The 50,226-nt window shown below is 53.0% G+C and carries 50 protein-coding genes; 43 read left to right on the top strand and 7 right to left on the bottom strand.

Features of this window, described 5'->3' with window-relative positions:
* Window positions 1–391 precede the first annotated feature (391 nt).
* Window positions 392–919: a DUF4142 domain-containing protein gene (locus BLP78_RS12985; RefSeq protein ID WP_090459835.1), complete on the bottom strand. Its 528-nt coding sequence runs from the start codon at window positions 917–919 to the stop codon at window positions 392–394.
* Between the two features lie 300 nt (window positions 920–1,219).
* On the opposite strand from BLP78_RS12985, the gene BLP78_RS12980 reads away from it, so the two are divergent.
* The 8 genes from BLP78_RS12980 to BLP78_RS12945 all read left to right on the top strand — a co-directional run bounded on the left by BLP78_RS12980 (window position 1,220) and on the right by BLP78_RS12945 (window position 10,867).
* Window positions 1,220–1,477, top strand: coding sequence for a hypothetical protein (locus BLP78_RS12980; protein WP_143002962.1), 258 nt, complete (start codon window positions 1,220–1,222; stop codon window positions 1,475–1,477).
* A gap of 833 nt (window positions 1,478–2,310) precedes the next feature.
* Window positions 2,311–2,631 (top strand): DVUA0089 family protein, encoded by a 321-nt coding sequence (locus tag BLP78_RS12975; protein ID WP_090459831.1) that lies wholly within the window; start codon window positions 2,311–2,313, stop codon window positions 2,629–2,631.
* A 21-nt stretch (window positions 2,632–2,652) separates the two neighbouring features.
* Window positions 2,653–2,943, top strand: a complete 291-nt coding sequence (locus BLP78_RS12970; protein WP_090459829.1) for a PEP-CTERM sorting domain-containing protein — start codon at window positions 2,653–2,655, stop codon at window positions 2,941–2,943.
* A 295-nt stretch (window positions 2,944–3,238) separates the two neighbouring features.
* Entirely contained in the window at window positions 3,239–6,490 is a 3,252-nt protein-coding gene (locus BLP78_RS12965; RefSeq protein WP_176752866.1) for an autotransporter outer membrane beta-barrel domain-containing protein, read from the top strand.
* Window positions 6,491–6,700: 210 nt separating this feature from the next.
* The gene (locus BLP78_RS12960; protein ID WP_090459825.1) at window positions 6,701–7,033 is read left to right on the top strand and encodes a c-type cytochrome; all 333 of its coding nucleotides are present in this window, start codon (window positions 6,701–6,703) and stop codon (window positions 7,031–7,033) included.
* Between the two features lie 40 nt (window positions 7,034–7,073).
* A complete protein-coding gene (locus BLP78_RS12955) occupies window positions 7,074–8,048 on the top strand; it encodes a hypothetical protein (protein WP_143002961.1) in 975 nt (324 codons plus the stop codon).
* Between the two features lie 23 nt (window positions 8,049–8,071).
* Window positions 8,072–9,616 carry an FAD-binding oxidoreductase gene (locus tag BLP78_RS12950; protein ID WP_090459821.1) on the top strand — a complete coding sequence of 515 codons (1,545 nt, stop codon included), beginning with the start codon at window positions 8,072–8,074 and terminating at the stop codon, window positions 9,614–9,616.
* Window positions 9,617–9,736: 120 nt separating this feature from the next.
* Window positions 9,737–10,867 carry an NAD(P)-dependent alcohol dehydrogenase gene (locus BLP78_RS12945; protein ID WP_090459819.1) on the top strand — a complete coding sequence of 377 codons (1,131 nt, stop codon included), beginning with the start codon at window positions 9,737–9,739 and terminating at the stop codon, window positions 10,865–10,867.
* A 126-nt stretch (window positions 10,868–10,993) separates the two neighbouring features.
* Here BLP78_RS12945 and BLP78_RS12940 read toward each other — a convergent pair whose 3' ends face one another.
* Window positions 10,994–11,590: a PEP-CTERM sorting domain-containing protein gene (locus tag BLP78_RS12940; protein WP_090459817.1), complete on the bottom strand. Its 597-nt coding sequence runs from the start codon at window positions 11,588–11,590 to the stop codon at window positions 10,994–10,996.
* Window positions 11,591–11,947: 357 nt separating this feature from the next.
* Here BLP78_RS12940 and BLP78_RS12930 point away from each other — a divergent pair, with 357 nt between their 5' ends.
* From BLP78_RS12930 to BLP78_RS12920, 3 genes are read left to right on the top strand one after another with little or no spacing between them, the layout of a single operon-like run.
* Complete coding sequence (locus tag BLP78_RS12930) at window positions 11,948–12,514, top strand: NADPH-dependent FMN reductase (protein ID WP_090459813.1); 567 nt, start codon at window positions 11,948–11,950, stop codon at window positions 12,512–12,514.
* A 46-nt stretch (window positions 12,515–12,560) separates the two neighbouring features.
* On the top strand, window positions 12,561–12,962 hold the full coding sequence (locus tag BLP78_RS12925; protein WP_090459811.1) for a hemerythrin domain-containing protein: 402 nt from the start codon (window positions 12,561–12,563) through the stop codon (window positions 12,960–12,962).
* Between the two features lie 45 nt (window positions 12,963–13,007).
* Window positions 13,008–13,622 (top strand): hypothetical protein, encoded by a 615-nt coding sequence (locus tag BLP78_RS12920; protein WP_090459809.1) that lies wholly within the window; start codon window positions 13,008–13,010, stop codon window positions 13,620–13,622.
* A 59-nt stretch (window positions 13,623–13,681) separates the two neighbouring features.
* On the opposite strand, the gene BLP78_RS12915 is transcribed toward BLP78_RS12920, so the two are convergent.
* The 3 genes from BLP78_RS12915 to BLP78_RS12905 all read right to left on the bottom strand — a co-directional run bounded on the left by BLP78_RS12915 (window position 13,682) and on the right by BLP78_RS12905 (window position 16,459).
* Window positions 13,682–15,265: an FAD-binding protein gene (locus tag BLP78_RS12915; RefSeq protein ID WP_090459806.1), complete on the bottom strand. Its 1,584-nt coding sequence runs from the start codon at window positions 15,263–15,265 to the stop codon at window positions 13,682–13,684.
* A gap of 196 nt (window positions 15,266–15,461) precedes the next feature.
* Window positions 15,462–15,803, bottom strand: coding sequence for a Bor/Iss family lipoprotein (locus BLP78_RS16300; RefSeq protein WP_371128884.1), 342 nt, complete (start codon window positions 15,801–15,803; stop codon window positions 15,462–15,464).
* 80 nt (window positions 15,804–15,883) lie between these two features.
* Window positions 15,884–16,459 carry a hypothetical protein gene (locus tag BLP78_RS12905; RefSeq protein WP_143002960.1) on the bottom strand — a complete coding sequence of 192 codons (576 nt, stop codon included), beginning with the start codon at window positions 16,457–16,459 and terminating at the stop codon, window positions 15,884–15,886.
* 554 nt (window positions 16,460–17,013) lie between these two features.
* Between BLP78_RS12905 and BLP78_RS12900 the strand changes: the two genes are divergently transcribed.
* The 28 genes from BLP78_RS12900 (at window position 17,014) to BLP78_RS12765 (ending at window position 44,361) form a co-directional block, all read left to right on the top strand.
* Window positions 17,014–17,400: a hypothetical protein gene (locus BLP78_RS12900; protein ID WP_090459800.1), complete on the top strand. Its 387-nt coding sequence runs from the start codon at window positions 17,014–17,016 to the stop codon at window positions 17,398–17,400.
* 63 nt (window positions 17,401–17,463) lie between these two features.
* Window positions 17,464–17,910: a hypothetical protein gene (locus BLP78_RS12895; protein WP_143002959.1), complete on the top strand. Its 447-nt coding sequence runs from the start codon at window positions 17,464–17,466 to the stop codon at window positions 17,908–17,910.
* The gene (locus tag BLP78_RS12890; RefSeq protein ID WP_090459797.1) at window positions 17,907–18,443 is read left to right on the top strand and encodes a terminase small subunit-like protein; all 537 of its coding nucleotides are present in this window, start codon (window positions 17,907–17,909) and stop codon (window positions 18,441–18,443) included. Before BLP78_RS12895 ends, BLP78_RS12890 begins: the two co-directional genes overlap by 4 nt.
* 43 nt (window positions 18,444–18,486) lie before the next feature.
* A complete protein-coding gene (locus tag BLP78_RS12885) occupies window positions 18,487–19,740 on the top strand; it encodes a PBSX family phage terminase large subunit (protein WP_090459795.1) in 1,254 nt (417 codons plus the stop codon).
* Entirely contained in the window at window positions 19,737–21,734 is a 1,998-nt protein-coding gene (locus BLP78_RS12880; protein ID WP_090459842.1) for a portal protein, read from the top strand. Before BLP78_RS12885 ends, BLP78_RS12880 begins: the two co-directional genes overlap by 4 nt.
* Window positions 21,735–21,747: 13 nt before the next feature.
* The gene (locus BLP78_RS12875) at window positions 21,748–22,323 is read left to right on the top strand and encodes a hypothetical protein (protein WP_090459794.1); all 576 of its coding nucleotides are present in this window, start codon (window positions 21,748–21,750) and stop codon (window positions 22,321–22,323) included.
* Window positions 22,323–23,900, top strand: coding sequence for a NosD domain-containing protein (locus tag BLP78_RS12870; RefSeq protein ID WP_143002958.1), 1,578 nt, complete (start codon window positions 22,323–22,325; stop codon window positions 23,898–23,900). The genes BLP78_RS12875 and BLP78_RS12870 overlap by 1 nt, the downstream gene beginning before the upstream one ends.
* Before the next feature lie 154 nt (window positions 23,901–24,054).
* Window positions 24,055–25,023, top strand: coding sequence for a hypothetical protein (locus BLP78_RS12865; protein WP_090459790.1), 969 nt, complete (start codon window positions 24,055–24,057; stop codon window positions 25,021–25,023).
* An 11-nt stretch (window positions 25,024–25,034) separates the two neighbouring features.
* The gene (locus BLP78_RS12860; RefSeq protein WP_090459788.1) at window positions 25,035–26,306 is read left to right on the top strand and encodes a phage capsid family protein; all 1,272 of its coding nucleotides are present in this window, start codon (window positions 25,035–25,037) and stop codon (window positions 26,304–26,306) included.
* A 154-nt stretch (window positions 26,307–26,460) separates the two neighbouring features.
* Window positions 26,461–26,907, top strand: a complete 447-nt coding sequence (locus BLP78_RS12855) for a hypothetical protein (RefSeq protein WP_090459786.1) — start codon at window positions 26,461–26,463, stop codon at window positions 26,905–26,907.
* A gap of 79 nt (window positions 26,908–26,986) precedes the next feature.
* Complete coding sequence (locus BLP78_RS12850) at window positions 26,987–27,352, top strand: hypothetical protein (RefSeq protein ID WP_090459840.1); 366 nt, start codon at window positions 26,987–26,989, stop codon at window positions 27,350–27,352.
* 10 nt (window positions 27,353–27,362) lie between these two features.
* Complete coding sequence (locus BLP78_RS12845) at window positions 27,363–27,695, top strand: DUF6682 family protein (protein WP_090459784.1); 333 nt, start codon at window positions 27,363–27,365, stop codon at window positions 27,693–27,695.
* On the top strand, window positions 27,692–28,333 hold the full coding sequence (locus BLP78_RS12840) for a phage adaptor protein (RefSeq protein WP_090459783.1): 642 nt from the start codon (window positions 27,692–27,694) through the stop codon (window positions 28,331–28,333). Before BLP78_RS12845 ends, BLP78_RS12840 begins: the two co-directional genes overlap by 4 nt.
* A gap of 164 nt (window positions 28,334–28,497) precedes the next feature.
* Window positions 28,498–29,403, top strand: a complete 906-nt coding sequence (locus BLP78_RS12835; protein ID WP_090459781.1) for a hypothetical protein — start codon at window positions 28,498–28,500, stop codon at window positions 29,401–29,403.
* Entirely contained in the window at window positions 29,403–29,750 is a 348-nt protein-coding gene (locus BLP78_RS12830; protein ID WP_176752865.1) for a hypothetical protein, read from the top strand. Before BLP78_RS12835 ends, BLP78_RS12830 begins: the two co-directional genes overlap by 1 nt.
* 85 nt (window positions 29,751–29,835) lie before the next feature.
* Window positions 29,836–30,081 carry a hypothetical protein gene (locus tag BLP78_RS12825; RefSeq protein WP_090459779.1) on the top strand — a complete coding sequence of 82 codons (246 nt, stop codon included), beginning with the start codon at window positions 29,836–29,838 and terminating at the stop codon, window positions 30,079–30,081.
* Window positions 30,082–30,250: 169 nt separating this feature from the next.
* Window positions 30,251–30,430: a hypothetical protein gene (locus tag BLP78_RS12820; RefSeq protein ID WP_090459777.1), complete on the top strand. Its 180-nt coding sequence runs from the start codon at window positions 30,251–30,253 to the stop codon at window positions 30,428–30,430.
* On the top strand, window positions 30,415–30,732 hold the full coding sequence (locus BLP78_RS12815; protein WP_256330272.1) for a hypothetical protein: 318 nt from the start codon (window positions 30,415–30,417) through the stop codon (window positions 30,730–30,732). The genes BLP78_RS12820 and BLP78_RS12815 overlap by 16 nt, the downstream gene beginning before the upstream one ends.
* Complete coding sequence (locus BLP78_RS12810) at window positions 30,729–30,992, top strand: hypothetical protein (protein ID WP_090459775.1); 264 nt, start codon at window positions 30,729–30,731, stop codon at window positions 30,990–30,992. Before BLP78_RS12815 ends, BLP78_RS12810 begins: the two co-directional genes overlap by 4 nt.
* 49 nt (window positions 30,993–31,041) lie before the next feature.
* Entirely contained in the window at window positions 31,042–31,581 is a 540-nt protein-coding gene (locus BLP78_RS12805; protein WP_090459772.1) for a glycoside hydrolase family protein, read from the top strand.
* 12 nt (window positions 31,582–31,593) lie between these two features.
* On the top strand, window positions 31,594–33,630 hold the full coding sequence (locus BLP78_RS12800) for a hypothetical protein (protein WP_090459770.1): 2,037 nt from the start codon (window positions 31,594–31,596) through the stop codon (window positions 33,628–33,630).
* Window positions 33,631–33,811: 181 nt separating this feature from the next.
* Window positions 33,812–34,195 (top strand): hypothetical protein, encoded by a 384-nt coding sequence (locus BLP78_RS12795; RefSeq protein WP_090459768.1) that lies wholly within the window; start codon window positions 33,812–33,814, stop codon window positions 34,193–34,195.
* A gap of 55 nt (window positions 34,196–34,250) precedes the next feature.
* Window positions 34,251–34,688 (top strand): hypothetical protein, encoded by a 438-nt coding sequence (locus tag BLP78_RS12790; RefSeq protein ID WP_090459766.1) that lies wholly within the window; start codon window positions 34,251–34,253, stop codon window positions 34,686–34,688.
* An 11-nt stretch (window positions 34,689–34,699) separates the two neighbouring features.
* Window positions 34,700–36,223 (top strand): hypothetical protein, encoded by a 1,524-nt coding sequence (locus BLP78_RS12785; protein WP_090459764.1) that lies wholly within the window; start codon window positions 34,700–34,702, stop codon window positions 36,221–36,223.
* Window positions 36,223–36,834, top strand: a complete 612-nt coding sequence (locus BLP78_RS12780) for a GNAT family N-acetyltransferase (RefSeq protein WP_090459761.1) — start codon at window positions 36,223–36,225, stop codon at window positions 36,832–36,834. The genes BLP78_RS12785 and BLP78_RS12780 overlap by 1 nt, the downstream gene beginning before the upstream one ends.
* Window positions 36,827–37,951 carry a hypothetical protein gene (locus BLP78_RS12775; protein WP_090459759.1) on the top strand — a complete coding sequence of 375 codons (1,125 nt, stop codon included), beginning with the start codon at window positions 36,827–36,829 and terminating at the stop codon, window positions 37,949–37,951. The genes BLP78_RS12780 and BLP78_RS12775 overlap by 8 nt, the downstream gene beginning before the upstream one ends.
* On the top strand, window positions 37,944–38,693 hold the full coding sequence (locus BLP78_RS12770; protein WP_090459757.1) for a hypothetical protein: 750 nt from the start codon (window positions 37,944–37,946) through the stop codon (window positions 38,691–38,693). The genes BLP78_RS12775 and BLP78_RS12770 overlap by 8 nt, the downstream gene beginning before the upstream one ends.
* Before the next feature lie 682 nt (window positions 38,694–39,375).
* Window positions 39,376–44,361, top strand: a complete 4,986-nt coding sequence (locus tag BLP78_RS12765; protein ID WP_090459755.1) for a DEAD/DEAH box helicase — start codon at window positions 39,376–39,378, stop codon at window positions 44,359–44,361.
* A 294-nt stretch (window positions 44,362–44,655) separates the two neighbouring features.
* Here BLP78_RS12765 and BLP78_RS12760 read toward each other — a convergent pair whose 3' ends face one another.
* On the bottom strand, window positions 44,656–45,114 hold the full coding sequence (locus BLP78_RS12760) for a hypothetical protein (RefSeq protein ID WP_090459754.1): 459 nt from the start codon (window positions 45,112–45,114) through the stop codon (window positions 44,656–44,658).
* 693 nt (window positions 45,115–45,807) lie between these two features.
* Here BLP78_RS12760 and BLP78_RS12755 point away from each other — a divergent pair.
* From BLP78_RS12755 to BLP78_RS12740, 4 genes are all read left to right on the top strand, one after another.
* Window positions 45,808–46,587, top strand: a complete 780-nt coding sequence (locus BLP78_RS12755; RefSeq protein ID WP_090459752.1) for a class I SAM-dependent methyltransferase — start codon at window positions 45,808–45,810, stop codon at window positions 46,585–46,587.
* Between the two features lie 340 nt (window positions 46,588–46,927).
* Window positions 46,928–48,040, top strand: a complete 1,113-nt coding sequence (locus BLP78_RS12750; RefSeq protein ID WP_090459751.1) for a DegT/DnrJ/EryC1/StrS family aminotransferase — start codon at window positions 46,928–46,930, stop codon at window positions 48,038–48,040.
* Between the two features lie 200 nt (window positions 48,041–48,240).
* Complete coding sequence (locus BLP78_RS12745; RefSeq protein WP_090459749.1) at window positions 48,241–48,822, top strand: acyltransferase; 582 nt, start codon at window positions 48,241–48,243, stop codon at window positions 48,820–48,822.
* A 96-nt stretch (window positions 48,823–48,918) separates the two neighbouring features.
* Window positions 48,919–49,869, top strand: a complete 951-nt coding sequence (locus BLP78_RS12740; RefSeq protein WP_090459746.1) for a hypothetical protein — start codon at window positions 48,919–48,921, stop codon at window positions 49,867–49,869.
* A 149-nt stretch (window positions 49,870–50,018) separates the two neighbouring features.
* Here the strand turns inward: BLP78_RS12740 and BLP78_RS15815 are convergent.
* Window positions 50,019–50,226, bottom strand: a 208-nt coding sequence (locus BLP78_RS15815) for a hypothetical protein (protein WP_218118980.1), incomplete at its 5' end; no start/stop codon positions are given.

The following is a 50,226-nucleotide window of genomic DNA, read 5'->3' as shown; positions in this document are numbered from 1 at the left end:
GTCAGCTGCTTGAGTATCCCGTTCTCACCAAGCAGGTCTTCCGGTTTCTGGTAATCAGCCAGCAATCGATCGATCAGGTCGGGCTCTACTATTTTACGTTTGGTCATCGTTCTTCCTTATGGATGACAGTCTCCTGTCTAATGACCGATTACACAAAATTATTTACACCCCCGACCTGCCCTGGTAATAGGTGAATCAGGGTATAGCACCGACGGCTTCTGCATGAGCTTGCTAAATTTGGTCCGAGGATGCAGTCTTTGATTTTTGCCTGATTGAAAGGTCCGATCGGCCCATCAATCGATACCGACACAACTTCCAAGGTTGTTGCACGCGGGGGAGACCAGGCAAAACGATGCAACTTGGCCTCCTTCCATCTTCAGCTTCAATACTTTTATTTCAATTTCGCCTGGATTTTCTGGGCATGCTCAAGGTGGGAGACAAACGCGGGGCGTACCTTTACCAGCAAGGCCTTCAACTCCTCGTTCTTGACGTTGGGCACCAGCTTATTGTCAGCCACATCGATTACTTTTTTGTGGAGGTCGATTTCGCCGTCAATGTAGGCTTTGTCGAAATCCTTGCCGCTCAGGCGCTCTAACTTTTCAAGATTCTTCTTGCCATCTTCGTTCAAGCTCTTGCTGATCGGGTTATCCTGGGGCGTTACATTGAGCTTGGCAGCCAGTTCCTTGGCTTCCTTGTTGACGTCGGTGTGCTCGCCGACCATACGATGGGCGTATGCATGGACGTCTCCGTCAGATGCTTTTTTCTTGGCAAGATTGCCGGCATCGATATCAACCTGATTGGCGGTAACTACGATATGCGCAATTTCAGCATCATTCAGGTCGCCTTTCTTGTTTGTTTCCGCGTGGACTGCAAACGCGGGAAGTATCAAGGCAATTGTCAACATGAGTAAATTTTTCATCGGTTTCTTCTCCTTAATGTTCGATTTATACGGAATGACTGCCATGTCAATAAAAAGGGAACGATTGCCACGTCGATAAAGCTGGCTCGACAATAATGGGGATGCGCCGCGCAAAACTCTGTTCGATAGCAAACATAGGAATCCCACTGTATCTACATGGTTTTTTTACTTTTATTGCGGCGGTAATGCTGAATAGCCGGGGCTGTGCGCTATCGCACGGAACTTGCCCTCGCGCTTCATGAAAATCATGGATATCGCAGCGTTGGCGAAATTAATTTTATTTTAATGCAGGAGACATTCATGGAAAAATCCAAAAAAAATAAAGATGATGAATCAAAGGCAGATGAGCCCGTGGATCAACTGCCTGATGAATCGGATGAAGGTATTCCCGTCAGCGAAGAAACCCGTGGGAATAGAGCCGAAGAAAAAATAGAGAATCGCACCAACAAAAAACAAGAGACGCACGAGGAAGCGAAATCCATCACCGGATCTGAACCGCATCACGATACCAGAAACGAACACCCGGATTCCGGACCTGCTCCTCTCGACCGGTATTAGCCAAGGTCTTCCTGGAAGATAGCCATAGCCCTGAATTCTGGCGGTTCAAACGAAACGGGCACCAGCCAAACCTCCTGTTCCCGATGCCAGAGGCACGATCCCGCGACCTATTGCATGCACAAAACGGCGCGTTTCGTGCATGCTTTGTCCGAGGCAATACGGCTCATTTTATGAATGGTTGAGTGGCTCCAGAGGGCGTGCGCTCCTCCAGGGTTCGCCTGTCTGGATAGCGGGAGATTGTTATGCAGGTAATCTGGGTCCGGTCGGAAAATATCGAAGGCAAAATCGGGAGACCGCTATAGCCGATAAGTAAGATCCAAAGCCAAGTCTGTACGTTCCAATTATCAAGTAGGTGTGATGTGAAACCACCACATTACGCGCTTCGATACCCCCCTTGCTTTAACCCAAATTCTGCGTTTGATTGCTCATTTTTCGGTTCATTTGTCGAACTAAGCATCAATCTTGCCGGTGCCCCGTACTGCTGGGGGTATCAATGACACAGAAGCGCCTTCGGCGAGGCGTATCGCTTGGTCTCCTTGAGCCTTTTTACGCGCTCTCGACCACCGGTAGGTGTACTTTAGTCCAATTGGACTTTGCATCGAAATGGGTATGATGCATTTCTATCGTTCGAAGCCAAAGATGGGCTATCGAAAAATAATCCGCCGGTTAAGTTCTGGATGGCTTGGACGACGTGACGGATACCGATAACAATCTCAGGTGTCCTGATTGTGGAACAGGATTGGCTGACAACTGTAAAGGGCTGGAAGAGGCAGAAAGAAACAGGCCTTATTCAATAATACGCACTGCATATTACTGTTTGAAGAGGGGACACAATGAAATTTGTATCAGTACTCAGAAAAACTTGCATAGCACTTGGGTTGGCAGGCACGCTCATTGCGTTACCTCCTGCTTACGCGAGTTTTTACCACGAAGCGGGCAATGCGGGGATCACGGCTGAAACCGCCGAATACATTTCCTGGGATACGTCAACCATATTCGGCGCGCTGCACGTTAACGATGGCGCCGACGTCTACGGTTTTGAATGGGCGGGCGGGTTCTTCTTTGCCGATACCTTAGGGTCCAATTTCGATACGATGCTGTCACTTTTTGATGAATCAGGCAATGTGCTTGCATTCAACGACGACTTCGAGTAACCACTGTTCTCTCAAGTTTCCATGGAACTCGACCCTGGCAATTATTTTCTCGGGATAACGTATTACCCTAATAATTATGAGAGGGAGATGCAGTATTACCGATTGGAGAAAGGTATTGAAGGGTCTTATCAAATTCAAAAAAGTGTCGCAGCGCCCATTCCGCCGCAATTGCCGATTGTAGGAGAGGACATAACTAATGTTCCTGAGCCGGCAACGCTTGCACTGCTTGCCGTCGGCTTTCTCGGCCTCATGCTCGACCGTCGTCGAAAAACATATCTCATGAGTGACTCTATTTTTCGAGCGCAAACATGAGCGCTGATTTTTTCACGCTACACCGTCCCGAGCCTCAAACATCAGCTTCAGCTTTCAATATGGTGGAATAGGCGGCAGGTTTGAGTAGCCGGCCTCGGCCAATCCCACCTCTTGCTGCGGCGAAGCGTCACCCTTTTCGATGGGTTACGCTTCGCCGTCCCGTCCCCATCCTGCCGGAAACTGATTCTCCGGAATTGAGGAGCTATTTTATGGTGCTGAAAGTATGACAAAAAGAAGGAATCGAATTTCTTTTCATATGGGATTCGCCGTAACATTATTAGCAAATCCCGTTTTAATGCCCTCGGTTCATGCCCAGCAGAATCTCACCTGGGATGCCAATGGTGCGGCGGCGGGCGCCGGTGGTACCGGAAGCTGGGACACGAGTTCTCCAAGCTGGTTCAACGACACTACCTTTCAGGCATGGAATAACCTGGCGTCCGACAATGCGATCTTCGGTGGAACAGCAGGCAGGGTGACGCTCGATACGCCAATCGCGGCGTACAATCTTACCTTCAGTACGAATGGTTATATTATCGATGGCGGCACGCTTACGCTTGGCGGCGCCAGCCCCACGGTTATCGTCGACGCGCCAATGGCGATAATCAACTCGAATCTTGGCGGCAGCAGCGGCTTGAGGAAAGGCGGAGCGGGTACACTGGTCCTGACCGCTGAAAACCTGGGCTTCAGCGGCGTGACGACGGTCACCGACGGCACGCTGCGCGTGGATAATGCTAATGCGCTCGGTACCTCGACGGCAGCTTCCGACCTAGTACTGAACAAGAATTCGACTTTCTTTTTCAATACGGACTTCACGCACGATTACACCCTGATGGGCAACACGGTGAACGTGCAAGGAGGAGAAGGCGCTACCTGGAACGGTTCTCCAACGCTGACGCTGTCGACAATATTGAACTTGAATGGAGCAAACGGCACATTATCGGGGAACCTAGGCGATACCGGCACCCATGTGCTTTACCTGACAAGGGACGGCATGGGTCGCATGACGTTGTCAGGGGACAATACTTATACGGGCGCGACCACGGTAACTCAGGGCATTCTGCAACTGGGTAGTGCGAATGCACTCTCGTCCGGCAGCAACCTGGCGTTCAACGGCGCGATTGGCACAGGCGGCTCAATCGAGTTGACGAGTGTTTCGGGCGATTTTACACGGAATCTTGGCACGGGCGCCGGGCAGGTACGATGGGTCGGAGATGGTGGTTTCCAATCCTCCGGATCGAATCGGGTTGTTAATATTGGTGGCGCCGGTACCACGCTGACGTGGGGGAGCGGCGGTTTTGTGCCTACCGGCAACCGGCTCATCCTGGGTACTTCCAGCAATGCCATGCTTGATTTCCAGAATGGAATAGATCTCGGCAGCGCGCTTCGCACGATTCAGGTCGAGGGTGGTGCCAGCAGCAGCCATGCTCGGATCAATGGTGTCTTGTCTGGAGCCGGCGGGCTCAATATTGCCGGAAACGGTGCATCTCTATTGGAATTGACGGCCGCCAACACCTACACGGGCGGCACGGTTTTGACTTCCAGCACGCTATTGGTGAGCTCGGACGAAAACCTCGGTGCTGCCTCGGGTACGCTTACCTTCAATGGGGCCACGCTGGTAAACACAGCGGCTTTCTCGACGGGGCGCGGCATAACGCTCAACACAGCCAATGATACCTTCCAGACCGATGCGAATCTGGTTGTCAGCGGGGTAATCAGCGGCGGCGGCAGCCTGAACAAGACCGGATCGGGCGCGCTCATCCTGACCGGTGTCAATACCTATGCGGGGGGCACGACAATTGCTGCCGGTACCTTGCAGGTCGGCAACGGCGGCACAACCGGCAGTATCTCGGGCGATGTGATGAATAACGCGGTGCTGACCTTCAATCGTTCCGACGACATCAGCTATGGCGGCATTATCTCCGGTACGGGGTTGCTGAATAAAGAGGGGGCCGGTGTGCTGGCATTGACCGGTGACTCAAGCGGTTTTGGCGGACATATGTTCGTCAATGACGGCACGCTCGCGATAAGCGGGACGCTGGGCGGAATGCTGGATGTGCTGGCGGATGGCCGTCTGCAAAGCACCGGCACGACTGGAACAACCATTACAGCCGGTACAATTGCGCCAGGAAACTCGATCGGCACGCTGACTGTCAACGGCAACTACACCCAGCTCCCCGGATCCACTTATGAGGTGGAGGTTGAGCCGGGCGGCCGCAGCGATCAGATTATCGTCAAGGGGTTGGCGGATATTAAAGGGGGTACGGTTTCCGTTATCCACGCGAGCGGCTATTACGCACCTGGCAGCCGCTATACTATTCTGACAGCCGACGGTGGCTTGACGGGCCGGTTCGATACGCTCACTCAGAATTTACCGCTCATTAATCTCGGCCTGGTCTATGATCCAACCCATGTTTATCTTGATGTGCTCCGGTTTTGCGCTATGGCTGGCACGCGTAATCAGTGTGCTGCCGGGAATGGCGCGGAGAGCCTGGGACCTGGCAATCCGATCTATAGCGCCATCGTTGGCTTACCTGACCAGGAGAGCGTGCGGCAGGCATTCAACAACCTCTCCGGCGAGGGCCACGCGAGTGAAAAAGCTGCAATAATCGAGGACAGCCGCTTCGTGCGTGAAGCTGTCTCTGATCGGGTGAGGCAAGCCTTCAGCACGGATGCCGCGCTGGCCCAGGAAATGCCGGGTCAGACGCTGCAGCGGAATCCGACCACGGGGCGTGCCTTTTGGAGCCGTGCTTTCGGCTCTTTCGGTCATCGCAACGGGGACGGCAATGCCAGCCGTATCAGCCGCAATATCGGCGGGGTCTTCATTGGGGGCGATATGCTGATTGCGGATAAATTTCTCATTGGCATCGCCGGCGGCTACAGTAATGCTTCATATAACGTCAGCCAGCTATTGGCGAGCTCCAGTGATAATTATCATATCTCGGTGTATGGCGGCACACAGTGGGGCCCCCTTGGGCTACGCCTTGGCTCGGCATATGCATGGCATGACCTTGAAACCAACCGAAACATCGCCTTTGCCGGCTTCTCCGATCATGCCAAGGCAAGCTACACTGCACATACCGCCCAGGTATTTGGCGAAATAGGTTACAGTCTGCCGTTTACCACTATATCGCTTGAGCCATTCGGCAGAATTGCCTATGTCAACCTTGATGCGAATAGTTTTCAGGAACGCGGCGGGCCCGCAGCCCTGCGCAGCAAGAAGGATAACCAGGGCACTGCTTATACGACTGTTGGTCTCAACGCCGCTAAAGTATTCTCAAGTTCCGACAGGATGACCACCACATTGCGCGGCTCGCTCGGCTGGCGCTATGCCTTTGGCGAAATGACGCCGATCTCGAGTTTTGCCCTTCCCGGCGGATCTTCCTTTACCACTGCAGGCGTACCGATCGCGGGCGATGCTGTGGTCATGGTCGCGGGCATGGATGTAAATATTGTCAAAGCAGCCACCTTCGGCATTTATTACAACGGGCAGGTATTGCGCAATATCGTGGATAACGGTGTCCGTGCGAATCTCAGCTGGAAATTCTGAGCAATTTTTAAAGGGGACATTCGACTACACCCTTGCAACGTCGATATTATCCTAAATCCTGTAGTTGACCGCTCATTAGGGGCAACCTTACTTTTCTTTCTGTTGTAAGCTTCTATACAATAAGGTGAATATAAAAAACTTTCGCTATCCGCAGGTGAAGCGCATGAATTCTGTTCTCAACAAGCGATAGGATCTATGAGGAGGCGCGGTATGAAGAAAATAAGACCAGAAGGCTCAGCTATCGGTTTTATGCTCGCAATGATAGTTACTGCCGGATTCACCGCTGATGCCGCGCGGGCTGCGCCTGAGAAAGTTCCCGCGCCAGGGTTTGCGTGGAAAGATGGCGCCGAAGTCTACACCACGGTTTGCGCTTATTGTCATGAAGGGGGTCCTGTGGGGCCACAGATTCGTGGTCGTGAGCTTCCTGCAGTGTATATCCGCACGGTGGTGAGAAGCGGATTCCGAGCGATGCCTGCTTTTCGGGCTGCCGAGATCGACGACGAGTCGCTGGCAAAACTGGCTGAATATATCTCGAAGAATTGAATCGACCAGCAGTAACCGATAAGCGCAGGGAGGCTGAACAATGGACGTTAACAGACGTAATCTTATGAAAGGTGCGCTGACCGGCGGGACACTGCTGGCGTTGGGCATTCCTGCGGGCGCGTTTGCAACCCCAACGAGAAGGGTGGAAAGATTCGGCCTACTGCTGGGAAACACACCCGTAGATGCCGCGTTTGCCGCTGGTTTTCGCTCGGCCGCTCAATACTCCGCCAAGGGTGGTGGAGCGGTGGCGGCAGGTGCGAGAGACGGACACGGCTCACCGCAAGTGATAAAGCTGAAAGGTGGACTGCTCAGCGACTATGAGATAGCGGCACGGTTGCTGGAAAAGTCCCGCGGCACACGTTGGGTTGCCGTCATGGATGATGGCAGCGCAGCGGTTTTCACGGAACTGGTGCGGAATGCCGGCGCCAGGTTACTCTTGCTGGGTTCGCATATTTCTTCCGGCCATGCCTCCACGCAAGGCATTTTCCCTGATATTCCCAGGCTTCGCCATGTATGGGCGGGGGCATCGCCTGCGCATAGCGCGGCGGGCATTCTTGCTTCCCAGCTCATTGGGAATCAGGGCGGTTTTTCCATAACAGAGAATTTTTTTTCCGCAGAGCATTCTGCCACGCAGGCGCAGACCGATAGTGCAACGACAGACGGATTTATTCCCGGCTTCCTGACCTATCGGCTTGATGGACCGGATGCGATTCATCTTCATTGCTCCGGTCTTTCGCTCTCGAATGGCTGCGAATCGCTGGGCTGGAGTAGCGCGGGAAGATGGGCGCCTGTTTCGCAGCAGGCCCCCGTGCGTGGAACAGTCATAGGGACCGGGCACCCGCGATCCGCAGGCTGGGTGGAATCGGTAGGGTATGCGGTAATGGCTGCGGCGCTGGGAATGGGTGCGCTTCAGGAATTCTGCTCCAGTCGCGCGTTCGTGCATCGGTCAGTTGCGGGAAACAGAGGCGAACGGATCGATGCGGCGGAGTTTACGTCATTCGTAATCGATATTTAGCGTAGCACCGAGGAGAACAAGCTATGGCCAGCAAATATATTGCACTGCCCAACGGTGTATCCGAAAATACTTTCGATGCCGCCATCAATGAGTTTCGCGCTGTTCTGGGCGAGGCTTCTGTACTCACCAGTGCGGCGCAACTCACGCCCTACATCAAGACCATGATGCCGGTGCCGGACGCAGAGCATGCGCCTTCGGCGGCGCTGCTGGCCACGACGGTGGAGCAGATCCAGAAGATTGTAGGCATCTGCAACAGGTATAAGGTGCCCGTATGGACTATCTCAACCGGAAAGAATCTAGGCTATGGCTCTGCGGCACCGGCCGAGCGCGGCCAGGTCGTGCTCGATCTCAAGCGCATGAACCGTATTCTCGAAGTCGATAAGGATCTGGCTTATGCCCTGGTCGAGCCAGGCGTGACTTACAAGCAGCTCTACGACTACATTGCCGAACACAAGCTGGGTTTGTGGCTATCCTTTCCGGCTCCTTCCGCGATTGCGGGACCGGTCGGCAATACGCTGGACCGTGGAGTCGGGTATACGCCCTATGGCGAGCATTTCATGTATGCATGCGGGATGGAGGTGGTTCTCGCCAATGGCGAGGTACTGCGCACGGGGATGGGCTCCATGCCGAATTCCAATACCTGGCAGGTATTCAAGTGGGGTTACGGCCCCTACCTGGACGGTATCTTTACCCAGTCCAATTACGGCATTGTCACCAAGCTCGGCTTCTGGTTGATGCCTGCACCTCCGGATTTCAAGCCGTTTGTCATTCAGTACCAGAATGAGGACGACATCGTGGAGATCGTAGAAACGATCCGCCCGCTGCGCATCAATGGTGTGATACCCAACGCCGTGGTCATTGCCCACGCATTGTATGAAGCGCCGGTGAAGGCACGTCGAAGCGACTATGTAAAAGGACCGGGTTCGATTCCGGATGAGGCGGTGCGCCAGATCACCAAGGATCACAACCTAGGGATATGGAACGTTTATGCCGCCCTCTATGGCACGCCGGAACAGATTGAGGTGAACTGGAAGATCGTGACGCAGGCATTTGGCAAATCCGGCAAGGCAAAAATCCTGACGGAGGAGGAAGCGGCAGCCGACCCTGCATTTGTGTATCGGGCGAAGCTCATGCGGGGAGAAATGACACTCCAGGAGTTTTCCTTGTACAACTGGCGCGGGGGTGGTGGTTCCATGTGGTTTGCGCCGGTCTCCCAGGCTCGAGGAAGCGAAACGCTCAAACAGATGGCTTTGACCAAGCAGATTCTTGGCAAGCACGGATTGGACTATTCTGGGGAATTCATTGTCGGCATGCGAGACATGCATCATGTCGTCGATGTCTTGTACGATAAGACAAATCCGGAACAGGTGAAGGCGGCATATCAGTGCTTTGATGAGCTGGTGACGACGTTTTCAGCGCAGGGATATGGAATTTATCGCGTTAACACCGCGTTTATGGACAAGGTGGCTGATACTTACGGTCCAGTACAGCGCAACGTCAACAAGATCCTCAAAAAAGCCCTGGATCCCAATGGCATCCTCGCGCCGGGGAAATCCGGCATCCGGTAAATGCATGAGTGCCGTGGGCCTTTGAGAATCAGGCAGTTTTCCATTTAACTGCGGGCGTGGACCTGATCAATCCCCTCACACTTCAGGCAGTCATGTAATACGGATAAGGAGGCGCTACGGATGAGAGAGATCAAGGCGGCGACAATTCGACGGAAGGGCGGCCCCTTCAAGGTGGAAACCCTGATGCTGGATGAGCCTCGTCCCGACGAGGTACTTATCAGAATAGTGGCAACCGGGATGTGCCACACCGATATGGTGGCACGCGACCAGCTGTATGACGTACCCATGCCTGTCGTGCTCGGGCATGAAGGCGCAGGCGTAGTGGAGAAAATCGGTACCAGCGTCAAAAAGGTGGCACCGGGCGATCATGTCGTACTGACCTACATGTGGTGCGGCCACTGCAAGCCCTGCCTGTGCGGCGACCTGACCTATTGCCAAAATTTTTACCCGCTGAACTTTGGCGGTGCGCGGGAAGACGGCACCACCTCCACTTATGAAGCGCATGCTCATGGCACGCATGAGCGGGGCGCGCCCATTCACGACCATTTCTTCGGGCAATCGTCATTTGGCACTTTTTCCCTTGCGCATGAGCGTAACGTGATCAAGGTGTCCGGTAATGCGCCGCTGGAATTGCTCGGCCCGCTCGGTTGCGGCATTCAAACCGGCGCGGGAGCGGTGATGAACTCACTAAAGCTCAACCCCGGCAGCAGTTTCGCGGCTTTTGGCGGTGGCGCGGTAGGGCTGAGCGCCATCATGGCGGCGCGCGTGGCGGGAGCCACCACCATTATCGCCGTTGACGTGGTGCCCTCGCGCCTGGCGCTGGCCATGGAACTCGGAGCAACCCATGCCGTAAATAGCCGCGAAACAGATCCTGTCGAGGCCGTATGCGAAATTACCGGGGGTGGGGCAGATTTTACGCTGGAGTCGAGCGGTCGACCGGCAGTGCTGCGCCAAGCCATTGATGCGCTGGCTACGCGTGGCACCTGTGGCATTGTGGGAGCGCCAGCGCTGGGCACCGAGGCCAGTTTCGATGTGAATGGCGTGATGACGACCGGCAAGCGCATCATCGGAATTATCGAGGGCGACAGCGTTCCCGATCTTTTTATTCCCGCGCTTGTCGAGCTATACATGCAGGGGCGCTTCCCCTTCGACAAACTGGTGAAATTCTACACGCTGGACCAGATCAATCAGGCAGCCGAAGACAGCGAGAAGGGCATAACCATCAAACCCATCATCCGTCTGGAATCCTGAACTGTCGCGTCAACGGGCGCTGTTGGTATGAGATCAACTGTTCGCGGCCATGGAAATGAAACGGCAGCAGCCGTTCAGCCTCCCGCCCAAACCCCGATTCAACTGGGGTTTGGGCGCTTGTCAAACTCAAATTCTTCGGCTTCTTGCTGATGCCCAACCAACCAACATAAGCCCTGCAAGCATCATCGCGTAAGTGGCAGGCTCAGGAACCGGAAGCGCAAGAAGATTCACTCGAGCGACGGTGGACGGGTTGAATGCAAGACCCTCGACATTGACAAACAGCTCATTTCCAACGAACCGAACGTCCGATGGTTGCAAACCGAGAGTTGTCATGCTGTTATCGATCTTCGCACCGATGATGTCTCCGGCAGCAGCGCTATCGAAGCGGAATACATAGGTGTTTTCAAAAGCCGATGCAAATCTCGTGAAAGGGGCCGAGTTATGAAAATCCATCGTGATGTGATCGCTGGCGATATCGATCGCCACGTCAACGAGATTATGTGCAAACCCGGATTGAACCTCTGTAGCCGGGTTGAAGAGATCGGCTACATCAGGGTATTCGACATCCGAACCGATCACCCTGGCGTTTGCGAAGGACGTGACGACGGGAGTGCTTGACGACGTGGCCTGGGCAAGCGTTTGAAGGCTGACCTCCGTACCATTTATTCCCGCATAAGTAGGCATGCTCAGCAGCAGCGCTGCTGTAAGAACAAGTTTCTTCATCTATATCGCTCCGGTTAGTATTATTGACCATCAGAGTTTGCGAGATAAAACGATTCTGCTTGATGCTCGAGTTGGCAGGCTATATTAGTTGCAAGGGCGGCGTAAACTTCACCAGCAGGAGTAGATGCTGGTAATTGGATTCTATAGCTGAATCCGCGCATTAGGTAATTTTTTTTCGAGTAAATAGGCAAAATTTGGGGTGCTGCGCGCATTTGAAGATATCGCACGCCGGCGCGTATCCCGCTTCGCCAGCAATAGCGTCAAGTTTATGTTTTTATGATACAACTGAGCTGATAAAATCAGTACGAAGCAGAAGGACATTTGCAAGGGCTTATGTAGATATTTCTCGGGATACCAATGAAACTAAAACTTCACACCATTATCTGCAGCACACGACCGGGCCGTATCGGGCCGTCCATCGCCAAGTGGTTTCATGAGCTCGCCGTGCAGCATGGAAAGTTCGAAGCGGTGCTGGTCGATCTCGCCGAATTCAATTTGCCGGTTTACGATGAGCCCGAGCATCCCATCCGGCAGAATTACCAGCACGAACATACAAAAAAGTGGGCTGCGAGTGTGAATGCGGCCGATGCCTACGTTTTTGTGACGCCGGAATATAATTTTGGGCCGCCACCCTCTCTTTTGAATGCGCTGGATTATGTGTACAAGGAGTGGAATTACAAACCTGCGGCGACTGTCAGCTATGGTGGAATCTCGGGTGGCTTGCGGGCGGTGCAGATGGAAAAACTCACCTTCACCACGTTAAAAATGATGCCGATACTGGAAGCCGTCGTTGTTCAGAATGCCTCTGGTCATTTCGATGACAACGATAATTTCCTGCCGAGAGATAGTCATAAAACTTCGGGCGTATCATTACTGGATGAACTGCACAGGTGGGCGGAGGCGCTGAAAACGATGAGGCAATGAACTTTTCCTCGATAGGAAGGTTATCATGATCAACTCCATTAGCTAAATGCCACGAACTGGTGCTTTGCTCTTATTGTCGCGCCAGCATCATACGTCGCTGGTGGTTGCGCGTGATGCGCGGCGGGCAGCGAATGAGAAAGACGCAGCTGCACTGACCGGGGCAATTGCCCGTATTGAAGCTCACTGGAAGACCGTGATGGCTGCGCACTTTGATGAGGAGGAGCGATTGATTCGAATTGCGGAGGATACGCTTGAGGCGCAAGCGGTTGCACGTATTCTTGCCGAGCACGCCGAACTGAGGGCGCTTGCCAACGGACCTTGCCCACTTGAGCCAGCCATGCGGTTGCGCAGGTTTGCCGACCTTATCGTAACCCACGTGCGCTTCGAGGAGCGCGTGTTTTTCCCCCAATTGCAGTCGCACCCTTGCATTGCCAATGCTGATGTTTAGGTGGCCCCGGGTCTATTCCACTCACCCCATAAGGAGGAGATTCGCATGAGTTATCCTGATTTTTATGAACAGGCTCCGGTTGTTCGTACCCGCGATCCATTCGCCGAGATGTTGGGTGCGGCGCAAGACGGTATGCTTGAATATCATTACGCCGATGCCGTGCGTCTGGCTGGACATTCCTGCCCTACCGTCGCGGGCGCGTTTCTGATGGGACGAGCGGCGCTGGCTACGCTCTTTCCGGATGAGCCTGCCGAGCGCGGCGCCATTGCCATACATATGCCGGCGCCAGAAAGCGAAGGCACCACCGGCGTGACCGCACAAGTGCTGACTTTGCTTACCGGGGCCGCCTCGGACAATGGTTTTCACGGTATCCAGGGGCGCTTCAGACGCAAGGGATTACTCAGCTTTGCTGAACGCAGAGAGGGCGAAGCCATCAGCTTCAAACGGCTCGACACCGGGGCGGGCGTTACGGTAAGCCTGGATGTCTCTTCTGTCCCGAGCGACCCTGCCCAGGGCGCGCGCATGGCTGCCATTCTGTATGGCAACGCGGACGATGCGCAGCGGGCCGCCTTCGCCAATGCCTGGCAGGACCGTGTGCGGCTGCTGCTGCTTGAGTTTGCCGACGATCCAAGGGTGATACGCGTCACCCCTGTGCAATAGCGCAAGGTAAAAATCTGTATTTTCGAAGATGCCCGCGGTTTCCGGCGGCACATCCGGTTTCAGTTCGTCAACCCTACGCTGACAGTAAAGTCGTTGTTGAATATCTTCCGCACCGCTGCGCTTTCGAGCAACGTCTCGCGGCTGGCGAGCCAATGGTCGACGGCGGTGTCCCCATAGCAATTACGCACGCGATCAGGCGTAAGGAATGTATTATATTTCCCCCAGTGCAGGGTGAAGGGAATACCTGCCGCATCAAGGGCTTCCCAGACCTTGTTGTAGAATGCACGAGTTTCCGGGGTGCTCACCGCATCCATCTCCAGGACTGCCGTGGTGTCGAAGCGGGTGAATCCGAGCAGTGCCCGTGTGCCTTTGACAAAGCGGTGCGAGAGTACCAGCGGCAGGACGACGTTTGCGTCTTTGTAAATCCTGAAAGCAATTTCCATTGCCTCGATCGCACGGGAGACGGGCATGCCGACACCGCAGCCGAGGGTCTTGCCCAAAGTCTTCTCGCCTCGGAAGAGATCGCGAATGATCGCCTTTTTGAAATAAGGAGAGAACTCCGCCTCTACCTGGCTGTTGAGCAATGGCAGGGCCAGCTTGTTTAGCGGGCTGGGAATTTTCCCTACCAGCGCGCCCATAATGTCAAGGCCGGAGGCGCCCAGGCCGGGCTCTCCGGCATTCCATTCCGGCGGTGTGTAATTGTCCGGATCATAGGCCGATTCGTACATTACGAGAACGATGGCTTCGGCAGGGGGCGTGCCCTCGTTGGGGTTGAAGAATATTTCAAAATGGTAGGGTTTGTCTCTGGGCACGGCGTTGGCTACCGCCGGCAGGGGAATCAGCGTCGGGTCGCAGGCGGCGATCGCGGCTTTGAGCGTGGCGTCGTACGGATGCCGGAACCGGACGGCATTCAGAATGAAAAGCGCACGTGTCTCGATCATGACGCCGTGAATAATGCCAAAAGAGCCCAGACTCACCAGCGCAGCATTGAAAAGCGTATCGTCCTGTATGAAATCGGCGCCAATGTTCTGCGCAAAGGCAGGTTGCATCACAGGATATGACTTACGCTCCAGATAGACATGTTTGTTCGGTCCGGTAATAAGGTGCAACCCGACGACCATCTCCTGCATCGCGCCAAAGTTGTAGGCGCCACCATGGGTTCCCGTCGAGACCGCGCCGGCGACGGTCTGGCCGTTGTTTGAGCCGCAACCTTTGATCGACAAGCCGCTGGCAAAGAGATATTCGTTCAGCGCGGCAACCGAGTTGCCGCATTCGACGAAGCGCAGTTTTGCGGCATCGCCCGCATACCCCGAATCGGTCAACGCATGCGGGACCTCGAACGCCAGTCGCAACGCTGTGTTGTCGATCAGACGGCCATTCGTCACGGCGACGGTGCTCAGCGACCACAGGCTGCCGTGCGCGCGCAGAGACTTGCCATCCCGAATGCAAGCCTGGATGATGCCCTGCAATTCCTTTGTCGCTTCATTGTAAGTATCGAAAGGCGGCTTGTCGCCCCGGTCGATGCGGAAGACGTATTCTCCCTCGAGCGTCTGCCTGAAAGAGTCGTGCCGTCCGGTTTCCAGGATGGTGGGCCGGAAGAAGATTCGTCCATTCGAGCTGTTTTCGTGTTGTCCGTTGGGCATGTTCTTGCTTCCTTATTGGTCTGGCAGCCTGTCTGACTTAAAGGAAATCGGCTGCAAAAGCATCTGGCTGATTCATATTTCGCCGCTTTTTCGGTCAATAGAATAACTATTAGCCTTCGAAATCCTCAAAATCTGTCTTCACCCGGTCACTTTTTCGCTGCGATTCTTCAAATCCGACACTGCTGGCTGATACTTATCAAGAAACGTTCCGTGATCGTGATCTTTTTCGCGGCACAGGGAGCGTGCCTGGCCTTGTCGGCGGCGCTTTGCAGCGGAAGTGCACCTCCGTTGGCATCCAAAGACCCAGGGTAATGACTCCGGCAAGATCATGTGCCAGCGTACGGTAGATTACGACATCGTTGATACCCTGGCCATGGCATTCCGCTGCAAAAACCTGGGGATCCAACATCAATCCCCAAAAATACGCGTGCATAGTCTTACTTTGGTAACCCGCAGTATGCCCTTCAGGACTTATAGGGTCCGAATCCGGCACACTGACCTGGAAACTGGCGCAGCCGGACAGGAAAAAAAGACTCATGCAGGCAGCGGTGCACCAGGCGCGAAATTCCTTCCATGTGTTGGGCTCTCTCATGCTTGCGGTTTCCATCACCGCTCTCCTTATCGCATAGTTTGTGGTGCGTTTGAACCCGATGGCTTGGTTGTGGTGGTATAGCTTTGTTTTTTTGGTATCTCGCCGTTTACCGTATAGACCGGGCACGGCTGCTGATAGGCGGGTGCCGCCAGGGATCGTGTTGACGTAATCTTGACCAAACGCCGTGCTGGTGCACCTGTCGTGGCTCCCGCTGCCGCGGTTTCCCCAGCCAGATCAGGCGGATCGCAAGCGACATAACCATTAAATTTGTGAAGAGGCGTGTCCCGCGGCATATAGCTGCCGGGATACTGGAACCCATGCATGTTGTTGTAGCCCGAACTACCGCCCATCGGTGGCATGGGCAACACCACGACCGGCCCGCCAAGCGAAGATCGATCAAGGTGCTGATCCTGTTTATGCGACGCCCCCAAAGGCACAAGGGGGTTATTCATCGCCGGGGGATAAATAAAGGGGCTATCCTGCGCCATCTCCGCAGGGGCGCTGGCTGCAGTGTTCGGGGTTGCAGCCTCCCATCCCTGTGCTGGCGCCTGGCCGGAATATGCCAGACCGAATATGAAGAGCACTACAGGAAGTTTGATCACGGATATCTCAAGAAAGTGTGGGGTATCGAAGCCGGAACCCGGTTGAATCATTATAAACCGGACCGTCCCGGCAGCTTTTATTTATAGCAGCCGCGCGCCAAAAATCAATTTTCATTGTAGCTGAGTCGATTTTACTCCGGTTGGAAACACAGGCGCTTCTTATGGCAAACCGAGTACCGTAATATGGCGGTTTTCCATTCTCTACCGCTTAATATAGAAACCTCTTGACAACGGCTAGTAACGCTGTATAATTCGTTTCCATATTGTGGATTTCCGTGCACGATCACTAAAACTAAAAGCCCGCTACAGCGAGGCTCACATCCACCCGCCTTGCGCGGGTTTTTTATCGACCGCTTTTAAGCGGCTTTTTTTTGCCTGCTCACAAGGGCAATAATATTGAAGAAATTCTTGTACGGCGTAACGTGCCATTGCTTAATGGACGCCAACGCCATATGAAACAGGACCTGCGCTTACGCAGTATTCTGACTCCAGCAAACCCGCCTCGTGCGGGTTTTTTATTGCCCGCTCTCAACAGCTTTTAAAGGCAAACGTAAATGATCAGCAGTCCAGCGATTATAGCAATCATCCTGGCAGTTTTTGTCGCTCTTGCCTTTAGTGGCGGATTCGCAGTCAGCAACTGGCGGTCTGCGTCGGAGATACAGCGGCTCAACTCCAGTAATGCCGTGCTGTCGGCAGCAAACGAAAAATGCGCTACGGACATTCAATCCGTGCGCGGCGCAATGGATGCGCTGGCGGCAGCCTCAGCCATGCGGGATAAAAACGCGGCGGTTGCAATGCGACGTGCAGCGCCGGTTGCAGCGAAACACACAAACCGCGCAAAAAAGATAACGGCTCTTCCGCCGGTGGCATTGGAATATCAATGTGAGGTGTTAACCCGCGAGCAAATAGAGTACGTAAAAAGCCGCCGCCAAAATAACTAGATTGGCAAGCTGAGTTATTCGCCGTTGCATGGGTCGACTATGCGCCTTCTCGCGCCTTGCCTGATGCCAATCGGAATTGGCGTCATGTTGCCTGCCGACGTTGCATGGATTAATTATTCGCCCTCGCGCCATCAAAACCAGATGGTTTTTAACCCTTATTCGTTCAGGTATGCCCATATGGAATTTACGACGCGTTATGCCCGCCTTGCATTGGTATCGGTATTTGTCACGCTGCTGGCTGGTTGCGCTGGCAAGCCGGTAATTCAGACGCAGGTAATCGAAAAACAAATTGCTGTGCCGTGCCGGGTGGAAACCCCACCCGAATGCAAGTCAGCCTATGCGGTTGACCGTACTTCGGCAAAAGACGATGCAGTCACCATCAATAGGGCGCTGCGTGCTGAAATCGAGGAGAGATGGGCATGTGAAGTCAAATTGCTCGCCGCCATGAAAGGCTGCAACAAAGAGATGAAAAAAGAGGGTGTGATGAGCGCTGAAAAAGCCGAACCATGAGTGAATTTGAACGTGAAGTGCTTTCAATGAAAGCAGCGAAGAATCAAGCAGACGCGGTAGCACCTGGAAGAAAAAAGGGAGCTTCGACAATAAAAACACCGGAATTACTGGACGCAATTTTTGCCGGCATTTCGCTTGGTAAATCGGCCCGGGCAATGTGCGTGGAAGTCGGTATCAGTCAACGCGTCTTATGGAACTGGTTGGCGTGCGATGAAGATCTCATGCGGCAATATCTGCGCGCGAAAGAACTTTGTGTGGATGCTTATGCTGAAGAAATCATCGAAATTTCCGACGACGGATCGAAGGATACTTATATCGATGAGAAGGGCAAGCAAGTGATAGATCGAGAGGTCATCGCACGTGCCCAATTGCGCATCGATGCGCGCAAATGGTATGCCGCAAGGCTGGCACCAAGAAAATACGGCGACAAACCACCGGTAATGCACGAGGCGGGGGATACAAAAAAACAGGCGATGCAAAGCGTCGAAGTGGCCTTTGTTTCTACAACCGATGCCGGCAAACAGGTCATATAAAAATATATGGAACCAGGATTTAAGGCATCAAGGGCATCGTGCCATGGCCGCGCATAGGGCGGAATTTCCGGCCAAGCTCCGTTTCCTGTTCGAACCGGCGCGATACAAGGTTCTGTATGGTGGCCGCGGCGGCGCAAAAAGCTGGGGTGTCGCCAGGGCATTACTGATACAGGCGGCTGCTACCCCATTGCGTATTCTTTGCGCGCGAGAGTTCCAGAACTCTATCGTTGAATCTGTGCATCACCTGTTGCAGGCGCAGATCGAGGCAACCGGACTGGAGCCTTTTTATGAAGTGCAAAGCAGCATGATTCGGGGGGCCAATGGCTCCGAATTCATATTTGCCGGGCTGCGCAATAATGTTACCAAAATCAAATCGTTTGAGGGCGTTGATCGGGTTTGGGTCGAAGAGGCGCAGACGGTCGGTAAATCGAGCTGGGATACGCTTATTCCGACTATTCGTAAGGACGGATCGGAAATATGGGTTACTTACAACCCGGAGCTGGAAACAGATGAGACGCACCAGCGATTTGTCGTCACGCCTCCGCCTGACGCCATCGTGGTGAAAATCAACTGGAATGACAACCCATGGTTTCCCGACACCTTGCTTCGGGAAAAAGACGCGTTGAAAGTGCGTGATCCCGATGCTTACCAGAACGTCTGGGAAGGAAATTGCAGGCTGACGCTGGACGGCGCGATCTATGCGAAAGAACTCAGGCTTGCCCAGGAAGAAGGGCGCATCCGGAGCGTGGCCTACGATGCGGCAAAGCAGGTGCATACCTTCTTTGACCTGGGGTGGGCCGATAACACCAGCATATGGTTTGCCCAGGCGGTTGGGAATGAACTCAGGTTGATCGATTATTACAGCAGCAACCAGATGCCGATACAACATTACATCAGTGTGCTGCAAAACAAGGGATATCTATATGGTACTGATTGGTTGCCCCATGATGCGAAAGCCAAAACGCTGGCAACCGGCCGGAGCGTCGAGGAAATCATGCTCGCGGCCGGGCGAAAGGTGCGGATAGTGCCGAATCTGTCAGTTGCCGACGGAATCAATGCCGGGAGAACGATATTCAATCGTTGCTATTTTGATGAACAGAAATGTGCTGAAGGATTGCAGAGCTTGAGGCGTTATCGATTCGATGTAGATCCTGAATCCAGGCAATTCAGCGGCAGGCCATTACACGACTACCACAGCCACGCCGCGGATGCGTTCAGGTATTTTGCTGTATCGGTGGAGGATGAGAAACCCGGTGCCAGCGCGCGCGGTGTCAGCATGAAGGGGTGGCGCGCATGATCGAACAGAAAATCACCTCGGATATATCGGTTGAGGCTTACGACAAGATCTGCCGCGATATCCGTCAGCAGCCGAAATGGCGGCTCGACTCAGACACCGATTGCGATTACTACGACGGCGCCCAGACAACCGCGGAGGTAGTCCAGCGACTGAAGGAAGCGGGCATTCCGCCTCAGGACTCGAATCTGATCAAGCCGACGATCAATGCCGTGCTGGGTCTGGAAGCGCGTAGTCGCACCGACTATAAAGTCACCTCGGACGACGAGAGCCAGGCCGAGATCGCAGAAGGCCTTTCCGCACGGATCAAGGAGGCGGAAACCGAGTCACGCGCCGACCGCGCAATGTCCGACGCCTATTCCAGCATGATTCGTGCCGGTATTGGCTGGGTTGAAGTGTCCCGCGAATTCGATCCGCTGAAATATCCATATCGCGTGCGGGAAGTGCACCGTAACGAGATCTACTGGGACTGGACAGCGAAGGAACCTGATTTGTCCGACGCGCGCTATCTGAGGCGTGATAAATGGGTAGACCGTCTGCAAGCGTCATTAATGCTGCCGGATCAGGCCGAACTCATCCAGAACAGTTGGTGTGGATGGAACAACCTGGACGTCTATGATGGAACTGACACCGGCATGGCCAGAGCCTATGAGATCGAGCAAGCCTGGGGTCAGGGCCAACAGGATTACCTGAACCGAAATTCGGGCATGGTCAGGCTTTCCGAGTTGTGGTACCGGCATTTCGAGGAGGGGTATGTGCTGGCGTTGCCGGACGGTAAAGCCATCGAATACCGCGAGGAGAATCCGTACCATCAGATGGCGGTAGTACAAGGACGGGTACAGGTACAGAAATCGCTGCTCGCAAGGACGCGCGTCTCGATCTGGCTGGGGCCGCATAAATTGATGGATGTGCCAAGCCCGTTGCCGAATACGGATTTCCCTTATGTTCCGTTCTGGTGTTTTCGCAAAGACCGGAGCAGAGCGCCCTACGGGCTGATTCGCGACATGCGCGGGCCGCAGGATCAGATTATCGACCTGGATATTCTGCTCTATGAGGTCCTGAATTCGGTAAAAGTCGAAGTGGACAACGACGCGCTCGACCTCAGCCAGAATTCATATCACGAGGTCGCCCAGAATATCAGCAGCCTGCGATCGATGACTGTTCTGAATGCCCAGCGCCGGAATACTGCGGGATTCAAGGTAACGCGCGAGCACCAGCTTGCAGCCCAAGTGTTCCAGTTGATGCAGGAGCGCAAGCGGAGAATCGAGGAAGTCGGCGGCATATACCGGGCCATGCTGGGGGCGGATACCACGGCCACCAGCGGCGTCGCCATCAATAACCTGGTAGAGCAGGGTTCCACCGTTCTGGCGGAGCCCAACGATAATTTTCGCTACGCCCGGCGAATGGTCGGGCAGCAGCTTCTGGCACTCATCAAGCAGGACATGCTGGGCAACGCAACCGCCGTGGCCGTCAAGCGTGGAGCGGGCCAGAAGATCGTGTACTTCAACCGCCAGATAGTTACCGATGCCGGTCCGGTAGTGGAAAACGATATCGCAACCGCCCAGGTCAAGGTCGTGCTGGAAGATATACCTGCCACGCCCAGTTTTCGGGCGCAGCAGTTGCGATCATTCAGCCAGATCGTACAGGCGGCTCCGCCGGCTTACCAGGCCGTGTTATATCCAGCCATGCTAGAACTGTCCGATGTACCTAACCGGCATGAACTGGCGGATCAACTGCGAAAGGTCGGTGGCGTGGACGCAGCAGACCAGCGGACTCAACTCATGCGGGAGCAGTTCCAGGCCACGATGGAACAACAGCAGCTGGCTATGGCCGGGTTGCAGGAGCAATTGGTCAAGGCGCAGCAGGCATTGACTGACAAGTCGCGTGAGTTGGACCTTAAGGAGCGGAACCTGGATATTGAAGAAGAGAAGTTTGAGGTGGACACCCAGTTGAAGATCGAAGAATTACAGTTAAAGCATACCGATACCGCATTTTAGTGAAGGAGAAAACATGATCAGGTTTTTAAATGATGAAACCGTTGCAGGACACCGGTTCGGAAAAGGCGCGATAGCGCGGTTCGACTCAGCAACGGAGGCGCAGCTTATTGCCGCGGCAGACGCTGAAAATTATCCAGTGATCTTGCGGCCGGTTGAGATGCTTTCCGGGTCGGCTGTCGCGGTATCTTGCGCATCGACCGGTTTTGATGAAGTGCTTGCTTCGTTCACTATTGCTCCGGGGATAGTCGGAGTCAATAGTATCCTGCAGGTCGAGCCGTTATGGACGTTTACGAGTAGCGCAAATAACAAGATTTTGAAGGTCAGGCTCGGCGGCGCGACGATCTACAATGCCGCGCGCACCACTTCGGTAAACGAGGCGCCGCTGATCGTGCTGGCGAACCGGAATTCGCTCATGTCGCAGATACAGCCATATGATTATGGCTATGGAGCGGCCGGAGCAGGAGTGCCTGCGACGTACGCGATAGATTTTTCCCAGCCGGTGGATGTCGAGATCACTGGTCAGCTTGCCATCAGCGGAGATAGCCTGAAGCTCGAATACTTCCGCGTCCTGCATTTCGTGGGGGCCTGATGACTACCTGGTACGTAAGACCGGATACGAGTCACTCGACCACGCGTAACGGCATGTCATACGCAACTGCCTGGGGCGGCTGGTCTGCAATCGTCTGGGGTGGCGCGGGAGTGATTGCTGGCGATACGCTCTATGTCTGTGGGACACACGCCATCACATCCTCTATCGTCGTGGGCAATCATGGCGCAACAGTAAATAACAGAGTGACAATCAGCGGCGGCTATGCAGCGGATCGCGGCTCGATAATTGCCTCGGCAGACGGCGGAGTGTTTTTGCAGGTTCCTCGAAACTACACGAGTATTACCAACCTCACGATCACGGCCAAAAAGAGCTTTTGCATTTATCTATACGCTGCCGCCTCGATTACCGGCGTCACGATAGAAGGCTGTGTTCTCAACGGCGGCAGCGCCTCAATAATCAGCCTGGACTACACGAATAATGTAATCCATACCGATCTGACCATACGCAACAATGATTTTATTGGTGGGTCTGGTAGCAATCTTGGTTCAGCGATTAGCTGGATCGGAGCCGCATCTGGCGCACCCCTCACGATGCTGAATCGGGTGAGTGTCATAAATAACCGCTTTATCGGGTGTTCCTCGGCAAGGGCGGTCATTGAAATGTGGATCCAGCCTGGCGCTAATCTTGGTACGAAAATGACCGATATCGTTGCATCCGGAAATACATTCATCAGCTGCAGCGCAGTGGCGATGGAGATTTACTCAGAAATTTATGGGCGAAATAGCGGGATAAGGATAACCGACAACATCATACGTAATCAGAAAATGATGGGAACCCTGGGCGGAGGGTTCGCTATCGGCGGCTTCAGTCCATCGACGACAGATGGTTTTGGGGCAAACGTCATTGCCAGAAATAAAGGTTATGGGCTAAGCGGTGTTACCGGCATGATCAATGTATTTTACGGAACGTACCGCGTATATGACAACGTTGGCGAGGATATCACCACCAGCACGATAGACGGAACCGGTATTCTCTTCGATCACAAGTGCGATAGCAGCGTTGCGTACGGGAACAAATTCTCCCGTCTGATGGGCGTGCCGGGTGTCTATTATAGTGGTAACGGGATCACGATCCTCGATGCGACAAACATCGAAGTGTACGGAAATGTGATCGAGGATGCGTACTGCGGCATTCACTTCGGCAATAAGGAGGCCGGGCAGTCCTCGAACATTCATAACAACACGTTCATAAGATGTTCCATGGCGGTAGATGTAAGCACGGCTGCTGATAAAACCAGCAATTTTGTTCGCAATAACATATTCACCGCCGCTGGCGCTGTTACCTCGGTGCGCGTTTCGGGCGGAATCTGGACAGGTGAATCGAATAACGCTTTTTCAGGCTTTGGAAGTTCCTTAGGGCACGCGATCAGCACTACAAGCGTCACTGCCAATCCAGAGCTTGACGCCGATTACCGGCCTCGGTCCACTGTGCTTGTGCGTAAAGGGACCTATCTGGGCGGCAGGGATTTCAACGGCAAGCATTTTTATAACCCTCCTAATATCGGCGCGGTGGATGATGTAACGGTGACGCCGCGCTATGCGCTGACGCAAAGCTGATATTCACATGGATCAACATACTGAGCCGCCTGGAGCGGCTTTTTTAATGGTTTCACGTAATACGCGCTAACGGCGATACCGTAGTTTTTATCAATCCTGCCCAGATCAGTACGGGCAGCCCGCTCACTGGGTCAAGCAGTTGGAGGAAACGGTAATGGAAATGGATCAGCTTACGGATGAGCAAATTGCAAACCTTACGCCCGAACAGATCGAGATGCTGGAGAACGAACCAGGCCGTCTTGCTGAAATTCTGGGCGAACAAGCGGTAGCAGATGAGCCCAGGCAGGAAGAGGGAACAGGTGCGCCCGGTGGCAGAAGCAGCATCATGGGTGAAGATGAGCCCATCGTTCTGAACAAGAGCGGCAAGGGAACCATTCCTTACGAGAAGCACAAGGAATTGCGCGTGGAAAACTCGGCGCTGCGCGAGCAACTGAAATCCGCGCAGATGGAAAACAGCAAGGTCGCCGAGAAGCTTGGGGCGCTTTTGAAGAAAAAAGATAACGCGACAGGTACAAGTACTGCGGTGGCGGATGATGCCATCGAAAAACACCTGGAGCTTATCAGGAGCGATATGCCCGAGCTGCACAAGGTAATCAGCGCGGTTCTTGAAGGAAGCCGGAAGCAAGGCGAAAAGCTGGAAAAAACGCTCGAAGAACTGAAGCGCGAAAAGGAGGAGTCCGACCGTGCAGCCCAGTTGAGTATCCAGGAGCAGGTCGCCGAAGCCAAGGAAAATACGCCTGACCTCGTCCATTGGGAAAGCAACGATCCGCAAGCCTGGGATGAAGCCCTGAAGCAGGATGAGATTCTGAGAACCAGTATCCGATGGTCGGGAAGGCCTTATTCCGAACGGTTCGAGGAAGTCGTCCGCCGCGTCAGGGCAATCATGCCGGAAGCCTCCTTACCAACGAAGCATGCCGGCCACGAGCAAACGAAAGCCGATGCGAAAGCAAAGCTTGAGAGCGCTCCAGTACGAAAACCCACAACCCTGTCGGATATTCAGGGCGGTGCAAATCCGGCGTCCGAGCGAGAGCAGATCGACAACCTGAGCCCGCATGAACTGGCTCGAAAGTTGATGCAAATGCCGTCGCAAAAAGCCGCCGCCCTGAGAGCCGAACTTGATTAAGGAATAATGAAATGGCTGAAACAAACGTAGCAAGCGGAAGCTCGGTTGCTGTAAAACATTATAGCGCCGCACTCTTCGCCAACACCCTGAAAGGGGCCTCATCGATCGAAAATCTGTCCGGACCCGTGGAGCCATCCGCCGCTATGGAAAAGATTGCAGGTCAAACCGAGCCCGGAATGCCTATTGTTCGTATCGACAACCTGATGAAAAGCGCAGGCGACATTGTTTCGCTGGATCTGGTCGATACCGTAAGCGGCGAGCCGTTGATGGGCGACGTTAACCGCGAGGGCAAGGGCGATCCCCTGTCGTTCTCTTCGATGGAAATCAAGATCAATCTTTCCAGCAAAGTGATCGATGCCGGTGGCAGCATGTCACAGCAACGCACCAAGCACCAGTTGCGCGAAATTGCCCTGGCGCAATTGTCCGGCTACTTTCCGCGGCTGGATACCCAGGAGTCGCTGGTTCATCTGGCAGGCGCGCGTGGCTCGCAAACCGGAACAGACTGGACGATACCGCTTCAGACCAGCAACAAATTTGCCGACATTATGGTTAACCCGGTGAAAGCACCGACCTATAACCGGCATTTCGTGGTTAATGGGGCAAATTTGGCAGCGGGCGGTCAACAGCTTGGCTCGATCGTCTCCACCGATATGCTGAAACTCTCGCACCTGGATGTATTGCGCAAGCGCCTGGACGACATGGATCAGCCCTTGCAATCGGTGAAGCTGCCAGGTGACCGCGCCGCGCAGACCTCGAAAATGTGGATATTCCTTGCCACACCGAACCAGTACTCGGTACTGCTGACCGAAGGTTCGTTACGCGCATTCCAACAGAACGCAATGAATCGCTCGGCCTATCTGGACACCCGTCATCCACTTTTTGCCGGTGAAGTCGGCATGTGGAACGGCATACTGGTGATCAAGAATGAACGGGCAATTCGCTTCATGCCCGGCGAGAACACCAGTATCGTTACTGCCGGCAATGCGCTGACCGCTACCGAAACCAGCCAGGCCGTCAACGGCGGCCTCACCGCCGGTTACGCCGTGGAGCGCGGGTTGTTGCTCGGTGCTCAGGCACTTGGCGTCGCTTATGGCAAGACCAAGGTCAGCGGCATGCAGTTCGGCTGGAAAGAGCATTGGTACAACTTCGAAAGCAACCTGGAAGTCATGGGCGAAAAAGTATGCGGAAAGAGCAAGGTGCGCTTTTCGGTCGATGATGGCACGGGTACCAAAGTGCCGACAGACTTCGGCGTCATCGCGGTCGATTCCGCGATACCGCTCTAACTCAGGCTCGCGACTGGCGCAAGCGGTGCCATAGACCTGTATCCAATGATTGGAGAAGAACTCCAATTCCTATTTCCGCGGAAACGACGATGCTCTCCAGTGATACCGGCCTTATGAAGGCACCGCTTCAATCATTATTACAAAGGGGTTACGAATGGCTACTTTTAGTGCAGCAGATTTGAGCAGCAAAGCCCGGCATATGGGCGGCTATGGCAACACCGCTGTTGCCTGGGGTTCAGTGGCGCCTGCCGCAGGGGCCGCCGGCGATATCTACCGCCCGGTGATTATTCCGGCAGGCATAGAGGTAACCGATGTGGACATCGTGAACGACAAACTGGACAGCAACGCCGCCCCTGCAATCGCCTTCAAGGCAGGTTATGCGCCGGTCTACCCGGATGACGGCCCTGCTGCGAGCGATGCGTACTTCACGTCTGCCGGCAATACCGCGCTCCGTAATGCCGGGCGCGCTTCACTGGCGTTCCAGCCGGTCAAATTCGAGAAACCGGTATATCTGACGATCACGCTTACCGCGTCGGCGGCGTCGTTTGCTCCAGGCAAGGTAACGGCAATCGTCAAGGGCGATGGAGTAGGAGTGAAGTAGATATCAGGCAGCAGTAGGGAGCAAGGGCGTGATTTTGGGCGGCTACCGTGAGGTGGCCGCCTTTTTTATGGAGCATTACATGCCGCATCTGAAATACATTGCCGCTACAGTTAAGACAGACAGCATCAACGGTGTCGGATTGAACTGGCAGCCGGGGCAGGTTCGTAGTGTCACCGCTGAGGTGGCCGAACGCCTTCTTGTCTTTACCGATACCTGGGAGATTGCCGGTGAAGCGAACGGAAGCAATGAACGCATCGGGCTCACTGAGCAGCCACAAGCGGTGGAAGAGCCGCTACCCGTCATCGACTTCCATGCCATGGATAAAAATGCGCTGATCGAGTATGCCGAACGTCACTATAACGAACGGCTGGGCAAGCGTCAGAGTGAAGAAACGGTGCGACACAAGGTCATCGCCTTATTCTCCAGACATGAAATGGCCGACTGAGGAATGACGGATGACTTTCACCTACCAATCGGTTGTCGATCTGGCGCGCATACCGCTCAATGATGAAGATAAAGCCAGGTATTCAGATGCTACGTTGCTGTCATTAGCCAACCAGGCAGTGCTACAAGTCCTCAAGCGCCGGCCTGACTTGTTCGTGGGGCAGTTCGCCAGCCTGCCGGATGGGGAGAGGATGTTGAGCGATGTCTTTCCAGTATCTGCCGCGTATGTGCAAACTGTTGCGGATTACGTCACGGCCAGAACGGAAATGACTGATGACGAGCACGCCAGTTCCGGTCGGGCGGCGGTGTTCGCCCAACTATTCAGCGCCGAGGCGCAATCATGAAACTGTGGCGTGATTTCTACGATTTGATGATGCCGGACGTGCCCGGTTGCCCATCCGCTGCTGCCGATAGTGCGTTGCGCCAATCCGCTATTGCGTTTTGCGAGCAATCTCTTGCGTGGCAAGGAACGCATCCTGATGTTCCGGTAGTGGCGGGCACGGCGGAATATGCTTTTACCCCACCGGCGGATGCAGTTGTACATACAATTATCCATGCGGCACTGGATGGAGAAGAAATCGCATTGTATCCAGATAAACCGGGTATGGGCAGCATAAACCGGCACGGGCGGAAGGGTATTCCGGCATACATTCTTGCCGGCGCCGCTTCCTTGACGTTTGTGCCGGCACCTAGCGCGCCCGGTACGCTGTCGATGACCGTTGCTTTCAAACCTTCACCGGTCAGCACGGGGATAGTTGATGGGCAATTCAACGAATACCGCGAAGCGATTGTCCACGGCGCACTGGTGCGGTTGATGCTGTCGCCCAAGAAGCCGTACTCAAGCACCCAACTTGCTCAATACCATCAGCAGCAATTCGCGGTAAAGACAGCAGCGGCAGGCCAGCGGGTGGCGAGAGGTTATACGCGCGCGCGGTTGCAAACCAGGATCATGGCCAGGGGCATAGAACAAGCCGTCAAATAATAAGGGAAGTGGTGGATATAAGGGAACCGGTGGATTCTCGTTTTTGGGGAAATGAATCGGATTTCCGATTATGCAAATGACATGAAGACGCCCGGATTTTCTACTTTCAGGGAAAAACATTTAAGGCCCCGATTGAAGGCTGGCTTAAATAATAAGGGTAAAGCATGGGACTCAAGTTCTCGAATTTCGGCAAGGCTATAGTCAGTTCCGCCCCAAGCGGGACAGCAGGGTTGAGCTTCACGGTTGAGCCCGGGAAAGGGATTCTCTTCCCGGTGCTCGGCGTCAGCGATTATTTTTATGGCGTTTTCAAGGACGCCTCGGGCAATCGGGAAATCGTGAAGGTCGAGGCGCGCAGCGCAGATAGCCTTACGATCTCCGTGGGCGGACGTGGGCTCGACGGCACCGCCGCAAGAACCTGGGCGGCCGGTGATTATTTTCTGGCCAGCGTGACCAACGTTGCCCTGCAAGAGTCACTTGCAAACGTAAATCTTATCGCACTGGGCGGGTTGACCGCATCCGCCGACAAGTTGCCGTATTTCACGGGGGCGGGTACGGCGGCACTGGCTGACCTGAGCCCGTTTGCCCGAACATTGCTGGATGATGCAGAGGCGGCGACGGCACGGGCAACATTGGGTATCCCCGCCGCGATTGGCGCGCTTATCCCATCCGGCACGGTCATGCCATTTTTTCAGCCCGTCGCCCCCGTTGGCTGGACGCAAATAACCACACATGACAATAAGGCCATACGGATAGTCAGCGGCCTCGGCGGGAACTCTGGCGGTTCAGTCACATTTACGACCGCCTTCGCGCCGCAAGCAGTTAACGGATCGAACAGTGCCACCACTCTTACTGAGGCGCAGATACCGCCTCACCGACACGCTATTTATATTGGGAATGGTTCTTCCGGGTCACCTCGTCCAGACTATGACCCGCAAGATGGTAATAAGCCAGATACGATGGGATATACAGAATATACCGGAGGCGGAGGCTCTCACAATCACACTTTTACTGGCACAGCCATCAACCTGGCCGTGCAATATATCGACATGATCATAGCGAGTAGAGACTGATGGAAACCAGGGTTTCCGATTGCCCTCTGGGGGCGAAGTGCGAAGAGCTCAAAATCGAAGACGGGAAACCGATCCTGTACCGTTGCCCCTGGTATGTGCAGATTCGCGGCGTTGACACGAATACCGGACAGGAAAGCGACACCTGGGGCTGCGCCATTGCATGGCTTCCCACCCTGACGATCAATGCGGCCAATGAATCGCGCAAAGGTGTGGCGGCCACCGAATCGTTTCGCAACGAAATGGTGAAGCAGGGAGCGCAGACACAGCAGGTGCTGCTGGTAGCGGCGCAATCGGCGAACAGGAAACCGGGCATCAAATCATTGGAGCAAGCAGACATATGCGAGTAACAATTATTCGAGACGACGGAGTCGTCGGAGTTGCCGGAATATTTAAGCCGGTTGATTTGTCGGCGCTACCGCAGGCATACGTGCCGTGCAGTGGAATGGCACAAGCGGGCATATAGAGTATGACGGTGCTGCAAACACGGTCCTGGACAGCATAACGGATTTCAAGCCTTTTATAGAGCGATGGACTACCGCTCAGTCGCAATCATCCATGCCACCTGCTCCGCCTTCAGGCAACCAAACGAAAATGCCGGTGCTGGCACGCATCAATGCAGCCTATCAGGCCGCTGTCGATGTAGTGAGAGCGGATTACCCGGTGGGCGAAGACGCATAACTCACCCGTAACGCAATTGATCAGATTCAGTTGATCAGATTCATCGGATATGACGCGGCTTTGCCGCGTTTTTTTTTGCTCCTCACCTGCATAGAAGCACTTTGACCGCTTCGGATCACCTGGACCACTTTGCCTGTTTGTTCAGATTTATTTTTTTGGAGAATCCACCATGACCATGTTCCAGCGCAAGCGCATCAGAATCATCAAGGAAGAACTGGAAAAGCAGAATGCGGCGGTCGACGCAAGCGCTGACAAACTGCTCGATAAACTGAAGGCATCCAAATGGACGGCAGCCGTACTGTTGGGCGCCGCCCTGCTTGCAGTTGCAATCTTATGGATCCTGTCCTGATCATGGCGGATGACGACAGCGATCACAAGATCGAGCGACGGCGCGGGCCGTCCACCTCTACATTATCCTTTAGCGGGATTATTGCGGTAGCGGGTCTACTCGCGTCGGGCGTCGCGACATACAACGCGGTGCAAAACGATATCGCAAGCTTGAAGCGGGGAGAACTCTATCAGGAAAGAACCAATGAGCGCCTGAGCGAAGAGCTCAAATCGGTACGGATCGAGCAACGGGAAACGATGAAAGAATTCAACGAAAAGCTCGACCGGATCATTGACCAGTGGGCACGCGGGAGGAAGCAATGAGATATCCGCTTGGAGCCCTGTTTCTGGCGTCATGTACCATGCTGGCGCCACTGCCGGCGGAACATCAGGTGATCGAAGAGACCGCGTCCGTCATTCATCCCGAGCCGGAAAACTGGACGGGGGCGCGCAAGCCGAAACCCAGGATATCGTCTTCACCCTCATCCTCATCCGAAATCGCGTCCTGCGCCACCCTGGATGCGGGCGACATGAAAGAGACGATAAAGGCGAAGCTCGACTGCATTACGGAAAATGCGAAATGACATCCGGCGCAATCGGCAAGAGTGTAGTAAAAATCCGAGGGATCGAGAAATGATTAAACCATCCACCGCGCAAGTCCGGTCTGCAATGGCTGTACTGGTGCTTACGGCGTCCACGCTCGTGGGGATCGCCGTGCATGAAGGCTACAAGGATGAGGCATATATTCCCGTGCCCGGCGATGTGCCGACTATCGGATACGGCACGACTGCCGGGGTCAGGATGGGCGACCGGACCACGCCGGTGCGGTCACTGGTGCGGTTGCTTGACGAGATCGAGGGCGTCTATGCCGCCGGTGTAAAACGCTGCGTGACCGTACCGCTGTACCAGTATGAGTACGAGGCGTTCGTCAGGCTGGCTTATAGCATTGGCGTCCCGACCTTCTGCCGGAAAGCCTCGCCAGGAAAATCGCCTAACCTGATCGACTTGATCAACGCGGAAAAATATGCGGAAGCATGCACACGTATAGAGGCGTTCAAGTATGGACCGGGCAGAAAAATATTGCCGGGCCTGGTAAAGAGGCGGGCCGAAGAGCGTGCAATATGCGAAGGAAAAAAATCAGGTCGGCAAAACGCAACATTATCCCAAAATTGAGGTTTTGCCAGAGTGAGCGCTTTCAGAATCACCGGATTTTCCGGACTGGTACCAAGGCTGGCCAAGCAATTACTTGGTGCCAGCCAGGCTCAGGTTGCGACCAACTGTAATTTGACAAGTGGCGATTTACGCCCGCGGAACGGCCCGCTTTTGGTATTTGCACCGGTCATCGCCAACGACATCGTTTCGATGTTTCGTATGGAGAAGGGTGGGAATGAAAAATGGCTGGCGTGGGACAAGGATGTGGATGTTGCCCGTTCTCCTGTCGTCGGCAATACATCGCGACGCTTTTACTATACCGGCGATGGTGAACCGCGCGCATCGGAATATGACATGGCGACTGCGGGCGCTGGTCCTTACCCATCGGGCTGCTATGTGCTGGGCGTGGCGCAACCGCTTAACCCGCCTGTTGTCATGGCCGCCGGTGGCGCGGGACCGACGGTTACCCGTTCCTACGTTTATACCTTTGTCACGCAATGGGGCGAAGAATCCGCGCCGTCGCCGGCATCGCCGGTAACGACCGGAAAGGATGACGGTACCTGGGCGTTGTCAGGCATGGATGCCGCGCCGCCCAATACGGGCGCAATAACCGGCGCAGTGAAGGATATACCGTTTGGGGGACAGGTAGAGATCACGCTGGATACGGTGTATGGGCTCCGGGCGCATGAGAAAATCAGGTTCACATCCGTGGAGGGCATGACGGATCTCAATGGCGAGTTTGCGCTGGTGCATGTGGATCCGGCCACCAGCAAGGTCGTGATATCGCTTTCGACAACACAGGTTTACACCACCGGCGGGGCATGGGTACGGGCGGCGCGGCACAACACGAGCGGCATGACCAGGCGTATTTACCGCACGCTCACCACTTCAGGCGGCACGACATATCACTATGTCGTCACGATACCCGCAATTACCGCCTCGTACGAGGACTCAACCCACGATGAGGAAGTTGCCCTGGGCGAAATGTTGCCTTCCACAAACTGGAGTATGCCGCCTGCGGACATGAAGGGTATTACGATTCTTGCGAACGGGGTTGCCGCCGGTTTCGCCGGTAATGAAATCCTGTTCTCGGAACCATTCAAACCCTATGCCTGGCCCACCGCTTACCGCCAGACCTACGATCAGGACATCGTCGCGATTGCCGTTACCGGCACCACACTGGTCGGTATGACCGAAGGCAACCCATTTACCATCACCGGGGTTGATCCGGTAACGATGGGCGGCGGCATGGAGAAGCTGGGCGTTGCGTGGCCCTGCATGGCGAAGCGCGGCGTGGCGAGCTTTGCATTCGGTATAGGTTATCCCGCTCCGCAAGGCATGGTAATGATTGGAGCGAATAGCGACATCGTTACCAAAGATCTGTTCACGCAAAGAGAATGGGCGGAACTGAACCCTGCCACATTCATCGGGACCTCTGCCGATAACCGCTATTACGCAGGTTATACCGCTAACGATAGTTCGCTCATGTTTGTGATCGACAAGGCCGAGAGCGCATCCTTTATCAAGGTCAATCAGAATATCACCGCAATATGGGCGGACCCGGCCACAGGCAAACTCTATGTGGCGGTGGACAGGAAAATCTACGAATGGGAAGGCGATGCCGGGACCAAACTCACTTACGAGTGGAAAAGCCGGAAATTCATCACTGCGCCTCCCGTCAATTACGGAGCGGCGAAGATAGACGCCGACTTCGATATGCCGGAAATGGAGGCGGCATCCGCGCAGAGCTCCTACGATGCGGCCATCGCAGCAAACCAGGCATTGATTACCAACGGCATGATGAATGACGGATTAGCCGACTCCTGTCTCGCCGAATATGAGATTGGCGGCGATGCCATGCAGGATATTCCGCCGCTGGCCATCGATTCCCTGCAATTTCAGCTATGGGCCGATGGTGCACTGAAATTCACCAGACAGGTGCGTAACAGCCGCGCCTTTCGGCTTCCCGCCGGATACAAATCCGATAACGTGGAGATTGTGCTATCCGGCAATGTGAAGGTTACCGGCGTGGTGCTGGCCGAGACAATGGATGGGTTAAAGCAGGCATAGCAAGTATTTATTTAATATACCTATACACCATTCTCGATTTGGCGCAAGTGTAGTCCTGGGCAGGATGGGTGGAACGCAGCGCAACCCATCAAAACTAAGCAACCGACATATTAAAAGTGACCCGCCCAGTTCGCTCAGTTCATCTGGGCGGTTTTTTTGTTTATGGAAAAAGGAGTATCGAGTGGCAAAATATGTTCATTCCGATGTGCTGGATGGTGGCCTCAATGCAATCAGAAATGGCGCAATCCGCATGCTTTTGCTCAAAACCTACATTCCGGCCGACAGCTACGCAACAGTAACCGGAAACGCGATTTGTGAAGTTACCATGGCCTCTGGCGACTACGCGCTGACCGGCGCCGATGGCGCCGCGCGTGTCTTGAGTGTTTCGGCCAAGAGCGGAGCGGCTTTCGCCAACTCAGGCGCAGCGCCGGATCTGCACATTGCTTTTACCGATAGCGTCAGCAAGGTTTTGCTGGTGACGGATGAAACCAGCGACCAGGTGATTACCAGCGGGAATACCATCAATTTCCCGAGCCTGACTTATACCAGTTCACAGCCTGCCTAAAACCAGTTCACAGCCTGCTGGACGAGGTTTTCCAAAAACTCTTGAGGAACAGATCATGGCAACCTTCACACAAACTCAGGGCGTTCGCAGCCCATCCGTACTCAACTTGGGAACATTGGCGAACGCGACCTATATAACCTCGGCAGCAATTGACCTGGGCTCCGTTATTCCGTTGGACGTTACTTTGGAAATTGAATGCGACCCGAACGGAACCCCTGCCGGCAACAGGCAGCTCATCCTGTTCGCAAAGCTATCGCTGGACAATACCAATTTTGGCAGCGGGCCGGAAAGCGGCACAACATCCACAGAAGAAGCGGACTTGCATTGGATCGGTTCAATGCCCTGCAACGATACCAATATACACAGGAAATTCTTCAGCTTGCAAGGCCTGCCCGTTACACGTTATCTCAAGTTGGTCGTAAAAAACGATACCGGCGTGGCACTCAGTTCCGGTAACGTTTACCGGGCAGACATTACCGGCTTTTCCACCTAGATCGCGTAAACATGTCCGTAATAATCCTCCCCAACCGACTTAACAAGCAGCCACAGTACGCTGCCCCGATCGACTACGCCGGGCTCGGTAAGGGTATACGCATACTGTGGAATCCAGCCGCTGGTCCCGTTGACCTCGCGACAGGCCGGGTATGGTCTACAGGCGGTAATGCGGCAATAGCGAGGGGTCAGAAGGGGCACGTATTCAGGTTCGACGGGGTCGATGATTATTACGGTTATACCGGGTATCCGGAGATTACCGGCAATGTCGGCTCCTTCTTTATCTGGTGTCCCACCGTAGGGGCCGCCGACACCTATGGGCATGCTTTATTCGGTGCATCGTCTCCTGTCGCGTTCGCTCATCAGATCAATCCAGCCATGCAAGTGCATATTGGTTCCAGTCCGCCCAGCACCGGGACGCTGCCATCCTGGTTCAATACCAGAAACCGGAGCCTTGTTCTTGTGTCGGGCGGCACGGCGGCAACGTGCAGGGCTTTTCTCGACGGTAAAGACAGCGGGTTGACCTGGCCTGGCGCGCCCGCTGCGTGGGGACCGGGAAACAAGAATTTTAACCTTGGGCGATATGTCGGCGGAACATCCTGGGATTTTGACGGGACAATACTCATCGCCGGGCATACCGAGAAAATCTGGGGCGACGCTGAATCAAGGGCGTTCCATGATAATCCGTGGCAGCTATTCAAGGTTTCCCCAAAAAAACTGTGGAAAAGCAGCGGTGCGATACATCATTTGACTGCGGAAGCTCCAGTTCAGTCGAATTTCGGCGACATGCGAGCAGTAGCGCAGGATCACGCGCTGGTTGGATCCGCATCGACGCAAAATGGTATGGGCAGCGCCGGGCCGCTAATTCAGGATCAGGCTCTTGTTGTTGCACCCGTCGCCCAGGCCAGCACATCAAGTGCTGGGCCGATTACCCAAAATCAGGTTCTTGCCGTTGTATCGAATGCTCAGGTTAATTCATCCAGTACCGGCGCGGTAACACAGGCACGGATGTTGATCGTGCCAGGGCAAACGCAGGGGCAGGCATGCTCCGCGCCAACGATAACCCAAACGCACATCATCGTTGCCACTGCGCCTACCCAGGAGAACAAAAGCACCACTGGCGTCCTACATATCGACAGCGGCGGGCTCAAAGTGGAATCGGCGGTTCAAGGAAACGCCGCTGTCGCCGCGATCATTACGCAGGCGCATATGCTCATTGTTTCCTTTCCCAGCCAAGGCAGCAAAGCCGGCACAGGCGCCGTCAGCGATGGGGTTGTCGTCGAAGCTGCGCTGAGTATCGGTATGGCGCCAATGCTACGCATCAAGAAGCCGGGCATACCTGCTGGAACGCCGGAATGGCTGAAAACCATGATCGAGCTACTGACCGGGCGGCGGGGAAACAGGATCATGCCGCCGGCGTTTCGCGCGCTCACATTTTCTGCCGTGCCTACCCGAACGGAATGCGAGGCGCTCTATGCCTATACCAATGACGTCCGCAACGCGGTGGAACGCATCATTACCAGACTGGATAGCTGATGAATACAGAACTGATTGCTTTGCTCAAGGCAAACATGGGCTTGCCCTTGCTGCCCGGGTTGGCGGCGGATATTTGCGTTGCAGCCAGCCGAATTGGAACGCTGGTACCGGCAAGCGTCACTGAACAGATCAAGCCTGAAAAACATGAAGATTTCATATTTTCCCTGGAGCGTATCGAGAACATTGGCGAGGAGGTAAAGCCGCTGCACCGGGCGCATTGGGATGAAACAGAGGCGCATCGGCATGGGCTGCCATTCAATCCGGATTACGAAACCTTCATCCGTTATGAACGTGCCGGGCGGTATGTTCTTTTGACCCTGAGACACGGAGGAAGATTATTGGGCAACTGTGCCATGTACCTGGATAAGAGCGCACATACGCAAACCATCATCGCCACGGAAGACACCCTCTATTTGCTGCCTGAAGCGCGCAAGGGGAGGGCTGCCCGGTATTTTGTGGCATACGTGGAAAACGCGATGCGACTCATCGGCGCCAGTGAGATCAATATTACCGTGAAGACGGTCAACAAGGCTGCGCGGTTCTTCCGTCTGCTCGGCTATCGCCATGTGGAAAATGGATTGAATAAAATACTGGAGGTCGAAAATGTGTAGCTCTAAACCGCCGAAACCCGATCCGCTGATCGGCCAGACAGCGAAGCAGAATGCCGACATCGCGCAGCAACAGCTTGATGTGGCGAAACAACAACTCGAGTGGGAAAGGGATAGGGCCAGTGTGCAGGACCCGTTGATTCAAAAGATTGTTGATCAGCAGATTGCAGCAGGCGATGCCAATGCCGCCAGGGCGGAGTCGCAATGGCAGATTTACCGCGATCTGTTTGCGCCTATAGAGGAGCGCATGGTCAAGGATGCCAATGAATTCGATTCGCAAGCACGCAAAGACCGGATGGCGGCAGAGGCGGGCGGCGACGTCGTGCGCGGTTACCAGGCTGCGCGGGACGCCAGCCAGCGCTCAATGGAGCGCATGGGCATCAACCCGAATTCAGGCAGATTTCAGGCATTGGCCCTTGAAACCAGCCTGGGGTTGGCCAAGGATACGGCAGGCGCCATGAACAAGGCGCGCCGGGATACCGAACTGCAGGGTATGGCCATGCGGCAAGGCACGGCGCAATTCGGGCGCAATATGCCCACCACAGGGATAGCGACCGATGCAGCCGCGTTGAACGCCGGTAACTCAGCCGCGGGAAACCTTGCTACCCAGGCGGGGCTGCATAATGCCGGCCTGAATGCGGCACAGAGCTGGTTCGGCGGAGCTACCGGGGCAAACAACTCAGCGGGCAACACAATGCTGAATCAGTACCAGGGCCAGCTTGGCGCATGGCAGCAACAGCAGCAAAACAAGGCAGCCGCGCTGGAAGGATTGGGGAGCCTGGTTGGAACGCTGGGGGGCGCTTATATGATGGGCCCGGGGCTTCGCAAAGGCGGCATCATCAAGAATGGGAGCCCTTATGGCCCGGGATTGCTGAAGCGCAAAGGCTATGCGAAAGGCGGCATGATAAAAGGCCCGGGCACCGCCACGAGCGATTCAATCCTGGCAAGCATTGAAGGGATCAAGCCTATCCGTTTATCCAACGGCGAAGCAGTATTGAACAAGGAAGCCATAGCGCTGATAGGGGAGGATTTTATCCATCGAATCAATAGCGGAAGCCTGGCTATGGTAAAGCGCAACCGCGCTGTCGATAAAAAAAACGGGGAGATCGGGCATGATTAATGGACTGGGTGCATTTGCGGGCGGGCTCGCGAAAGGTTTGGGCGCCGGGCAGGATATCAATTTGCGGCGGCAATACATCAGCGAACAGAAAAAATCCGGTCTGCGCAAAACAGAATTGCATCAGGCGAAACTGAAAGAGGTCGGTTTCGACAGCGAAAAGCGGAACCGACTGCGGAACGCCAACGATGAAATAGTTGCCGGTTGGCAGCATAATCAGCAGGCCCCAACTACTCAGCCGGTGCAATCCGCAGCGCCGGGGCTGAGCGAGATATCGGCACAGATGCCCATGGTTGTCGATACAAGAGCTGCCGGGCTTTCCAGCATCAACAAGCCGTTGGCGCAGCCAACGATGTCATCCGATGAAATGATCGGCATGCGCATGCTGACCAGCAATCTTCCGGAAGACCCGGATGAGCTGACGCGGATGGCAGGCATTTATGAGAAATATGGCCTTCTGGAAGAGATGACGCCATGGATGAACCAGGTCTACGCAGCCAAGAAAAGCCGTATTCCTGATGCGTTGCATTTCTTGTTAAACGGGGATGCGAAAGGCGCCAGGGAAATTTTGGAAAAAGGGAGTGTACGCCTGAGGGATGATCCGGTGCGCATGCGTTCTAATAGTAGCCAAAAAAATGTATGGAAATTTAGATTTGAGGATGGAAGAGAAGAAGATGTCAACCTGAAAGAATTTACTGGGAGGTTTTTTCCCGAGAATTCTCTCAAGATAAGGATAGGAGAATAGAATTAACTGCAACTGACCAAGCACCAGCGCTTAGTGGCAATGTTGCGTGGCAAGTTCGATGATGCGCGGGTTGAACTCTTTGGGCCGCAGGCATATCATCGGACTGCGCTGCGGCCACACCTTGAGGATGTTGGCCGGGCGGTATGCCCTCATGCGCCGCGTTTTAAACGGTGCATGATGCTCGGATTCAACGGATAATCGTAAGCCCGACTGTCTTGAGAAGTTGGCTGGATGGCGCATAATCGACGATGCTTTTGAAGGGATGGCAAATTCGTTGACGCAGGAACTCGGAAAACCCATCGGAGCCGCTATCGTAGAGTTTGTTAAAGCAAAATTTCCTTTTGATGAGCACTCGACTTTTCCGCAAGGCGAGCCTCATTCGTAGTTCGTTTACTGTTGATACCATATTTTATCAACTATAAAACCCAACCGTTCGATCGATCAATTCTCTGGCGGGGCGATTTTGTCTGAAGCCTTACTCTGCCTGATGTTCTGGCCGGGTAGACAGAATCGCGCTATCTGCAACAAGAGTTCCAGCTGCGTGCTGGAACGGACTTATCAGGCAGAACCCTAGTCGCAACGTTTCTTTATTGATCCGTCGTCGGCATGCCTATGCGAAAATCTGGCTCTGCTGTCGTAAGATAGCCCAATTTATTTCAAGCCGCTCAGCGAGCCTTATATTATGTCCGCACTGACGACCCTGCTGAACACCTATCGCAACGCTGCCGTATCCGAGCGCGAAAAAGGCACGTACTTTGAAGAACTGATCGTCTGCTACCTGCGTCACGAGGCTACCTACCGTGACCTGTACAGCGACGTATGGACGTATGCGCAGTGGGCGAAGCTGCAGGGCATCGACAAACGCGATGCCGGCATCGACCTGGTTGCGAAGACGCACGGCACCTATGAGCTGCACGCCATTCAATGCAAATTCTACGCCGAAGACTATCGCGTCCAGAAAAGCGATATCGATAGCTTTTTTACCGCCTCAGGCAAAAGCACGTTCAAGCACCGGGTCATTGTCAGCACAACATCCAACTGGAGCGTGCACGCCGAAGATGCGCTGCAAGACCAGAATCCACCGGTCAGCAAAATCGACCTGTACGATCTGGAAACCAGCCAGATCGATTGGACCAGATACCAGCCAGGCCAAACTCCGATATTCCAGGTCAAAAAGACATTACGCACACACCAGAAGAGTGCCCTAGAGGCCGTGGTCCTAGGTTTAAAAACCGCCGAACGCGGCAAGTTGATTATGGCCTGTGGCACGGGTAAGACTTTTACCAGCCTGAAGATTGCCGAAACGCTTGCGGGTGCAGGTGGCCGTGTTTTGTTTCTGGTGCCCAGCCTGTCACTGCTGTCGCAAACACTGACGGAGTGGACGCAAGAAAGTGACATACCGCTACACAGCTTTGCCGTTTGCTCCGATAGTGATGTGGGCAAGAAGCGCAAGGTAGACGACGACGTCGTGCAAACTTTTACCCACGAGCTACGCTACCCAGCCACCACGGAACCGGCACGGCTAGCCGGTGAGATAGCCAAACGCCAAGATGTCCAGCACATGAGCGTGGTGTTCAGTACTTACCAATCCATTGATGTCATCAGCCAAGCACAAAAGCAGTTCAACCTGGATGATTTCGATTTGATCGTCTGTGATGAGGCGCATCGCACCACCGGCGCTATTTTTGACGGGCAGGAAGAAAGTGCTTTTGTGCGCGTGCATAGCGCTGACTTCATTCGTTCGTCCAAACGCGTGTACATGACCGCCACGCCGCGCATCTATGGCGATATCGCCAAAGCCAGTGCTGAGCAGGACAATGTCGCGCTGTATTCCATGGATAACCAAACCCACTATGGGAAAGAGCTATTTGTCATCACTTTTTCCGAGGCGGTCAAGCGCGGCCTGCTGGTCGATTACAAGGTAATTGTCCTAGCGGTTGAGGAAGCCCACGTCAACCGCCGCCTGCAAAGCCTGCTGGCTGACGGGAACAACCAGTTGAAGGTGGATGATGCCGCAAAGATCATCGGTTGCTGGAAGGCTTTATCTAAACAGGGCTTGGGGGCAGATCTGGCTGAAGACACTTCGCCTATGCAGCGTGCGGTGGCATTTTGCCAGGTGATCGAGGTGAGCAACAAAGGCAGGACTCACAAGGTCAGCTCAAAGAATATTGCAGGCATGTTCCAGGCTGTGGTGGAAGCCTACCAGGAGACGGAAGAGTTCGAGACAGCGGCGACATTAACCTGCGAGGCGGCACACGTGGACGGCAGCATGAATGCCAGCCAGAAGGAAGAAAAGCTCAACTGGCTGAAAGCCGATGCGCTCCGGAATACCTGCCGCATCCTGAGCAATGTGCGCTGCTTGTCGGAAGGTGTGGATGTACCGGCGCTGGATGCGGTGCTGTTCTTGACACCTCGCAACTCCCAGGTGGATGTGGTGCAGTCCGTGGGCCGTGTCATGCGTAACGCACCCGGCAAAAAGCGCGGCTATGTGATTTTGCCGGTGGTAATCCCCGCCGGCATGGAAGCGCATGAAGCGCTGAACGATAACCAGACCTATAAAGTGGTCTGGCAAGTGTTGCAGGCATTGCGCTCACACGATGACCAGTTTGATGCCATGGTCAACAAACTGGACCTGATCGGCAAAGATGTTAAAAAGATGGAAATCATTGCTATCACCGATAAAATTCAAAAGAAGCAGGAGCGCAGCAAAGGCGAGACCAAGGCACGAACGGGTAAAGGCGTTTATGCCTTGGGCGACGCACCCGGAATGGATGCGAGCAAGGCGCAAGCAGACCTGCAATTTGAAATCGGTGAGATCGAGCGCGCCATCTACGCCAAGCTGGTTCAGAAAGTGGGCAACCGCCACCACTGGGAAGACTGGGCTAACGACATTGCCAAGATCGCCCGCACGCATATTGACCGTATCACCGCCATTATCGAAGAGTCCGCCAATACGCGTGAACGGGACGCCTTCAATGCTTTCGCGGCGGAACTGCGCGATGACCTGAACGACAGTATCTCTGACGCCGAAATCATCGAAATGCTGGCCCAGCATTTGATTACGAGGCCCGTGTTCGACGCGCTGTTTGAGAGCTACAGCTTTACCCGACACAACCCCATGTCGCAGGCGATGCAAGGCGTGCTGGATGCTTTGCATGAGCACCATCTGAACAAGGAAGCCGACACGTTGCAACGCTTTTACGAAAGCGTGGCAATGCGTGCTGAAGGAATCGACAACGCGGCAGGCAAGCAAAAGATCGTGGTCGAGCTGTACGACAAGTTCTTCCGTAATGCTTTTCCACGCATGACAGAACGCCTGGGAATTGTGTATACGCCGGTGGAGGTAGTGGACTTCATCATCCACAGCGTGAACGATGTTCTGAAAACTGAGTTCGGGCAGACCTTGGGCAGCGATGGCGTACATATCCTAGACCCCTTTACCGGCACCGGTACTTTCATTACCCGTCTGCTGCAAAGCGGCTTGATGACAACAGAGCAGCTAAAGCACAAATACAAAAGCCAGATCCACGCCAATGAATTGGTATTGCTGGCCTATTACATCGCCGCAATCAACATTGAGGCCGTGTACCACGATATCGTGGGTGGCGACTACGTACCCTTTGAAGGCATTTGCCTGACCGATACCTTCGAAATGTACGAAAAGGAGGATCTGGTCAGCAAACTGCTGGTGGACAACAGCGAGCGGCGCAAGCGCCAGAAGAATCTGGATATTCGCGTGATTATGGGCAATCCGCCGTATTCGGCGGGACAGACGAGCGCGAACGACAATAATGCCAACGTAGCCTATCCGCATTTGGATGAACGTATTGAGAGTACCTATGTGGCATATTCAAAAGCTGCTTTATCTAAAGGGCTGTATGACAGTTATATTCGTGCGATACGATGGGCAAGCGACCGTGTGGGGAACAGTGGTGTAATCGGCTTTGTAACTAATGCTGGATTTGTCGAGGCTAATACCGCTGATGGGTTACGTCAGTGCCTGACCGAGGAATTCAGCAGCATTTATGTATTTCATTTGCGGGGGAATCAACGTACATCTGGTGAGCTGTCACGTAAAGAAGGGGGCAAGATTTTTGGTAGTGGCAGCCGCGCACCGATTGCCATCTCGTTATTGGTCAAGAACCCTAATGCCAGGGAAAGTGGGCTGATTCATTTCTATGATATAGGCGACTATCTGAGCCAGGCTGAAAAGCTGGAGAAAATCAGCGAGTACGCCAGCATCTCGGGTATCACCAGCGCAGGCGGCTGGCAAACCATCGTTCCTGATGAGCATGGTGATTGGCTTAATCAGCGAGATGACAGCTTTGACGAGTTCATAGTGTTGGGCGACAAAAAGGGGAGTGGGCTGAAGTTGTTTAGCAACTTCTCTTTGGGGGTAGCCACAAATCGTGATGCCTGGTGCTATAACGCGGCAAAAAGTGATGTGGAAGCCAACATGACGCGCATGATCGCTTTCTACAATGAAGAGCTTGCGCGCTTTAACGCCGCTCACGTAGGGTTAGATAGAAAAGCTCGTGGTGAACAAATAGATGCGTTCATCGACACGAATAGGACAAAAATTAGTTGGACGCGGGCATTGAAGCAAGAGTTAGCCAAAGACCGAGAGTTTCGTCTAGATGCGGACTGCCTTACTTCGAGCCTATATCGACCTTTTACCAAGCAATGGATGTATTTCAATCGTACCTTCAATGAGATGGTATTGCAGATGCCGCGAATTTTCCCAGATGCTGCGGCAGAAAACTTGGTGATTCAAGTGAACAGCAACTTCGATGGGAACGGCTGTCTTGCGATAATAAGTAATGTTTTGCCCGATCTTCATTGCAACGGCGATAGCCAATGTTTTCCCCTGTATCTTTACGACGAAGAGGCCACCTCAGCCACTGCTTCGCAATCGAAAAACCTATTTGATATGCCTGTCGCCGCGCAAGCGCGACGCCAGCGCCGTGACGCCGTGACCGATGAAGGCCTGGCTCACTTCCTGGCCGCCTACCCCGGTGAGCAGATCAGCAAAGAAGACATTTTCTACTACATCTACGGCCTGCTGCACTCAGAAGAATATCGGGACAAGTACGCCGACAATCTGTCCAAAGAACTTCCCCGTATCCCTTGCGTCAGAACCGCTGTTGATTATTGGGCGTTCACTAAAGCGGGCCGTGCCCTGGCCGATCTGCACCTGAACTACGAAACAGTCGCCATGTATCCCGCCACCGTCACCGGCGGCGGTGCAGACGACGAAGATTACCGTGTCCGGAAGATGAAGTGCGGCGCAAAGAAGGATCTGACCACGTTGCACTACAACAGCAAAATCACCATTACCGGCATTCCGCTGGAAGCCTACGAGTATGTGGTCAATGGTAAACCTGCCTTAGACTGGGTAGTCGAGCGCCAGTGCGTAAGCACACACAAAGACAGCGGCATCGTCAATGACGCCAACGACTGGGCTATCGACACAATGAACAACCCGCGCTATCCCCTGGAATTGTTCTTGCGCGTGATCACCGTCAGCCTTGAAACGATAAAAATTGTAAAGGCACTGCCGAAGCTGGACATTATCGGAAATCAAGCCGTGCCGGGCCTGCTGAAGAAAGCAGGTGAAGCAGCCACATGCTCGACGGATGAGGTAGCTGAAATAATCGCCATTCAGTAACCGTGGCGCATGCCTGAGCCCACGGAAAGCGAGCATCGTAAGCAATTTAACTTAAAGGGTTAATCAGACATCTCTCCAGTACTAAGCTACCAAAAGAGTGAATGGCTTCCTCGCTCGCTGAGAGATAGAAGGCGGCAGAGCGAGCATTTGCGATCCACTGACCATCAACGACTTCGAGACTGATGCCTACGTGAATTTTCTGTTCGATTGCGGTTACGAGTTTGCGTGGCAGTGTCGATACTTGGCCCCCGCGATGCACAAAGGAGTTGCGAAGGTTCTTGAGTTCAGAGAGCTTTAATCGTTGAGACGTGTGTTCGAACAGTGAGACATGGATGTGCTCCTTGGCGTATGCTTCTGCCGAAATAAGGAAATCTGTCCTGGTTTCTGCATAAATGGTGTTGGATGGCCAACAGTGATCTGCCAATGTTCAAGGATTTGGTGAACACCGTATTCGAATGCAGCGTACACCGACACGAGAACCCCGCCCCACACTAGGCGTGGTAGAACAGTCGAGGCGTCGTGCATGATTGCCTCAAGCTCACCTTCGAATTCGCCCATTGCTACCGGATCGGTTTCTGCTTTGATGCGGGCGCGAATCCGCACAGTTTGTTGATCGGTTGCGTGAGGCATGAACTGGTGTACTACGCGGACAAACCGCTTCAACTCCGCGAAGGAGTCGACCGCCCATGGAAAATCAAAGATTAGATCGAAGTCCTCAAATGGGTCTTCAGTGACGCGGTCTGATTTGCTCAATCGCTTTCTGCCTTTCAAGAAATCGAAGGCTCATTACACTTCAATGTTCAGTGGGCACAGTGACGTTGCGTTTATTGTTATTGCAACTTCACTTCCGAGGTGGTCGTAAAGACAGATTTTGTTCATACCACTGATCCTCTCACTCTTGAAGAGGGCCGTACCGGCATGGGCAAGAGAAAATGTTGCGAGACAGGGAAGTGTAGTGCCGATGTGTCTCATAATGACTCCATTGGCTTTGTCGATAGGCAGGCTTGAATCGTTTGATATTCCCAGCTTCTATCTTCGAATTTTACTGTTGAGTAAACAATTGGACTTAAGTACACCAATTTCTGAGTATGGGTATTTCGAAGTATGCCCGATCTACTTGCTTATCTTAATCAGGAGAGTTTGAGCCTTTATGGGTCAACTCACGCAATGGAAAATAACAGACATCATTTGCTCAAATTCGCACTGAATGCTGGCTGGGGCAGTTTCAAATGCAGGTCGTTACATCTAGCTATCGCTCCCAAGCAACGTCGGCAATTAGCGTGTCTTTCTTCTATTAATATTGGCGTCTGCGTCCGCTTGAATGGGGCTAGTCTATCGATATGGAGAAGGCGGTGCTAAAATCTCGCTTTCGAAATCACTCAACGATAGCCAAGTCGCTCGTGTTTGGACCAAAGCTTTCGCGATAAATAAAGTTAAGGCTAAATTTTGTTAGCAAAATTGCTTCGAGGCATTTGGAGTGCGCCAAAGCTTACCCAACAGTCTTATTGGTGTCCTGTATGCGACAGTAAACAAACCACGTTCTCGCCCCTTCCGAAATTCTATCTTAAAAATGCACTCCATTATGGTTTTAAGCATTTAGAAAATGCGGAGATGCTTTCACTTCGAGCCTATGCATGTCCTAAGTGTGGCGCATCTGATCGTGAGCGTTTGTATGCATTATGGATCGATCAACAAATCAAGAAGAATCTCTTCCCTAAGTGCGCACGTGTAATTCACTTTGCGCCTGAAGCCGCCTTGTCAAGAAAGCTCAAGGAGTTGAGTCAATTCGACTATAAAACAGCAGATCTATTACGCAATGATGTCGATTACAAAGTCGATATTATGGATATGCCATTTGATGACAAATATTTTGACGTTTTCTTATGTAGTCATGTCTTGGAGCACGTAGAGAATGATGATCGGGCCATTAAAGAGTTACACAGAATCACCAAACCGGGTGGCTGCGGAATTCTTATTGCTCCTATTATTATGGGTCTAAAAAAGACGTTGGAAGATCCCAGCATTACGGAGGAGGCCGACCGTTGGAAATTTTATGGTCAGAATGATCACGTAAGGCTTTATGCTCACGATGACTACGTAAAAAAAATACGAAGTCACAATTTTCTTATCGAAGAGCTCGGTGAGAACTATTTCGGGGAAGAAGTTTTCGGTTTGCTAGGACTAACGCGAACAAGTATTCTTTACATAGTCAACAAGCAAATCTGATTGTATGAAAAATATAGCTGCACTATCGCAAAAAAATGAAACCACCATCAACACCGCGTGGTTTTGCCATCAATAAGTAATTCCGATTTAACCCAGTGGGTCTTGCCACAGACGGGGTTATCCAGCTTGAAGAGGTACAAAATCTTTATCAAATTGAGGGCGCAAGCGCAAAGAAGTAACCCCATGAATAGTATCCATCAAAATGTAATCAAATACAGACCGGGCTTACTTAATCGGGTGGCCGAACCTGACAACATTTCATGCACTTGCAGGTGATAGGCTTCTCATGCGATACCTTTAGTCCGATTTAATAGAGACAGCTCTACAAACGAACCTTGCCATGAATGAAAAAAATAACGTTTTCGTCACTCAACCCTTATTACCTCCACTAGAAGAGTTTATTCCTTATCTCCAAAAAATTTGGGATAACAAAATTCTCACCAATTGTGGACCGTTTCACCAGCAACTTGAAAGCGCACTATGTGAATACCTTGGGTTGGAACATATTGCACTGTTTACCAATGGAACGATTGCTTTGGTAACAGCCCTGCAAGCATTACGCATTACGGGTGAGGTTATCACCACACCATATTCTTTTGTAGCTACGGCACACTCGTTATTGTGGAATGGGATTAAACCTGTTTTTGTTGATATCGATCCGAGAACGTTTAATCTTGATCCGGCTAAGATTGAAGCAGCTATAACGCCGCAAACCACTGCGATAGTGCCGGTCCATTGTTATGGGCATCCATGTGATGTTGAAGCAATTCAAAAAATTGCAAATAACTATAATCTTAAGATAATTTACGATGCAGCTCATGCTTTTGGGGTAAAAGATACACGTGGCAGTATTCTTCGCCATGGTGACTTATCAGTCCTTAGTTTCCACGCAACTAAAGTCTTTAATACGTTCGAAGGTGGTGCGATTGTTTGTCCAAATGCACAAATAAAACATCATATTGATAACCTCAAAAATTTTGGTATCGTGGATGAGGTAACTGTTGTGGCTCCAGGCATTAACGGCAAAATGAGCGAAATTAATGCCGCTTTCGGATTATTGCAGCTTCAGCACATGGATCGTGCCTGGGCTCGCCGTAAGGAAATTGATACCCTCTATCGCGAACAACTAGCCGGTTTACGCGGTATTCAATGCCTTCCTGACACAGGCGAAATAATGCCCAATTACTCTTATTTTCCGATACTTGTGCAATCGGAATACCCTATTGCTCGGGATGATCTATACCAAAAACTTAAAGATGAGGGGATCTACTCTCGTCGCTATTTTTACCCATTGATTTCAGATTTTCCGATGTATAGAGGCTTGGCTTCGGCACAGCGCAGCAATCTGCCAGTTGCTTCTGATGTGACTACCAAAGTACTGTGTTTACCAATATATCCAGCTCTGAGCCATCAAGAGCAGCTTTGCATTATCAAATCAATTCGAGAATTTTAATCTCTGCGGGTTTGATTTCCCGCTCCTTGGGGCGAAAGTTGGCTGAAAGCCAGCGAATTGTAAGAGCGCAGTTAATACCCTGCTGCTTGCGGCAGGGTGCTTTATATGACATTTCTTACATACTTTCGACGGATATATTTGAAAATCATTAGATTACGTTAACGCTTTTAAGCAGTAATGATTCTGAAGAGGAACGCTTAATGGGAACGCTATCTCCCGAGTCTATCGAGAAAATCGGTTTTGCCTCCGTTGGAAAAAATTTATGCATTTCTGACCGCGCCTCTTTTTATAACCCTTCTAGAATTTCATTCGGAAACAATGTTCGTATCGACGATTTCTGTGTATTATCCGCTGGCATTGGAGGCATCAATATAGGCAGCTATATTCACATCGGGGTTTTTTCTTCTTTAATCGGTGCAGGAAAAATTACATTACGTGACTTTTGCAATATTTCCTCTCGGGTCTCCGTGTACTCCAGCAATGACGATTACTCTGGTTTCGCGATGACGAGTCCAGTATTACCAAGTCGCTACACTAGCGTTACGCACGCAGATGTCTTTATGAATAAGCACGTGATCATTGGAAGCGGGAGCGTTATTTTGCCCGGTGTAACGCTTGGCGAAGGTGCGGCAATAGGTGCGCTTAGTCTAGTAAAGAGCGATTGCAATGCTTTTCGTATCTATGGGGGTAATCCTCTTCGTGAAATAAAGATGCGCAAACGGAACCTGCTCGACTTGGAGAAAGCTTTTTACTTGGAGCAAGGAGATACGGGGAGAAGGTAGATGCTATTATTATTGCTATTAATATAGTCTATCTCTGATAGGTTAGAGCTAGGAAATTGTCTCACAAACGTTTATCGTGAGTTCTGCTTCACAGACTTGAAACCAAAACTTTTTCTTCATTTAAAGCAAGCTCACCATTTCGTAGCATGGGAGCGCGAACATTTCAGACAATATTTTGATCTGGTTGATTCTCCGTCTCAAGATGCAATCGTTCTTTCGTTTGGCCCTGACGTAATACACAGTGGCGCTCGGTTGCCAGCGAGTAAAAGATTCGCATATATACTTCCAGGCTTTGGTAGTAATCCTGTTTATAACTTGGAATTAAGAAATGAAATTCGAGGTATTCTAATTGAATATTACGATTCATTTTTTATTAACCCTGGGCCCCTCGAGATTGCTTATGGTGATCTCAAGAATATTTGCATATGCCCCTTCAGCTTAAATACTTCTTTAGTTGGGTTCTCTAAATATAGAAAGGAAATTGAATCTCTCTTACATATATCTCATGATTCACCTCAAAAAGACTGGCAGCGCAGCCAATCCATAATGAAAAAAACGGGGTTGCGGAATGAAGTATTCCCATCCCGAGAAGCAATTAGTAATCAGCTAGGCTTTAAGTGGAAAAAGCGTATTAACCATTTGGTAAAGAAACTTACAACCAAGAATTTTTTTAACATGCCGCCTGGACCAGGTTACGTAATGCATGAGGAGGTCATTAAAAAGTACCACATGTATGACGCATTTATCCATGTGGCGAGAGATATTAAAGATCCTATTTATATTGATGGCAAATACACTGCATCCTTACTTGAAGCCGGACTGACTGGCGCTATCCTCTTCTGGCATGATACTTTTCAAACTGGCAAGAATCTCGAAACGGTGTTTGATCTGCCATTAGACATAGAAGAAGCTGCAAGAATCATTCTTGAGGTTCGTGAGAGCATCAACGTGGAAAAACACAGTCAAAAAACGCAAGAGGAGATACTAGATGTATGTCGGCCTGAACATTCAGTAAGTATCAGGTGTCAGCACATACTGGGACTTTGATGTAGGGGGTCATACATGATCTGAAGGTTGAGTGACCTCTCAGGTACGATTCGTAATAATTCAGCTATTCATTAAATTCATAGCAATAAACGTAACTGAGAAACCAACACATCTTTGTCGGTAAACAAAACTCATAGAAATAGCCACGCTTATAACAATTTTTTCCACCCCAACACGCTTGCAAATCGATTAATGCCCGCTTTTATTCTACGTTTTTTTTCTTTGAATTCTTCTATGATCCTTGGCCGTAATACATCAATCTTGACCTGCTCCCAGTAATTAGCTACACGGTGCAGTAGAATCCGGGGTTGTAAATTGATGGTGGGCTGCAAATTCGGCTGGGGTGATGTTGCCCAA

This window comes from Nitrosospira sp. Nsp1 (assembly GCF_900100985.1).
Taxonomy (GTDB): Bacteria; Pseudomonadota; Gammaproteobacteria; order Burkholderiales; family Nitrosomonadaceae; genus Nitrosospira.
This window is presented reverse-complemented; position numbering and strand designations above follow the sequence as displayed.

Coding starts and splice junctions, on each gene's coding strand:
- BLP78_RS12860 (WP_090459788.1), top strand. CDS start 25,035: ATGGCTGAAACAAACGTAGCAAGCGGAAGCTCGGTTGCTGTAAAACAT.
- BLP78_RS12930 (WP_090459813.1), top strand. CDS start 11,948: ATGAAACTAAAACTTCACACCATTATCTGCAGCACACGACCGGGCCGT.
- BLP78_RS12890 (WP_090459797.1), top strand. CDS start 17,907: ATGAGTGAATTTGAACGTGAAGTGCTTTCAATGAAAGCAGCGAAGAAT.
- BLP78_RS12820 (WP_090459777.1), top strand. CDS start 30,251: ATGACCATGTTCCAGCGCAAGCGCATCAGAATCATCAAGGAAGAACTG.
- BLP78_RS12805 (WP_090459772.1), top strand. CDS start 31,042: ATGATTAAACCATCCACCGCGCAAGTCCGGTCTGCAATGGCTGTACTG.
- BLP78_RS12980 (WP_143002962.1), top strand. CDS start 1,220: ATGGAAAAATCCAAAAAAAATAAAGATGATGAATCAAAGGCAGATGAG.
- BLP78_RS12770 (WP_090459757.1), top strand. CDS start 37,944: ATGATTAATGGACTGGGTGCATTTGCGGGCGGGCTCGCGAAAGGTTTG.
- BLP78_RS12785 (WP_090459764.1), top strand. CDS start 34,700: ATGTCCGTAATAATCCTCCCCAACCGACTTAACAAGCAGCCACAGTAC.
- BLP78_RS12960 (WP_090459825.1), top strand. CDS start 6,701: ATGAAGAAAATAAGACCAGAAGGCTCAGCTATCGGTTTTATGCTCGCA.
- BLP78_RS12885 (WP_090459795.1), top strand. CDS start 18,487: ATGGCCGCGCATAGGGCGGAATTTCCGGCCAAGCTCCGTTTCCTGTTC.
- BLP78_RS12875 (WP_090459794.1), top strand. CDS start 21,748: ATGATCAGGTTTTTAAATGATGAAACCGTTGCAGGACACCGGTTCGGA.
- BLP78_RS12970 (WP_090459829.1), top strand. CDS start 2,653: ATGGAACTCGACCCTGGCAATTATTTTCTCGGGATAACGTATTACCCT.
- BLP78_RS12790 (WP_090459766.1), top strand. CDS start 34,251: ATGGCAACCTTCACACAAACTCAGGGCGTTCGCAGCCCATCCGTACTC.
- BLP78_RS16300 (WP_371128884.1), bottom strand. CDS start 15,803: ATGAGTCTTTTTTTCCTGTCCGGCTGCGCCAGTTTCCAGGTCAGTGTG.
- BLP78_RS12780 (WP_090459761.1), top strand. CDS start 36,223: ATGAATACAGAACTGATTGCTTTGCTCAAGGCAAACATGGGCTTGCCC.
- BLP78_RS12855 (WP_090459786.1), top strand. CDS start 26,461: ATGGCTACTTTTAGTGCAGCAGATTTGAGCAGCAAAGCCCGGCATATG.
- BLP78_RS12765 (WP_090459755.1), top strand. CDS start 39,376: ATGTCCGCACTGACGACCCTGCTGAACACCTATCGCAACGCTGCCGTA.
- BLP78_RS12920 (WP_090459809.1), top strand. CDS start 13,008: ATGAGTTATCCTGATTTTTATGAACAGGCTCCGGTTGTTCGTACCCGC.
- BLP78_RS12895 (WP_143002959.1), top strand. CDS start 17,464: ATGCCAATCGGAATTGGCGTCATGTTGCCTGCCGACGTTGCATGGATT.
- BLP78_RS12880 (WP_090459842.1), top strand. CDS start 19,737: ATGATCGAACAGAAAATCACCTCGGATATATCGGTTGAGGCTTACGAC.
- BLP78_RS12900 (WP_090459800.1), top strand. CDS start 17,014: ATGATCAGCAGTCCAGCGATTATAGCAATCATCCTGGCAGTTTTTGTC.
- BLP78_RS12815 (WP_256330272.1), top strand. CDS start 30,415: ATGGATCCTGTCCTGATCATGGCGGATGACGACAGCGATCACAAGATC.
- BLP78_RS12955 (WP_143002961.1), top strand. CDS start 7,074: ATGGACGTTAACAGACGTAATCTTATGAAAGGTGCGCTGACCGGCGGG.
- BLP78_RS12840 (WP_090459783.1), top strand. CDS start 27,692: ATGAAACTGTGGCGTGATTTCTACGATTTGATGATGCCGGACGTGCCC.
- BLP78_RS12940 (WP_090459817.1), bottom strand. CDS start 11,590: ATGAAGAAACTTGTTCTTACAGCAGCGCTGCTGCTGAGCATGCCTACT.
- BLP78_RS12835 (WP_090459781.1), top strand. CDS start 28,498: ATGGGACTCAAGTTCTCGAATTTCGGCAAGGCTATAGTCAGTTCCGCC.
- BLP78_RS12945 (WP_090459819.1), top strand. CDS start 9,737: ATGAGAGAGATCAAGGCGGCGACAATTCGACGGAAGGGCGGCCCCTTC.
- BLP78_RS12915 (WP_090459806.1), bottom strand. CDS start 15,265: ATGCCCAACGGACAACACGAAAACAGCTCGAATGGACGAATCTTCTTC.
- BLP78_RS12925 (WP_090459811.1), top strand. CDS start 12,561: ATGCCACGAACTGGTGCTTTGCTCTTATTGTCGCGCCAGCATCATACG.
- BLP78_RS12985 (WP_090459835.1), bottom strand. CDS start 919: ATGAAAAATTTACTCATGTTGACAATTGCCTTGATACTTCCCGCGTTT.
- BLP78_RS12775 (WP_090459759.1), top strand. CDS start 36,827: ATGTGTAGCTCTAAACCGCCGAAACCCGATCCGCTGATCGGCCAGACA.
- BLP78_RS12745 (WP_090459749.1), top strand. CDS start 48,241: ATGGGAACGCTATCTCCCGAGTCTATCGAGAAAATCGGTTTTGCCTCC.
- BLP78_RS12975 (WP_090459831.1), top strand. CDS start 2,311: ATGAAATTTGTATCAGTACTCAGAAAAACTTGCATAGCACTTGGGTTG.
- BLP78_RS12830 (WP_176752865.1), top strand. CDS start 29,403: ATGGAAACCAGGGTTTCCGATTGCCCTCTGGGGGCGAAGTGCGAAGAG.
- BLP78_RS12865 (WP_090459790.1), top strand. CDS start 24,055: ATGGAAATGGATCAGCTTACGGATGAGCAAATTGCAAACCTTACGCCC.
- BLP78_RS12965 (WP_176752866.1), top strand. CDS start 3,239: ATGCCCTCGGTTCATGCCCAGCAGAATCTCACCTGGGATGCCAATGGT.
- BLP78_RS12845 (WP_090459784.1), top strand. CDS start 27,363: ATGACTTTCACCTACCAATCGGTTGTCGATCTGGCGCGCATACCGCTC.
- BLP78_RS12870 (WP_143002958.1), top strand. CDS start 22,323: ATGACTACCTGGTACGTAAGACCGGATACGAGTCACTCGACCACGCGT.
- BLP78_RS12850 (WP_090459840.1), top strand. CDS start 26,987: ATGCCGCATCTGAAATACATTGCCGCTACAGTTAAGACAGACAGCATC.
- BLP78_RS12750 (WP_090459751.1), top strand. CDS start 46,928: ATGAATGAAAAAAATAACGTTTTCGTCACTCAACCCTTATTACCTCCA.
- BLP78_RS12950 (WP_090459821.1), top strand. CDS start 8,072: ATGGCCAGCAAATATATTGCACTGCCCAACGGTGTATCCGAAAATACT.
- BLP78_RS12810 (WP_090459775.1), top strand. CDS start 30,729: ATGAGATATCCGCTTGGAGCCCTGTTTCTGGCGTCATGTACCATGCTG.